Source organism: Catellatospora tritici (assembly GCF_019083965.1).
GTDB lineage: Bacteria > Actinomycetota > Actinomycetes > Mycobacteriales > Micromonosporaceae > Catellatospora > Catellatospora tritici.
This window is the reverse complement of the sequence record NZ_JAHRCY010000038.1, coordinates 1-57,671: the sequence shown is the minus strand read 5'-3', so window position 1 is coordinate 57,671 and position 57,671 is coordinate 1. Positions and strand designations below refer to the sequence as shown.

The 57,671-nt window shown below is 71.6% G+C and carries 36 protein-coding genes (1 of these 36 running past the window's edge); 22 read left to right on the top strand and 14 right to left on the bottom strand.

Annotated elements, in window-relative coordinates:
* Together KUA19_RS40780 and KUA19_RS40775 are read left to right on the top strand one after the other, a co-directional pair.
* A protein-coding gene (locus KUA19_RS40780; protein ID WP_217405177.1) for a type I polyketide synthase crosses the window boundary here: on the top strand, positions 1–12,706 show its 3' end. Its footprint begins 15,920 nt before the window's first position; 12,706 of the gene's 28,626 nt are visible here — the last part of the coding sequence; the start codon falls outside the window, past its left edge; the stop codon is at positions 12,704–12,706.
* Complete coding sequence (locus KUA19_RS40775) at positions 12,706–18,753, top strand: type I polyketide synthase (RefSeq protein WP_217405176.1); 6,048 nt, start codon at positions 12,706–12,708, stop codon at positions 18,751–18,753. Before KUA19_RS40780 ends, KUA19_RS40775 begins: the two co-directional genes overlap by 1 nt.
* On the opposite strand, the gene KUA19_RS40770 is transcribed toward KUA19_RS40775, so the two are convergent.
* Entirely contained in the window at positions 18,737–19,372 is a 636-nt protein-coding gene (locus KUA19_RS40770; RefSeq protein ID WP_217405174.1) for a TetR/AcrR family transcriptional regulator, read from the bottom strand. The genes KUA19_RS40775 and KUA19_RS40770 overlap by 17 nt on opposite strands.
* An 85-nt stretch (positions 19,373–19,457) precedes the next feature.
* Between KUA19_RS40770 and KUA19_RS40765 the strand changes: the two genes are divergently transcribed.
* From KUA19_RS40765 to KUA19_RS40755, 3 genes are all read left to right on the top strand, one after another.
* Complete coding sequence (locus KUA19_RS40765; RefSeq protein WP_217405172.1) at positions 19,458–21,038, top strand: MFS transporter; 1,581 nt, start codon at positions 19,458–19,460, stop codon at positions 21,036–21,038.
* Between the two features lie 40 nt (positions 21,039–21,078).
* Complete coding sequence (locus KUA19_RS40760) at positions 21,079–21,987, top strand: DUF4097 family beta strand repeat-containing protein (RefSeq protein WP_217405171.1); 909 nt, start codon at positions 21,079–21,081, stop codon at positions 21,985–21,987.
* Between the two features lie 195 nt (positions 21,988–22,182).
* Positions 22,183–22,542, top strand: coding sequence for a hypothetical protein (locus tag KUA19_RS40755; RefSeq protein ID WP_217405169.1), 360 nt, complete (start codon positions 22,183–22,185; stop codon positions 22,540–22,542).
* A 77-nt stretch (positions 22,543–22,619) separates the two neighbouring features.
* Here the strand turns inward: KUA19_RS40755 and KUA19_RS40750 are convergent, their stop codons facing one another.
* On the bottom strand, positions 22,620–23,816 hold the full coding sequence (locus KUA19_RS40750) for a WD40/YVTN/BNR-like repeat-containing protein (protein WP_217405167.1): 1,197 nt from the start codon (positions 23,814–23,816) through the stop codon (positions 22,620–22,622).
* Complete coding sequence (locus KUA19_RS44865; protein ID WP_217405165.1) at positions 23,809–24,312, bottom strand: SigE family RNA polymerase sigma factor; 504 nt, start codon at positions 24,310–24,312, stop codon at positions 23,809–23,811. The genes KUA19_RS40750 and KUA19_RS44865 overlap by 8 nt, the downstream gene beginning before the upstream one ends.
* A 133-nt stretch (positions 24,313–24,445) precedes the next feature.
* Here KUA19_RS44865 and KUA19_RS44860 point away from each other — a divergent pair, with 133 nt between their 5' ends.
* From KUA19_RS44860 to katG, 3 genes are all read left to right on the top strand, one after another.
* Positions 24,446–24,760, top strand: a complete 315-nt coding sequence (locus KUA19_RS44860) for a hypothetical protein (protein WP_217405163.1) — start codon at positions 24,446–24,448, stop codon at positions 24,758–24,760.
* A 305-nt stretch (positions 24,761–25,065) separates the two neighbouring features.
* Complete coding sequence (locus KUA19_RS40735) at positions 25,066–25,470, top strand: Fur family transcriptional regulator (protein ID WP_254550900.1); 405 nt, start codon at positions 25,066–25,068, stop codon at positions 25,468–25,470.
* Positions 25,471–25,502: 32 nt separating this feature from the next.
* A complete protein-coding gene (gene katG, locus KUA19_RS40730; protein ID WP_217405159.1) occupies positions 25,503–27,734 on the top strand; it encodes a catalase/peroxidase HPI in 2,232 nt (743 codons plus the stop codon).
* 76 nt (positions 27,735–27,810) lie between these two features.
* Here the strand turns inward: katG and KUA19_RS40725 are convergent, their stop codons facing one another.
* Entirely contained in the window at positions 27,811–28,296 is a 486-nt protein-coding gene (locus KUA19_RS40725; RefSeq protein ID WP_217405157.1) for a MarR family winged helix-turn-helix transcriptional regulator, read from the bottom strand.
* Between the two features lie 92 nt (positions 28,297–28,388).
* Here KUA19_RS40725 and KUA19_RS40720 point away from each other — a divergent pair, with 92 nt between their 5' ends.
* The 3 genes from KUA19_RS40720 to KUA19_RS40710 are packed head-to-tail and all read left to right on the top strand — an operon-like array spanning position 28,389 to position 31,247.
* On the top strand, positions 28,389–29,438 hold the full coding sequence (locus KUA19_RS40720) for an LLM class flavin-dependent oxidoreductase (protein WP_217405155.1): 1,050 nt from the start codon (positions 28,389–28,391) through the stop codon (positions 29,436–29,438).
* Complete coding sequence (locus KUA19_RS40715) at positions 29,431–30,477, top strand: LLM class flavin-dependent oxidoreductase (RefSeq protein WP_217405153.1); 1,047 nt, start codon at positions 29,431–29,433, stop codon at positions 30,475–30,477. Before KUA19_RS40720 ends, KUA19_RS40715 begins: the two co-directional genes overlap by 8 nt.
* A gap of 35 nt (positions 30,478–30,512) precedes the next feature.
* Positions 30,513–31,247: an NADPH-dependent F420 reductase gene (locus KUA19_RS40710; RefSeq protein ID WP_217405151.1), complete on the top strand. Its 735-nt coding sequence runs from the start codon at positions 30,513–30,515 to the stop codon at positions 31,245–31,247.
* Positions 31,248–31,420: 173 nt separating this feature from the next.
* Here KUA19_RS40710 and KUA19_RS40705 read toward each other — a convergent pair whose 3' ends face one another.
* Entirely contained in the window at positions 31,421–31,876 is a 456-nt protein-coding gene (locus tag KUA19_RS40705) for a MarR family winged helix-turn-helix transcriptional regulator (RefSeq protein ID WP_217405149.1), read from the bottom strand.
* Positions 31,877–31,936: 60 nt separating this feature from the next.
* Between KUA19_RS40705 and KUA19_RS40700 the strand changes: the two genes are divergently transcribed.
* From KUA19_RS40700 to KUA19_RS40675, 6 genes are all read left to right on the top strand, one after another.
* Entirely contained in the window at positions 31,937–32,326 is a 390-nt protein-coding gene (locus KUA19_RS40700; RefSeq protein WP_217405147.1) for a VOC family protein, read from the top strand.
* 95 nt (positions 32,327–32,421) lie between these two features.
* On the top strand, positions 32,422–32,925 hold the full coding sequence (locus tag KUA19_RS40695) for a hypothetical protein (RefSeq protein WP_308167931.1): 504 nt from the start codon (positions 32,422–32,424) through the stop codon (positions 32,923–32,925).
* Complete coding sequence (locus KUA19_RS40690; protein ID WP_217405144.1) at positions 32,925–34,304, top strand: hypothetical protein; 1,380 nt, start codon at positions 32,925–32,927, stop codon at positions 34,302–34,304. Before KUA19_RS40695 ends, KUA19_RS40690 begins: the two co-directional genes overlap by 1 nt.
* On the top strand, positions 34,301–35,635 hold the full coding sequence (locus KUA19_RS40685) for a VWA domain-containing protein (protein ID WP_217405142.1): 1,335 nt from the start codon (positions 34,301–34,303) through the stop codon (positions 35,633–35,635). The genes KUA19_RS40690 and KUA19_RS40685 overlap by 4 nt, the downstream gene beginning before the upstream one ends.
* A gap of 11 nt (positions 35,636–35,646) precedes the next feature.
* Entirely contained in the window at positions 35,647–36,759 is a 1,113-nt protein-coding gene (locus KUA19_RS40680) for an ATP-binding protein (RefSeq protein WP_217405140.1), read from the top strand.
* A 50-nt stretch (positions 36,760–36,809) separates the two neighbouring features.
* Positions 36,810–39,569 carry a DUF5682 family protein gene (locus KUA19_RS40675; RefSeq protein ID WP_254550898.1) on the top strand — a complete coding sequence of 920 codons (2,760 nt, stop codon included), beginning with the start codon at positions 36,810–36,812 and terminating at the stop codon, positions 39,567–39,569.
* Positions 39,570–39,694: 125 nt separating this feature from the next.
* On the opposite strand, the gene KUA19_RS40670 is transcribed toward KUA19_RS40675, so the two are convergent.
* From KUA19_RS40670 to KUA19_RS40660, 3 genes are all read right to left on the bottom strand, one after another.
* Positions 39,695–41,548, bottom strand: coding sequence for a RiPP maturation radical SAM C-methyltransferase (locus KUA19_RS40670; protein ID WP_254550897.1), 1,854 nt, complete (start codon positions 41,546–41,548; stop codon positions 39,695–39,697).
* A 33-nt stretch (positions 41,549–41,581) separates the two neighbouring features.
* Positions 41,582–42,673 carry a radical SAM protein gene (locus KUA19_RS40665; RefSeq protein ID WP_217405130.1) on the bottom strand — a complete coding sequence of 364 codons (1,092 nt, stop codon included), beginning with the start codon at positions 42,671–42,673 and terminating at the stop codon, positions 41,582–41,584.
* Positions 42,674–42,749: 76 nt separating this feature from the next.
* Entirely contained in the window at positions 42,750–43,001 is a 252-nt protein-coding gene (locus KUA19_RS40660) for a hypothetical protein (protein WP_217405123.1), read from the bottom strand.
* Between the two features lie 123 nt (positions 43,002–43,124).
* Here KUA19_RS40660 and KUA19_RS40655 point away from each other — a divergent pair, with 123 nt between their 5' ends.
* A complete protein-coding gene (locus KUA19_RS40655) occupies positions 43,125–43,844 on the top strand; it encodes a PIG-L deacetylase family protein (RefSeq protein ID WP_217405121.1) in 720 nt (239 codons plus the stop codon).
* A 304-nt stretch (positions 43,845–44,148) separates the two neighbouring features.
* On the opposite strand, the gene KUA19_RS40650 is transcribed toward KUA19_RS40655, so the two are convergent.
* The 4 genes from KUA19_RS40650 to KUA19_RS40635 form a co-directional block, all read right to left on the bottom strand.
* Positions 44,149–46,185, bottom strand: a complete 2,037-nt coding sequence (locus tag KUA19_RS40650; RefSeq protein ID WP_217405119.1) for a beta-galactosidase — start codon at positions 46,183–46,185, stop codon at positions 44,149–44,151.
* Positions 46,186–46,273: 88 nt separating this feature from the next.
* Entirely contained in the window at positions 46,274–47,620 is a 1,347-nt protein-coding gene (locus KUA19_RS40645) for an ABC transporter substrate-binding protein (RefSeq protein WP_217405117.1), read from the bottom strand.
* Positions 47,621–47,670: 50 nt separating this feature from the next.
* Positions 47,671–48,525, bottom strand: coding sequence for a carbohydrate ABC transporter permease (locus tag KUA19_RS40640; RefSeq protein ID WP_217405115.1), 855 nt, complete (start codon positions 48,523–48,525; stop codon positions 47,671–47,673).
* 3 nt (positions 48,526–48,528) lie between these two features.
* A complete protein-coding gene (locus KUA19_RS40635; RefSeq protein ID WP_372452036.1) occupies positions 48,529–49,443 on the bottom strand; it encodes a carbohydrate ABC transporter permease in 915 nt (304 codons plus the stop codon).
* Between the two features lie 249 nt (positions 49,444–49,692).
* Between KUA19_RS40635 and KUA19_RS40630 the strand changes: the two genes are divergently transcribed.
* Both KUA19_RS40630 and KUA19_RS40625 read left to right on the top strand, forming a co-directional pair.
* Positions 49,693–50,709 (top strand): LacI family DNA-binding transcriptional regulator, encoded by a 1,017-nt coding sequence (locus KUA19_RS40630; RefSeq protein ID WP_254550892.1) that lies wholly within the window; start codon positions 49,693–49,695, stop codon positions 50,707–50,709.
* A 146-nt stretch (positions 50,710–50,855) separates the two neighbouring features.
* The gene (locus tag KUA19_RS40625; protein WP_217405113.1) at positions 50,856–52,193 is read left to right on the top strand and encodes a carbohydrate-binding protein; all 1,338 of its coding nucleotides are present in this window, start codon (positions 50,856–50,858) and stop codon (positions 52,191–52,193) included.
* Between the two features lie 54 nt (positions 52,194–52,247).
* Here the strand turns inward: KUA19_RS40625 and KUA19_RS40620 are convergent, their stop codons facing one another.
* Both KUA19_RS40620 and KUA19_RS40615 read right to left on the bottom strand, forming a co-directional pair.
* The gene (locus KUA19_RS40620) at positions 52,248–53,675 is read right to left on the bottom strand and encodes an RICIN domain-containing protein (protein WP_217405111.1); all 1,428 of its coding nucleotides are present in this window, start codon (positions 53,673–53,675) and stop codon (positions 52,248–52,250) included.
* Positions 53,676–53,825: 150 nt separating this feature from the next.
* Positions 53,826–54,923: a substrate-binding domain-containing protein gene (locus tag KUA19_RS40615; RefSeq protein ID WP_254550891.1), complete on the bottom strand. Its 1,098-nt coding sequence runs from the start codon at positions 54,921–54,923 to the stop codon at positions 53,826–53,828.
* Between the two features lie 232 nt (positions 54,924–55,155).
* Between KUA19_RS40615 and KUA19_RS40610 the strand changes: the two genes are divergently transcribed.
* Positions 55,156–56,577, top strand: coding sequence for an RICIN domain-containing protein (locus tag KUA19_RS40610; RefSeq protein WP_217405179.1), 1,422 nt, complete (start codon positions 55,156–55,158; stop codon positions 56,575–56,577).
* A 139-nt stretch (positions 56,578–56,716) separates the two neighbouring features.
* The coding region (locus tag KUA19_RS40605) for an RICIN domain-containing protein (protein WP_217405107.1) at positions 56,717–57,671 on the top strand (955 nt) is incomplete at its 3' end.

Sequence of the window (57,671 nt, the reverse complement as noted above, 5' to 3'; positions counted from 1 at the left end):
CTTCCCGGGTACCGGGTTCGTGGAGTTGGCACTGCACGCCGGTCGGCAGGTCGACTGCGACGAGCTGGCCGAGCTGACCCTGCAGGCGCCGCTGGTGCTGCCCGAGCGCGGCGGCGTCCCCGTGCGTGTCGTGGTCGAAGCCGCGGCCCTGTCGGGCGAGCGGCAGCTGGCGATCCTGTCGCGGGCCGAGCACGGCGGTTGGCAGACGCATGCCGAGGGCGTGCTGCTGCGCGACATGGCCGACCGCGCCCCGTCGGGCCTGGCCGAGTGGCCGCCGCAGGGTGCCGAGCCGATCGACGTGTCCGGGGCGTACGAGCTGCTCCGCGAGCAGGGTTACGGCTACGGTCCGGTGTTCCAGGGCCTGCGCGCCGCTTGGCGCCGGGGCGAGGACGTGTTCGCCGAGGTGGCGCTGCCGGAGCAGGCGCACGCCGACGCGGCCCGGTTCGGGCTGCACCCGGCGCTGTTCGACGCCGCCATGCATGCGGGCCTGGTCGCCGGTGACGGTGCGGACGGCCCGACGATGCTCCCCTTCGCCTGGAACAGCGTGTCGGTGTACGCGGCGGGCGCGACGAGCCTGCGCGTGGCCCTGGTCCGGGCGGCCGGTGGCGAGGTGGCGATGACGTTGGCCGACGCCGTGGGCGCCCCGGTGGCCCGGGTCGCCTCGGTCGTGGGCCGTCCGATCGCCGCCGCGCAGACCGCCGGATCGGTGCCGCTGCTGGCGGTCGAGTGGGTTCCGGCCGCGGCGGTGTCGGCGGAATCGGTGGTGTACGCGGGCTGGGACCCCGCTGCCGTCGAAGTCCCGCCGGTGGTGCTGCTGACCTGCGACGGTTCCACCGATCCCCTGATCGGGATGCGGGTGGCGACCGGTCGGGTGCTCGCGGCGCTGCAGACCTGGCTGGCCGACCGTCGCTACGAGGACTCGCGCCTGGTGGTGCTCACCTCGGGCGCGGTCGGCGGCGCCGGCGGCCTGGACCTGTCCGTCGCCCCGGTGTGGGGTCTGGTGCGGGCCGCGCAGGCGGAGCACCCGGGCCGGATCACGCTGCTCGACGCGGCCGCCGCCGATCGCGGTGACCTGGCCCGGCTGCTCGGCGCGGCGCTGGCCACCGGCGAACCGGAGCTGGCACTGCGCGACCACGGGCTGCGCGTACCTCGCCTGGCCCGCACGCCCGCCGCCGACCTGCCCGCCCTCGACCCCGACCTGCCGATCCTGGTGACCGGCGGTACGGGTGGCCTGGGTGCCCTGTTCGCCCGTCACCTGGTGTCCGCGTACGGGGTGCGCAAGCTGATCCTGACGAGCCGCCGTGGCGTCGCCGCGCCGGGCGCCCGTGAGCTGGTCGAGGAGCTGAAGAGCCTCGGTGCGTGGGTGAAGGTGTCGGCGTGTGACGTGTCGGACCGGGCGTCGATGGCGAAGCTGCTGAAGGGGGTACGGCTCGGCGGTGTGGTGCACGCGGCCGGTGTGGCCGACAACGGCTTGATCGGGGCGCTCACCCCGGAACGGCTCGACGCGGTGCTCGCGCCGAAGGCCGACGCGGCGTGGCATCTGCACGAGCTGACGGCTCGGATGGACCTGCGGATGTTCGTGCTGGTGTCGTCGGCGGGCGGTCTGCTCCTGGCCGCGGGCCAGGGCAACTACGCGGCCGCGAACGTGTTCCTGGACGCGCTGGCCGCACACCGCCGGGCCAACGGCCTGGCGGCGACCTCGATCGCATACGGCCTCTGGAACGTCGGGGCAGGGCTCGGGCAGTACCTGACCGATGTCGACCTTGCCCGCATCGCGCGGCAGGGCGTGCCCGCGCTGTCGGCCGAGGACGGGCTCGCCCTGTTCGATGCCGCACTCGCCGCGGACGGTCCCGTCGTCGGGGTGCGCATCGATGCCGCCGCACTGCGTACCTCCGCCGACGGTGTTCCGGCGCTGCTGCGTGGGTTGGTGCGTCCGTCGTTGCGGCGGGCGGCCGCCGCGTCGGGCGTCGCTGGCGCCTGGGCGTCGCGGCTGGCCGCGCTGCCCGCTGCGGAGCGGCGTGGGGTGGTGTTGGCTGAGGTGCGGGCGAAGGTCGCGGCGGTGCTCGGGCATGCGTCGGTGGACGCGGTCGAGGCGGATCGTGCGTTCCAGGAGTTGGGCTTCGATTCGCTGTCGGCGGTGGAACTGCGCAACCAGCTCAACACCCTGACCGGTCTGCGTCTGCCCGCGACGCTGGTGTTCGACTACCCGTCCGCTTCGCGGGTGGCCGAGTTCGTCGAGGGTGAACTGCTGGGTTCGGCGGTCGACGACGGGCCCGTCGTGGCCGCGGTCGCTGTCGACGAGCCGATCGCGATCGTCGGTATGGCCTGCCGCTATCCGGGTGGGGTGTCGTCGCCGGAGGAGTTGTGGCGGCTGGTCGCCGACGGCGTGGACGCGATCACGCCGTTCCCGACCGACCGTGGTTGGGATATGGATCGGATCTTCGACCCGACCCCGGGCGCACCCGGCAAGACCTACGGCGTGACCGGTGGTTTCCTGTATGACGCGGCGGAGTTCGATCCGGGGTTCTTCGGGATCTCGCCGAATGAGGCGTTGGCGATGGATCCGCAGCAGCGTCTGCTGTTGGAGGCGTCGTGGGAGGCGTTGGAGCGGGCGGGTATCGACCCGGGCACGCTCAAGGGCTCGCCGACCGGTGTCTTCGCCGGTGTCATGAACCACGACTACGGCATGGGCAGCGATCTGGGCAGCACCAGCGGCGGCAGCCTGATCACCGGGCGGGTGTCGTACACCCTGGGTCTGGAGGGTCCGGCGGTCACCGTCGACACGGCCTGCTCGTCGTCACTGGTCGCCCTGCACTGGGCCGGTCAGGCGCTGCGGTCCGGCGAGTGCTCGCTGGCGCTGGCCGGCGGTGTCACCGTTATGTCCACTCCGGACATGTATGTGTATTTCAGCAGCCAGCGCGGTCTGGCGGCGGACGGCCGCTGCAAGTCGTTCTCCGATGACGCGGACGGCACCGGAGTGTCCGAAGGTGTGGGCGTGCTGGTGCTGGAGCGCCTGTCCGACGCCCGCCGCAACGGCCACCAGGTCCTGGCCGTGATCCGGGGCTCCGCGATCAACCAGGACGGCGCGAGCAACGGCATCACCGCCCCCAATGGGCCGTCGCAGCGACGGGTGATCCGGCGTGCGCTGTCCTCGGCGGGGCTGACCACGACGGATGTGGACGTGGTGGAGGCGCATGGTACGGGCACCCGGCTGGGTGACCCGATCGAGGCGCAGGCGCTGCTGGCGACGTATGGCCAGGGCCGAGACGAGCCGTTGTGGCTGGGTTCGGTGAAGTCGAACCTGGGCCACACGCAGGCGGCGGCGGGTGTCGCTGGTGTGATCAAGATGGTCGAGGCGATGCGGCACGGCGTCATGCCGCCGACCCTGCACGCCGAGCAGCCGTCCGCGCAGGTGGACTGGTCGGCGGGCAGCGTACGGCTGCTGACCGAGGCGCGGGAGTGGGCGGTCGCCGGGCGGCCTCGCCGGGCGGGCATCTCCTCGTTCGGTCTGAGCGGCACCAACGCGCACGTGATCCTGGAGGAGGCGCCCGAGCGTACCCCGGCGCCCGCCGTCGCGCCGAGCGCCGGGACGGTGCTGCCCGTGGTGCTGTCGGCGAAGACGCCGTCGGCCCTGCGGGCCCAGGCCGGTCGCCTGCACGCCCGGCTGGACGCGCGACCGGACACCCGCCTGCTCGATGTCGCCTGGTCGCTGGCGACGAGCCGGGCCGTGTTCGAGCATCGCGCGGTGGTGACCGCCACCGACCGCGACAGCCTGCTCGCCGAGCTGGCCCGCATCGCCGAGGGCGACCTGGCCGCCGTCGGCGTCGCCGGCGGCTCGGCTCGCACCGTCGCCGTCTCGGCGTTCCTGTTCACCGGTCAGGGTGCGCAGCGCTTGGGCATGGCCCGCGAGCTGTACGACGCATACCCCGTGTTCGCGTCCCGGTTCGATGAGGTCTGTGCCGAGCTGGACCGCTGGTTGGATCGTTCGATCCGGGATGTGATCTGGGGTGAGGACGAGGACCTGGTCCACCAGACCGTCTACGCGCAGGCTGGGTTGTTCGCGGTTGAGGTGGCGCTGTTCGAGTTGTTGGCGTTGTGGGGTGTGCGGCCGCAGTTCCTGGCCGGGCATTCGATCGGTGAGCTGTCGGCGGCGTGTGTGGCCGGGGTGTGGTCGTTGGCTGATGCGGCCCGGCTGGTGGCGGCGCGTGGCCGGTTGATGCAGGCCCTGCCCACGGGTGGGGTGATGGTGGCCGTGGAGGCGACCGAGGCCGAGGTCAGTGCGCTGCTGGTGGACGGGGTCGATATCGCGGCGGTCAACGGCCCGCGTGCCGTGGTCGTGTCCGGGGTGGAGTCTGCGGTCGAGCAGGTCGTGGCGCAGCTGGGCGCGGACGGGCGCCGGACGTCGCGGTTGCGGGTGTCGCACGCGTTCCATTCGGTGCTGATGGAACCGATGCTGGCCGACTACGCGAAGGTCGCGGCGGAACTGTCTTACCACGAGCCGACCACTGCGCTGATCTCGACCGTGACCGGCCAGCCGGTCACCACCGGTCAGCTGACCGATCCGCAGTACTGGGTGGGGCAGGTCCGGGCGGCGGTGCGGTTCGCAGACGCGGTCACGACTTTGGTCGGACTGGGTGTGTCCGTGCTGATGGAGGTGGGTCCGGACGCGGTGCTGACCGGGATGGGCGCGCAGTGCGTCGACGGCGACGCTGTGCTGTTCAGCGCATCGCAGCGACGCGGCCGGTCAGAGACGGCCGAACTGCTCGCCGGACTGGCGCGCGCGTATACCCGTGGCTGCGCGGTCGACTGGTCGGCCGTGCTCGGCGGGTACGGCGCGCAGCGGGTCGACCTGCCGACGTATGCGTTCCAGCGGGAGCGGTTCTGGGTCAACGCGGTCAACGCGGTCGCGGATGTGACGGCGGCCGGTCTGGACGCCGCTGATCATCCATTGCTGGGTGCGTCGGTGCTGTTGGCGGATTCGGGTGCGCTGGTGTTGACGGGTCGGCTGTCGGTTCAGGCGCAGCCGTGGCTGGCTGATCACCGTATCGGTGACACGGTTCTGTTCCCGGGGACCGGCTTCGTGGAGTTGGCGTTGCGGGCCGGTCAGCAGGTCGGTTGCGGGGTGCTGGCGGAGCTGGCCATGCAGTCACCGCTGACAGTGCCGGAGCACGGTGGAACCGCGGTCCAGGTGGCCGTGGGCGCCGCCGACGCCCGTGGCGACCGGTCGGTGGCGGTCCACTCGCGCGCCGACGGCGAAAGCGTATGGACGCAGCACGCCGACGGCACACTCAGCGCGGCCGCACCGATGAGCACCGGATCGGACCTGGTGTCCTGGCCGCCGCAGGGCGCCGAAGTGGTCGACCTGGCCGGGGCGTACGAAACGCTGCGGGAGCACGGGTACGGCTACGGCCCGGTGTTCCAGGGTCTGCGCGCCGCCTGGCGCCGGGACGGGGAGACGTTCGCCGAGGTGGCGCTGCCGGAGCAGGCATACGCCGACGCGGCCCGGTTCGGCCTGCACCCGGCGCTGTTCGACGCGGCCATGCACGCGGGCATCATCACGGGCGAGAGCGGGCAGACAGTCCTGCCATTCGTGTGGACCGGGGTCGAGCTGCACGCGGTCGGGGCGACCTCCCTGCGGGTGCGGCTGGTGCCGGCGGGCGGCGACGCGATGACGCTGACCGTCGCCGACGGGACCGGCCAGCCGGTGCTGACCGTCGCCTCGGTGCTGGGCCGCCCGGTCGCGGCGCAGCGGCTGGATGCCGCGCGCCCGCAGGGTGCCCTCCTCTACGACGTGGACTGGGTCGGGGTCGGGTCGGCTGCTGGAGCGGCCGGGCCCGGCTGGGGCGTGCTCGGGGCGGCGCTGCCGGGGGCGGGGCTGCGGTCGTACTCGGATCTCGCTGAACTCGACGCGGCCCTGGCCGCAGGCGAGCCGACGCCCGAGGTGCTGGTCGTCCACGGCGACGCCGGTGACGGCGGTGTCCTGGCCGGGATCAGGTCGGCGACCGGTGGCGTGCTCGGCGCGCTGCAGGGCTGGCTCGCCGACGACCGGTACGCCGACACGCGCCTGGTGGTGCTCACGCGCCAGGCGGTCGCCCCGGATCCGGTCGATCTCGCCCAGGCCCCGGTCTGGGGCCTGGTGCGTGCCGCGCAGGCCGAGAACCCGGGCCGGATCACGCTGCTCGACGCCGACGACCTCGGCGCCGTGGCCGGTGCGCTCGGCGCGGCCGTGGCTTGCGGTGAGCCGGAACTGACGTTTCGCGGTGGCGAGCTGCGGGTGCCGCGCCTGGTGCCGTTCGCCGCGACCGCGGCACCGCTCGCCCTCGACCCCGACCTGCCGATCCTGATCACCGGTGGCACGGGTGGCCTGGGTGCGCTGTTGGCCCGCCACCTGGTCACCGCCTACGGGGTGCGCAAGCTGGTGCTGACCAGTCGCCGTGGCCCCGATGCGCCGGGTGCCCGGGGACTGGTGGACGAGCTGCGGAGTCTCGGCGCCTCGACCCAGGTCACCGCGTGTGACGTGGCGGACCGGGCCGCGGTGGCGAAGCTGCTGCAGGGGGTGCGCCTCGGCGGTGTCGTGCACGCGGCCGGTCTGGCGGACAACGGCCTGGTCGGGGCGCTGACCCCGGAACGGCTGGACGCGGTGTTCGCGCCGAAGGCCGACGCCGCCTGGCATCTGCACGAGCTGACCGAACACATGGACCTGAAGTTGTTCGTGCTGCTGTCCTCGGCCGGCGGGCTCGTGCTCGCGGCGGGTCAGGGCAACTATGCGGCCGCGAACGTGTTCCTGGACGCACTGGCCGAACACCGTCGGGCCCGGGGCCTGGTCGCGACCTCGATCGCGTACGCCCTGTGGAACGTCGGGACCGGGTTGAGCCGGTACCTCAGTGAGGTGGATCTGGCTCGGATGGCCCGTCAGGGCCTGCCCGCGCTCACCGAGGCCGAGGGGTTGCACGTCTTCGACGCGGCGGTCGCCTCCAGCCGGGCCGGCGTCGCCGGGCTGCGGGTCGAGCGGCGCGGCCTGGAGTCCCGGTCGGACGAGATTCCAGCCCTGCTGCGGGGTATGGTCCGCCCGGCGCTGCGCCGGGCCGCCTCGACGGCGGCGGGGGTAGGCGGCGGGCTCTCCGCCCAGCTCGCCGGGCTTGCGGCGGCGGAACGCCGTGCAGCGGTCCTGGAGCTGGTCCGCGGCCAGGTCGCGGCGGTGCTCGGGCACGCGTCGGTGGACGCGGTCGAGGCGGATCGTGCCTTCCAGGAGTTGGGCTTCGATTCGCTGTCGGCGGTGGAGCTGCGCAACCAGCTCAACACCGTGACCGGTCTGCGTCTGCCCGCGACGCTGGTGTTCGACTACCCGTCCGCCTCGCGGGTGGCCGAGTTCGTCGAGGGTGAACTGCTGGGTTCGGCGGTCGACGACGGGCCCGTCGTGGCCGCGGTCGCTGTCGACGAGCCGATCGCGATCGTCGGTATGGCCTGCCGCTATCCGGGTGGGGTGTCGTCGCCGGAGGAGTTGTGGCGGTTGGTGGCGGGTGGGGTGGATGCGATCACGCCGTTCCCGACCGATCGTGGTTGGGATATGGATCGGATTTTCGACCCGACTCCGGGGATGCCGGGTAAGACCTACGGCTTGACCGGTGGTTTCTTGTATGACGCGGCGGAGTTTGATCCGGGGTTCTTCGGGATCTCGCCGAATGAGGCGTTGGCGATGGATCCGCAGCAGCGGTTGCTGTTGGAGGCGTCGTGGGAGGCGTTGGAGCGGGCGGGTATCGATCCGGGTTCGTTGAAGGGTTCGCCGACCGGTGTGTTCGCCGGGGTGATGTATCACGATTACGGCCTGAGTGAGGAGTCTGGTTCGACCAGTGGTGGGAGCCTGGTCACGGGGCGGGTGTCGTACACGTTGGGTTTGGAGGGTCCGTCGGTCACGGTTGATACGGCGTGTTCGTCGTCGCTGGTGGCGATGCATTTGGCGGGTCAGGCGTTGCGGTCGGGGGAGTGCAGTCTGGCGTTGGCCGGTGGTGTGACGGTGATGGCGCGGCCGGACATGTTCGTGTATTTCAGCAATCAGCGTGGTCTGGCTGCTGACGGGCGCTGCAAGTCGTTCTCCGACGACGCCGACGGAACGGGCGTTTCCGAGGGTGTCGGTGTGCTCGTGCTGGAGCGGCTGTCCGAGGCGCGGCGCAACGGGCATCCGGTTCTCGCGGTCATCAAGGGTTCGGCCGTCAACCAGGACGGGGCGAGCAACGGTCTGACCGCCCCGAACGGCCCGTCGCAGCGACGGGTGATCCGGCGTGCGCTGGCGGCCGCCGGTCTGAGCACGACGGACGTGGACGTGGTGGAGGCGCATGGTACGGGCACCCGGCTGGGTGACCCGATAGAGGCGCAGGCGCTGCTGGCGACGTATGGCCAGGACCGGGACGAGCCGTTGTGGCTGGGTTCGGTGAAGTCGAACCTGGGCCACACCCAGGCGGCGGCCGGTGTCGCCGGTGTGATCAAGATGGTCGAGGCGATGCGGCACGGCGTCATGCCGCCGACCCTGCACGCCGAGCAGCCGTCCGCGCAGGTGGACTGGTCGGCGGGCAGCGTACGGCTGCTGACCGAGGCGCGGGAGTGGGCGGTCGCCGGGCGGCCTCGCCGGGCGGGCATCTCCTCGTTCGGTCTGAGCGGCACCAACGCACACGTGATCATCGAAGGTGTGGCCGCCCCGGCGGCGGTCGAGCCCGAGCCCCAGGCGCATGCGGCGCTGCCACTGGTCCTGTCGGCCCGGACCCTGCCCGCCCTGGCGGAGCAGGCCGCCCGCCTGCGGGAACACCTGGACACCCGGCCCGACCTGCGTTCGGTGGACATCGCGTACTCGCTGGCGACGACCCGGGCGGTGTTCGAACGCCGCGCCTTGCTCACCGGCACGTCCCGGGACCAGCTGCTTGCGGCACTCGACACACTCGCGGGCGACGAGGCGGGCATCCTGTCCGCCCAACCGAAGCCGGGTGGCGCGCCGACGGTGGCGTTCCTGTTCACGGGTCAGGGTGCGCAGCGCCTGGGCATGGCCCGGGAGCTGTATGACGCCTACCCGGTGTTCGCCTCCCGTTTCGATGAGGTCTGCGCCGAACTGGACCGCTGGTTGGACCGCCCGATCCGGGATGTGATCTGGGGTGGCGACGAGGACCTGGTCCACCAGACCGTCTATGCCCAGGCTGGGTTGTTCGCGGTTGAGGTGGCGCTGTTCGAGTTGTTGGCGTTGTGGGGTGTGCGGCCGCAGTTCCTGGCTGGGCATTCGATCGGTGAGCTGTCGGCGGCGTGTGTGGCCGGGGTGTGGTCGCAGGCCGACGCGGCGAGGCTGGTGGCGGCGCGTGGCCGGTTGATGCAGGCCCTGCCCACGGGTGGGGTGATGGTCGCCGTGGAGGCGACCGAGGCCGAGGTCAGTGCGCTGCTGGTGGACGGGGTCGATATCGCGGCGGTCAACGGCCCGCGTGCCGTGGTCGTGTCCGGGGTGGAGTCCGCGGTCGAGCAGGTCGTGGCGCAGCTGTCAGCCGACGGTCGGCGGACGTCACGGCTTCGGGTGTCGCACGCGTTCCACTCGCTGCTGATGGAACCGATGCTGGCCGACTACGCGAAGGTCGCCGCCGAGCTGTCCTACCGCGAGCCGTCGATGCCGCTGGTCTCCACGGTCACGGGTCACCTCGTCACCGCGGGCCAGGTCACCGAGCCGCAGTACTGGGTGGACCAGGTCCGGGCGGCGGTGCGGTTCGCCGACGCGGTGACGGCGCTGGTCGGACTGGGCGCCACCACCCTGCTGGAGGTGGGTCCGGACGCGGTGTTGACCGCGATGGCCCAGCAGTCCCTTGACGGTGAGGTGACCGTCGCGGCGACGATGCGCCGCAACCAGGACGAGAACAGCACGCTGCTGGCCGGGGTCGGTCGGGTGTTCACCGCCGGGGTCGGCGTGGACTGGCAGGCGGTACTGGCCGGGCGCGGGGGACGTCAGGTCGAGCTGCCCACGTACGCGTTCCAGCGAAAGCGGTACTGGGTCAACGCCCGAGCCGCCGCCGGTGATGTGGCCGCCGCCGGGCTGGACACCGCCGACCATCCGCTGCTGGGCGCGGCGGTGCTGCTGGCCGACTCCGACGGGGTCGTGCTGACCGGACGCCTGTCCGTCGACGCCCAGCCCTGGCTGGCCGACCACCGCATAGGTGACGCGATCCTGTTCCCCGGCACCGGCTTCGTCGAACTGGCACTGCGCGCCGGCCAGCAGCTCGACTGCGACGTGTTGGGCGAGTTGGCGCTGCGGGCGCCGCTGATCCTGCCCACCCACGGCGGCGTTGCCGTGCAGGTCACCGTCGGTGCCGAGGACGAGTCGGGCACCCGCCGGGTCTCGGTGCACTCGCGGCCCGAAGGCACCGGTACGGCCTGGACGCTGCACGCCGACGGGGTGCTGGGCGGCGCCTCGGCCCCCGTGGGCCTGCCCGAGTGGCCGCCCACCGGTGCCGAGGAGATCCCGGTCGAGGGCGGGTACGACGAGCTGGCCGCGCTGGGTTACCGGTACGGCCCGGTCTTCCAGGGGGTGCGTGCTCTGTGGCGCCGGGGCGAGGACGTGTTCGCCGAGGTGGCGCTGCCGGAGCAGGCACACGCCGACGCGGCCCGGTTCGGGCTGCACCCGGCGCTGCTGGACGCCGCCCTGCACAGCCGGCTGCTGGCCGCCGACGGTGAGGGCCAGGCCGTGCTGCCGTTCCTGTGGAGTGACGTGGCGGTGCACGCGGTCGGTGCGACCACGCTGCGGGTGCGGATCGCACCCGCCGGTCCCGACGCCGTGGCGCTGACCGTCGCCGACGGCGGCGGCGAGCCGGTGCTGTCGGTCGGTTCGCTGGCCTCGCGGCCGGTCGACCTGGCCGCGTTGGCTCCGGCGACCTCGTCGGACAACGTGTTCCGCGTCGACTGGGTGCCGGTGGCCACTCCCGCCGCGGCCGCGGTGTCGTGGGTGGACTGGTCCGAGCTGCCCGAGGTCGGCGAGCTGCCGGAGGCTGTCGTGCTCGCCTGCGCGGGCGGGACCGGCGGGCTGGTCGCCGACGCGCACCTGCTCGCGGCCCAGGCACTCGCGGCGGTGCAGCGGTTCCTGGCCGAGCCTCGGTTCGCCGCCGCGCGGCTGATCGTGCTGACCACGGTCGGTGATGTCGCGGCGGCGGCGGTCCGGGGTCTGGTCCGGTCCGCACAGGCGGAGCAGCCCGACCGGATCGTGCTGGTGGAGACCGGATCGGTGCCGTCGCGTGCCGAACTGGGCGTGCTGCTGGGTCGGGCGCTGGCCGTGGCCGAGCCGGAGATCCGCGGCACCGGTACGGAGCTGCTGGTGCGTCGACTGGTCCGGGCGGCGGCGACGCCCGCGGCACCGATGCCGCTGGACGGCGGGACCGTGCTGGTCACGGGCGGCACCGGCGGGCTGGGCGCGGCGGTGGCGCGGCACCTGGTGACCTCGCACGGCGTACGGCGTCTGCTGCTCACCAGCCGCCGCGGGCCTGACGCGCCGGGCGCCGCGGACCTGGTCGCGGAGCTGTCGCTGCTCGGCGCCACGGCGGCGGTCGTCGCGTGCGACGCCGCCGACCGGCAGGCACTGTCCGCCCTGCTCGGTGACCTGCCCGTGGAGCATCCGCTGGTCGGCGTCGTGCACACCGCCGGTGTGCTGGACGACGGTGTGGTGGCCGCGCTGACCCCGCAGCGACTGGATGCCGTCCTGGCGCCGAAGGTCGACGCCGCCGCCCACCTGCACGAGCTGACCGCGGGCCGCGACCTGAGCCTGTTCGTGCTGTTCTCCTCGATCGCCGGAGTGTTCGGCAACCCGGGCCAGGCCAACTACGCCGCGGCCAACGCGTTCCTGGACGAGTTGGCCGCACACCGGCGCGCGGTCGGCCAGGCGGCGCACTCGATCGCCTGGGGACCGTGGGACGGCGGCGGTATGGCGGGCGGTCTCGGCGAGGCCGAGCGGCAGCGGATGCGCCGGACCGGGATCGGTTCCTTCAGCCACGAGCAGGGCCTCGCGCTGCTGGACGCCGTGATCGGCCACCCCGAGCCCGCTCCGGTCGCGGTGGCGTTGGACGTACGCGGGCTGGCCGGGGCCGGTGCGGCGCTGCCGCCGCTGCTGCGGGCGCTGGCCCCGGCGTCGCGGCGGCAGGCCGCGGGCTCGGGAGACGCGGCGGCGCTGAAGCGGCGGCTGCTCGGCCTGCCCGCCGCCGAACGCGCGGAGCACGTGCTGGAACTGGTGCGCGCCCAGGTCGCGGCGGTGCTGGGGCACGCCTCGGCGGACGCGGTCGCCCCGGAGCGGGCGTTCCAGGAACTCGGGTTCGACTCGCTCAGCGCGGTCGAGCTGCGCAACCGCCTGAACGCGGTGACCGGCCTGCGCCTGCCCGCGACCCTGGTCTTCGACTACCCCAGCGCCCGCGCGGTCGCCGAGGAGATCGAGGCCGGGCTGCTGCCGGAGCTCGGCGACGGCGGTGCGGACGCCGACAGCGAGGAGCAGGTGCGGCGCGTGCTCGCGGGCATTCCGATGACCCGGCTGCGCGACGCGGGCCTGCTCCAGGTGCTGCTGGAGCTGGGCGGAGTGCGTACCCCGCAGGCGCTGGTGGCCGAGGTCGACGCCGATCCGGTCGGCTCGATCGACGACATGGACGCGGCGAGCCTCATCAGCATGGCCCTGGACGGTCTGAACCTCGACGACACGGAGGAGCGGTAATGACTACCACTGATCAGCAGTTGGTGGACGCGCTTCGCGCGTCGCTGAAGGAGACCGAGCGGCTGCGCGGCCAGCATCGCCAGCTGCTGGCGGCGAGCCGGGAGCCCATCGCCATCGTCGGCATGAGCTGCCGGTACCCGGGCGGGGTCGGCTCGCCGGAGGACCTGTGGCGCCTGGTCGACGACGAGGTCGACGCGATCTCGGAGTTCCCGACCGACCGGGGCTGGGACATCGACGCGGTGTACGACGCCGAGCCCGGCTCGCCGGGCAAGACCTACACCCGGTCCGGCGGGTTCCTGGCCGGGGCGGGTGACTTCGACCCGGCGTTCTTCGCCATCAGCCCGAACGAGGCGATGGGCATGGACCCGCAGCAGCGGCTGCTGCTGGAGGCGACGTGGGAGGCGTTCGAGCGGGCCGGGATCGACCCGGCGACGCTGAAGGGGTCATCGACCGGCGTCTTCGCGGGGCTGATGTACCACGACTATCCGTACAACACGAGCACGGGCGCGATCGCCTCCGGGCGGCTGTCGTACTTCTTCGGGCTGGAGGGCCCGTCGGTGACGGTGGACACCGCGTGCTCGTCGTCGCTGGTGGCGATGCACCTGGCGGCGCAGTCGCTGCGCGCGGGGGAGTGCACGCTGGCGCTGGCGGGCGGGGTGACCGTGATGGCCAGCCCGGACATCTTCGTCTACTTCAGCAACCAGCGCGGCCTGGCGCCCAACGGACGCTGCAAGTCGTTCTCGGACACCGCCGACGGCACCGGCGTCTCCGAAGGCGTCGGCATGCTGGTGCTGGAGCGGCTGTCGGACGCCCAGCGCAACGGCCATCGGGTGCTGGCGGTGATCCGCGGCTCGGCGGTGAACCAGGACGGGGCCAGCAACGGCCTGACCGCCCCGAACGGCCCGTCGCAGCGGCGGGTGATCCGGCAGGCGCTGGCCAACGCCCAGGTGTCGGCCGACCAGGTCGACCTGGTGGAGGCGCACGGCACCGGCACCACACTGGGCGACCCGATCGAGGCACAGGCGCTGCTGGCGACCTACGGGCAGAACCGGGCCGGGGACCGGCCACTGTGGCTCGGCTCGATCAAGTCGAACATCGGGCACGCGCAGGCCGCCGCGGGCGTGGCCAGCGTCATCAAGGTGGTGCAGGCGATGCGCCACGGCCGGATGCCCCGGTCGCTGCACCTGGCCGAGCCCAGCAGCCAGGTCGACTGGGCCTCGGGCCAGGTCCGGCTGCTGGCCGAGGCCCGGCAGTGGCCGCAGGGCGACCACCCGCGACGGGCCGGGGTGTCCTCGTTCGGCATCAGCGGCACCAACGCCCACCTCATCATCGAGCAGGCCCCGCAGCCCGAGCCGGTGGCGGCCGAGCCGGAGCCGTCGGCGCGGCCGGTGCCCTTGCTGCTGTCGGCGCGCTCGCCCCAGGCGCTGCGCGACCAGGCGCGGCGGTTGAGCGCGTTGCTGGCCGCCGAGCCCGAGACGACCGTGCGGGACCTGGCGGTGGCGCTGTGGCGCGACCGGGCGGCGCTGGAGCACCGCGCCGTACTGGTCGGCGCGGACCGGGTCGAGGTCGAGGGGGCGCTGTCGGCGCTGGCCGAGGAGCTGCCCTCACCGCGCGTCGCCAAGGGGCGCACCGACGCCGCGGGCCGGACCGTGTTCGTCTTCCCAGGGCACGGCTCGCAGTGGCTCGGCATGGCCGCTGAGCTGCTGGACTCGGCGCCGGTGTTCGCCGCGCAGATGCGCGCCTGCGCCGAGGTGATCGAGCCGCTGAGCGGCTGGCCGCTGCTGGGCGCGCTGCGCGGCGACCCGGACGCACCGTCGATCGAGCGCGTGGACGTGGTGCAGCCGGTGCTGTTCGCGGTCATGGTCAGCCTGGCGGCGCTGTGGCGCTCGCTGGGAGTGGAGCCGGACGCGGTGGTCGGGCACTCGCAGGGCGAGATCGCGGCCGCGTACGTGAGCGGTGCCCTGTCGCTGGCGGACGCGGCCCGCGTGGTCACGCTGCGCAGTCGCGCGCTGGGCACGTTGGCAGGCACCGGCGGCATGTTCTCCGTCTCCGCCCCGGCCGACGAGGTGGCGGCCCGGCTGGCCCGCTTCGACGGTCGGGTCAGTGTCGCGGCGGTCAACAGCCCGTACGCCACGGTCGTCTCCGGCGAGGCGGCCGCGATCGACGAGCTGCTGGCCGAGTACGTCGCCGAGGGCGTGCACGCCCGCCGCATCCCCACCGACGTCGCCGGGCACTGCGAACACGTCGAGGTGCTGCGCGAGCAGCTGGACGCGGTCATCGCCGACATCGTGCCCAAGGCCTGCGACGTGGCGTTCTTCTCCACGGTCACCGGTGGGTTGCTGGACACCGCGGGCATGGACGCCGACTACTGGTACCGCAACATGCGCGAGCCGGTGCGCTTCGCCGAGACCGTGCGCCACCTGCACGGGCAGGGCTACCGCCGGTTCGTGGAGGTGAGCCCGCACGCGGTGGTGTCGGTGTCGATCCAGGCCTGCCTGGAGGCGGAGGCGGAGGCCGCGCCGACCGCGATCACCGGGACGCTGCAGCGCAACGACGGCGGCCTGGCCCGGTTCCTGACCTCGCTGGGCGAGTTCCACGTACACGGCGGCGCGGTCGACTGGTCGGTGCTGCTCGACGGCGTCGCGGCCCGCCCGGTGGACCTGCCGACCTATCCGTTCCAGCACGAGCGGTTCTGGTTGGAGGACACCTCCACCCTGAGCGACCCGGCCTCGATGGGCCTGCACGGGCTGAACCATCCGCTCCTGGTCGCGGCGGTGCCGTCGCCGGAGTCGGCGGGGCTGACGCTGACCGGTCGGCTGTCGCTGGGGCGCCAGGCGTGGCTGGCCGACCACGCGTTGCTGGGCACGGTGCTGCTGCCGGGGGCGGCGTTCGCGGAGCTGGCGCTGCAGGCCGCCGACCTGGCCGACTGCGACCGGGTGGAGGAGCTGGTGCTGCAGGCGCCGCTGCTGCTGCCCGCCCGGGGTGGGGTCGCGCTGCAGGTGCTGGTCGGGCCGCAGGACTCAGGCGGTGGCCGTACCGTGTCGATCCATTCCCGACCCGACGACGAGCCGGACGCCCCGTGGATCCTGCACGCGGAGGGCTACCTCGGCACCGGCGGCGGTCAGGCCGCCAGTGAGCTGCTGCAGTGGCCCCCGACGGGGGCGACCGCGGTGCCGCTGGACGGCGCGTACGAGATGATGCGCGCCCACGGCTACGAGTACGGCCCGACGTTCCAGGGCCTGACCGCGGTGTGGCGCCGCGGTGAGGAGATCTTCGCCGAGGTGGCGCTGCCCGAGCGGGTGCCGACCCGGGTCGACGGATTCGGGCTGCACCCGGCGCTGCTGGACGCCTGCCTGCACGCGCTGGCGTTCAGCCGGGACCCGGGCGAGGGTGCGGGCGGCGCGCGCCTGCCGTTCGCCTGGAACGGGATCGCGCTGCACGCGGAGGGCGCGGCGGCGCTGCGGGTGCGGATCGCCCCGACCGGGCCGGACTCGGTGTCGGTGACGCTGGCCGACCGGGGCGGCGCCCCGGTCGCCACGATCGACGGCCTGACCCTGCGCCCGATCTCGCCGGAGCAGCTCGCGGCGGCCCGCTCGACGCACGGCGACGCGATGTTCACCGTGGCATGGTCACCGACGCAGGTCCCTGCCTCGGCCGAGGTGTCCTGGTCGGATTGGGACGGGCTGTCCGCCGACGGCCCGGTGCCCCAGGTCGTGGTGCTGCGCGCCGGCGGCGGCTCGGACGCCGCCGCGGTGCGCTCGGCCACCCACGCGGCGCTGGCGGTGCTGCAGCGGTTCCTGACCGAGGAGCGCTTCGCCGCCGCCCGGCTGCTGGTGGTGACCCGCGGCGCGGTCGGCGTGGCGGGCGAGGCACCCGAAGACCTGGCGGGCGCGGCGGTGCAGGGCCTGGTCCGCACCGCGCAGTCGGAGAACCCCGATCGGATCACGCTGGCCGACATCTCCGACAACCTCGACGTCGCGGCGCTGGTCGCGGTCGGTGCGGCGCAGGTCGCGGTGCGCGCCGGGGTCGTGTACACGGCCCGGCTGGAGCGCGCGGCGGCCCCGGCCGACGCCGAAGCCGGGCCGCTGCTGGACCCCGAGGCGCCGGTGCTGGTCACCGGCGCGCTGGGGGCGCTGGGCGCGCTGCTGGCCCGACACCTGGTGATCCGCCACGGCGTACGGCGACTGCTGCTGACCAGCCGTCGCGGCCTGGCGACCCCGGGCGCCGAGCAGCTACACCGGGAACTGACCGAGCTGGGCGCCGAGGTCACCATCGCCGCCTGCGACGCCGCCGACCGGGGCGCCCTGGCGGCGCTGCTCGACGGCGTCCGCCTCGGCGCGGTGATCCACGCGGCGGGCGTGCTCGACGACGGCGTCATCGGCTCGCTCACCCCGGCCCGGCTCGACACCGTGCTGCGGCCCAAGGTGGACGGTGCGCTGAACCTGCACGAGCTGACCGCGGGCATGCCGCTGCGCGCGTTCGTGCTGTTCTCCTCCGCCTCCGGCGTGCTGGGCATGCTGGGCCAGGGCAACTACGCCGCCGCCAACGCGTTCCTGGACGCGCTCGCGCAGCGGCGCCACGCCGCCGGGCTGCCCGCCCAGGCGCAGATCTGGGGCCTGTGGGCCGCCGACAGCGGGATGACCGAGGCGGACCGCTCGCTGCTGTCCGCCGGTGGCATCCAGGCGATGTCGGCCGAGGAGGGCCTGGCGCTGTTCGACGCCGCGTTGGCGGGCGGCGCCCCGAACGTGGTCACCGCGCGGCTTGACCTGCGGGCGCTGCGGGCCCGCGCCGACGAGCTGCCGGAGCTGCTGCGCGGCCTGGTTCCCGCGAAGCGGCGCCGGGCCGCCGCCGGTGAGGTCGACGCGGACACGCTGCGCCACCAGCTGGCCGGGCTGGCCGCGCCCGAGCAGGAGGCGCTGCTGCGCGAGCTGGTGCTCGGCTACGCGGCCGCGCTGCTGGGCCACAGCAACGCGGCGGCGGTGGATCCGGACCGGGCCTTCCTGGAGTCGGGATTCGACTCGCTGAACGCGATGCGCCTGCGCAACGGCCTCAACACGGCCACCGGACTGCGGCTGCCCCCGATGGCGGTGTTCGAGAGCCGCACCCCGGCGGGCCTGGTCCGGCTGGTGCACGAGCGGCTGGCCGAGCAGCTGTCGACCGAGCCCGCGGCCGGGCCCGGCCGGGCGGCGACGGGGCAGGCAGGGGAGTACTCCGAGACGCTGAGCGGGGTGTTCCGGCACGCGGTCGTCTCCGGTGAGCTGGGGCGCGGCTACGAGATCCTGGCCGCGGTGGCGCACACGCTGCCGCGCTTCGACAACCTGGCCGAGCTGCCGCAGGTGCCGCAGCCGGTGCGGTTGGCCGACGGCCCGGCCCGACCGGTGCTGCTGTGCCTGAGCACCACCATGGCCACCGGCGGCACCTACCAGCAGGCGCGGCTGGTCGGGCAGCTGCGCGACCCGCGCCGGGTGTACGCCGTGCCGCTGCCCGGCTACCTGCGGGGCGAGAGCCTGCCCGGGTCGGCCGAGGCGGCGGTGGACGCGCTGGCCGAGAGCGTGCTGCTGGCCGCCGACGGGGAGCCGTTCGTGCTGGAGGGCTACTCGGCGGGCGGGGTGCTCGCGTACGCGGTGGCGGCGCGGTTGGAACAGCGGGGGATCCGCCCGGCGGGGGTGGCGCTGCTGGACTCGTACAAGATCGTGGACTCCGACGGGGCGCTGCCGATCAAGGAGGCGGTGCTGGCGATGCTCGACGCCGAGCCGCAGTTCGGCCGGTTCGACGTGGCCCGCCTGGCCGCGATGGGCCGCTACACCGAGCTGCTGCCGGACGTGGTGACCGGCACGGTGACGGCGCCGGTGCTGTTCGCGCAGTGCGCGCAGCCGTTCTTCCGGACGCCCGAGGGCGGCGTGCCGGAGGCGGCGGCGTGGCTGGCGGTGCCGTGGGACGACACGCAGGTGGTCCGCCCGGTCGCGGCGGACCACTACACGATGCTGACCGACAACGCCGCGGCCACGGCCGGAGTGCTGGAGGACTGGCTCAGGACGCTGGGGTGACCGGCGGTCGCCGCTTCCCGGCGGGCGGTTCGTCCGCCGGGGGGCCGTCGTCCTTCCACGACTGGAGCACTCGCACGGCCCCGGCCAGGTCCGCGCCGGTGGGAGCGCGGTCGGGGTCGACCAGCCACTGGGTCATCACGCCGGTCATCAGGGCCTGGAAGAACGAGCCGAGGGCGAGGCGGCCCGCCTCGTCCATCAGCTCGGCCTCGGGATGGAACAGCCGGGCCAGGCCTTCGCGCCCCTGCTGGATGGTCTCGGCCAGGGCCTTGCGCACCGCGGGCGCGCGGTCGACCTGGGCGAACACCTCGAAGCTGCCCAGCCAGAGCTGGCGGTTGCTGTTGAAGTGGTCGACCACCACCGTCCACACCTGCTCGAACCGCTGCATCGGCCCGGCGGTGTGGTCCACCGCGGCCATCGCCCGCGCCAGGTGTTCGCCCTGGGTCTCGATCGCGGCGATCAGGGCCTCGTTGAGCAGCGCTTCCTTGGACCCGTAGTGGTATCCGATCGAGGCCAGGTTGGCGCCGGACGCGGCCACGATGTCCCGGGCCGTGGTCCGTGCGTAACCGATCTCGATCAGGCAGCGCTGGGCTCCGAGCAGTAGGTCTTCCCGATGTCCCATGTTGTTCACCCTAGCATGATTCAGACAGATGTCTTATACGCTTGGCATGGACACTTGTGTGGAACGTATGTATATACTTTCGCCCATGACATCGACCGAGCCCCTCGCCGGCCGCAAGGAGTGGATCGCGCTCGTCGCGCTCATGCTCCCGCCCTTGCTCATCGGTATGGACATCACCGTGCTCTACTTCGCGGTCCCCCCGATCGCGGAGATTCTGCAGCCCAGCAGCGCGCAGCAGCTTTGGATCATCGACATCTATGGCTTCATCCTGGCGTCCACCGTGATCACCATGGGCAACATCGGCGACCTCATCGGCCGCCGCCGGTTGCTGATCATCGGCGCGCTGGTGTTCGGTGCCGCCTCGGTCATGGCCGCCTACTCGACCAGCCCGGAGATGTTGATCACCGCGCGGGCCATCCAGGGTCTGGCCGCGGCGACGCAGATGCCGTCCGCGCTGGCGCTGGTGCGCACCCTGTTCCGCGACCCGAAGCAGCGCCGCTCGGCCATCGCGACCTGGTCGATCGGCACCGCCGCCGGTCTGAGCCTGGGTCCGGTCATCAGCGGCCTGCTGCTGCAGAACTACTGGTGGGGCTCGATCTTCCTGATCAACGCGCCGGTCGTGGTCATCCTCATGATCGTCATTCGGCTGCTGGCGCCGGAGTCGCGCCGCTCCCGCGATGAGATCGGCCGGTTCGACGTGCTCAGCTCCATCCTGTCCATCGCCGGGATGGTCTCGCTGATCTGGGGCGTCAAGGAACTGATCATCAACGGGTACGAACTGTGGCCCGCCATCAGCCTGGGCGTCGGCATCGTGATCGCGATCGCCTTCATCTACCGGCAGCGCCACCTCGAGAACCCGATGATCGACCCGGCCATGTTCCGCTACAAGGGCTTCGGTCCGGCGCTGGTGCTCAGCGCCGTGGCGTTCCTGTGCGTGATCGGCTTCGGCCTGTTCAGCATGCAGTACCTGCTGGTGGTGCTCGGCCTGGAGCCGCTGCACGCGGCGCTGTGGAGCCTGGCCACCCTGCCGCTGACCGGCATGTCCGCGCCGTTGGCCGCCCAGATCGTCAACAAGGTCCGCCCCGCGTACGTGTTCGCCGCCTCGTTCCTCATGATCGCGGTCGGATACGTGCTGATGACCCAGCTCACCACCGGTCACGACCTCGCCCTCGTGCTCGTCGGCGTGGCGCTGATCAGCGCGGGCTCCTCCAGCGTGCTGGCGCTGATGACCGACTTCGTGGTCGCCGTCGGCCCGGAGGACCGCGCCGGTTCGGTCGCGGCCCTGCAGAAGACCTGCCAGGAGTTCGGCGGCGCGCTCGGCGTGGCCTTCTTCGGCAGCGTCGGGGCCTACCTGTTCCGCGACGGCTTCGACCCGAACGTGCTGGCCACCGTGCCGGAGAACCTGCGCGGCGCGGTGCAGGAGACCCTCGGCGGCGCGTTCGTGATCGCCCAGAGCCTGCCCCCGCAGATCGGCGGACCGGTGCTCGCGGCCGCGCTGGACTCGTTCGTCGACTCGCTGAACCTCACCGCCTACATCGGCATCGCGGTCGCGGTGCTGGCGGCCCTGTTCACCATCGCCAAACTGCGCCACGTGTCCTACGCCGACCAGCAGCCGGACGCCGAGGACGAGGTCGTCGAGCCCGCTGCCGAGCCGGTCGCGAGCTGAAACCACCTTCCCGCCGAGTCCCGACCTGAGGAGACCTGTCATGGACGTCCGCCATCCGTCAACGCATTCGTTCGAAGCCGTACGTCACGTCGAGGTGTCGACCGTCGGTGGACAGGTGACGATCGTGGGATCCGACGGCGTCGGGGCCCGGTTGGAGGTCTCCCGGATCGACGGTGAACCCCTGCGGATCGACCACGGAAACGGGGTGCTCACGATCCGGCACCCCGAGTCGTCGAGGCCGGCGGCGGTACGGGCGCTGCTGCGCCCGTACCGCCAGCGCCGGGTGCGGTTCACACTGACCGTGCCGCGCGACTGCGTGGTGGAGCTGGCGGTCTCGGCCGCCAGCGCCAACATCGCCGGGCTGTCCGGCCCGGTGAGCGTGCGCACCGACTCCGGCGCGGTCGAGCTGGCGCACACCAGCGGCGACGTCGGGGTCGAGACCGCCTCCGGGGTGATCGAGGCCAAGCACGCCAAGGGCCGGGTCCGGCTGCAGTCCGATTCGGGCACGATCAAGTTCTCCGGGCTTGCGAGCTCGGTCGATGTCAAGACGAACTCCGGTGACATCAGCATCGACAACCGGCCCAGCCAGCCAGGTGAGGTCACCGCCAGCACCGACAGCGGCCGGATCACCGTGGACAGCCGGTCCTCGGCGCTGGCCGCCACCTCCCGCTCCGGCCGGATCGACCTGTCGCGCAGCGTGGCGGAGAACATCGACGCCACGGCCACGTCGGGCACGATCAAGATTGCGGCATCCCCGGCGACACGGCACGTCAGTGCCAAGGCGACCAGCGGCGGCGTGCACGTCAGCGTGCCGCAGGGCGACGGTGCCTACCGCGTCAGCGCCACCTCGCGCAGCGGCTCCCGTACCGTGAAGGTGCCGGAGTCCGCGGCGGGCGTGCCGATCGAGGTCGTCACCACCAGCGGCAGCATAAAGATCGTCGCGGGCTGACGGCTCGCTCGAAAAGCCCCGGGCACGCTGCGGCGAGCCCGGGGCTTTCGTGTCGCAGGCCCCGATCGGCGACGCCCCCCGGGCCCGGACGGACGGTGTTACCGTGCGCCTGGCACCCGTGCTGCTGGTGCACCGCGAGACCACCGCCTGCTGACACCGTTCGTCATCGGATTGGGGACTGCCACGATGCAGGAGATGCCGCCCTCTTCGCCCACGCGGGGTTGGGTCCTACGCGGCGGCCTGGTCGCCATCGGCTGGTACGCACTGGTCCTCGGCTGTCTCGCTGTCGGCGACCTGGCCACCGCCGACAGCGGCTGCTTCGAGGTCTGCCTCTTGCCGCAGGGCCCGGCCCTTTGGCTGTGGATCGGCGTGGCGGCGCTCGTGGTGCTCGTGCTGTTCGTCGGCCCGATACTGGTGCTGGCTCTGGTCCGGTTGCACCGCAGGACCCGTTCGGTGTTCGCCGCCGGATCCGCGGCGGCACTGATCGGCCTCCTGGCACTGGCGCTCGCCCTCGCGGCGCTCGCTGTCGGCGGAGACCTGCTCGCCGGTTTCTGACCGGTCTGGTGCGGCAGCCGGGTCCGGCACCGCCGTCGATGACGGTGGCCGGACCCGGCCTGGTCGCCGGGGCGTGGTCAGAACCGCAGTTCGGTCCAGCTGGTGCCGTCGGCGGAGTGCAGCACGGTCAGTCGGTCGGGGTCGTCACCGGTGGTACGGAGGTACCGCTTGCCGATTCCGGACCTGGTCATCAGCACCGCCCCGGTCGTCTCGGTGAACTCCGTCCCGGTGGCCGTCACCTGGTACTGCTTGCCCTGCTCGGTGTCGAACAGGAGCAGGCTGCCGTCGAAGCGGACCACCGCGGCGAGCCCGTAGTCGGTCTGTCGCGCCGGCAGCCGCACCTGCAGTTGCCGCCAGTGCCTGCCGTCGTCGGTGCTGCGCCACACCCGGCCGGAGACCCCGTCCACGGTGTAGAGGATGCTGCCCTGCTCGGTGTGCACCGGGTCGCCGCCCCGGTAGGGCCGTGCGGCCAGCCCCCCGGGCAGTACGATCCGGGCCCAGTGGCGACCGCGGTCGCGGCTGTGCCACAGCACGGTCTGCTGGTCGTCGCCGCCGTAGATCCAGAGGCTGCCGTCGGCGGCGACGCGCACGTCACGCTCCCCGGAGTGCATCTTGGTGGGCGGCGGCGTGGCCAGCAGCGCCGCCGTGCCGTCGGGCGCGAGCACCGCGATGTCCATGAACGAGTCGGCGTCCTCCTGGATCCAGGCCGCGGTGCCGGGCGCGATCTCGGCGACCGTGCCCTTGGGCGCGCTCGGCAGCTGCGCCCAGGTCAGCCCGCCATCGCCGGTGAACCAGCGGGTTCGGCCGTCGTCGCCGTCCAGCGCCACTTTCCGCTGGTCGAGCACGTGCAGGTCGACCGGGGGGCCCTGCCCGCCCACCCGGTAGGTCAGGCCGGTGACCGGGTGTGGGGTCCAGCTCGCGCCGCCGTCCGCCGTCGTGGCCAGGATTGCCTGGCAGACGTGGTCCTGACACGACTCCGCGATGGCGAATCCGTGCTGTCCGTCGGGGAAGGCGACCTGTAGTGGCAGGGTGACCAGGCGCATCGCGGCGGTCGGGCTCGGCGTGGCCGGGTCCGGGTGCGCCGTCGGGCGCAGCACCGCGACCGCACCGGCGGCCGCGGCGACGAGCGCGATCACGCTGAGCGCCGCCAGGGTGGTGGCACGGTTGCGCCGTCGCTGCCGGTATACGCGGGCCAGCATTGCGTCCGAGCCCGAGCCCGGCAGTGTGGCGAGCCGGTCGACCTCCTCGCGTACCGCCTGCTCAAGATCATGCATGGGCCACCCCTCCCATTGTCTCGGTGGTCAGCTGCCGGCGCAGGGCGGCCAGGCCGCGGGCGCGCAGTGAGCGGACGGTCGCGGGTCTGCGGCGCAGCATCGCCGCCATCTGGTCGTCGGACAGGTCGTCCAGGAAACCGAGCACCAGCACCGCGCGCTGGTCGCGCGGCAACGAGGCCATCGCCCGGCGCAGCTGGTCGCGCAGGTCGACGGTGCCGTACGAGTCGGGACCGGCCCGGTCCACGTCGAGCGGCACCAGCTCCGGGCGGCCGCGTCGGGCCCGCCAGGCGCTGAGGTACGTGTTGAGCATCGCCGTTTTCGCGTACGCCACCGGATTGCCGTCCCGCCGCACCCGCCGCCACGCTCCCGCGACCTTCACCAGCGTGTCCTGGATCAGGTCGTCGCCCGGCCCCGCCGAGCCCGTCAGGGCGTAGGCGTAGCGGCGCAGCGCGGGCAACGTGGCGCGTACGAATTCGTCGAACGAATGATCTGGCACAGTTCGCCACCTCCCACCCACTGAGTACGCCGGTCGCTCCTGATCTGTTGCAGACAGCGCGATTCGATCGCCGGGCCCAAGATCCTGGCCCAGACACCCCTTCCGCAACCTCGATCTGCCGGGCTGCCGACTCGTGGAGCAGGACGCGTGGGCCGACGACGCGGGTGTCGTGGTCCGGGCGGTCCACTTCGACCTCGTCCCCGACCTGCCCGCCGCCCTGACCGACCGCCCCGCCCTGCGGCGGGGGATGACCGCGATGGCCGCCGACCAGGGCGGCACCCTGATCGACGCGGACGTGGTCAACATCGGCGGCCAGCCCGCCCTGCGCCAGGTGGTCAAGGTCGCGCTGCCTGACCAGGCGCACGGGGAGGCGTTCCTGGGCCCTGATCCCACCGGCCGTCGGCAAGGGTGGTCGGCTCCCGCCCGCCCCCTGCCTGGTCGATCATGAACCTATGGCACGGCTCGTCGGCGTGTCGCCGGCACCACTTCCTGATCGACGGCCGCCACCACGAACCGTGGGCCGCGTGGTGCCCGACTGCGGCTGCAGTTTCGGGGAAAGTGCTGGAATCTTGGCTCGCTTGGCTGCAGTTTCCGCGAAACTACAGCGATCATGAGGGGGGAGTTGGTCACCCCCATTTTCATAGTCTTTGCGAATAATCTGTGAAGTGTCCGCGACCTCGTCGCCGTTTCTTGACTGATTCCAGAAAACAGACCAGACTGCGAGACGTGGCCACGACCCGGGACTTCGAGCAGATGCTCCGCGGGGCCGCGTTACGGGTGACCCGGCCACGGCTGGCGGTGCTCAGCGCGGTCTTCGCGCATCCGCACGCCGACACCGACTCGATCATCGGGGTCGTGCGCACGGACCTGCCCGAGGTGTCCCACCAGGCCGTGTACGACGGCCTGCACGCGCTCACGGCCGCGGGTCTGGTGCGCCGCATCCAACCGTCCGGCTCTCCGGCCCGCTACGAGTCGCGGGTCGGGGACAACCACCACCACACGGTGTGCCGGTCGTGCGGGCTCATCGCCGACGTCGACTGCGCCGTCGGCGGGGCGCCCTGCCTCACCGCGTCCGACGACAACGGCTTCGTGATCGACGAGGCCGAGGTCGTGTACTGGGGCCTGTGCCCCGGCTGTTCCACCACCGGCGACTCCTGATCGCCCTGTCGCAAAGTCACGGAAGGAATTGCATGTCCGAGAACCACGACGCCGTAGTCCACGACGCGGAGGCGGGGGCCGAGTCCCGTTGCCCGGTCGCGCACGGACGCGCCCCTCACCCGACCCAGGGTGGCGGTAACCGCGGCTGGTGGCCGAACCAGCTCAACCTGAAGATCCTCGCGAAGAATCCCGCCGTGGCCAACCCGCTCGGCGAGCAGTTCGATTACGCCAAGGCGTTCCAGGCCCTCGACCTCGCGGCCGTCAAGCGCGACGTCGCCGAGGTGCTCACGACCTCGCAGGACTTCTGGCCCGCCGACTACGGCCACTACGGCCCGTTCATGATCCGGATGGCGTGGCACAGCGCGGGCACGTACCGCATCAGTGACGGCCGTGGTGGCGCCGGGGCCGGGCAGCAGCGCTTCGCGCCGCTCAACAGCTGGCCGGACAACGGCAACCTGGACAAGGCCCGCCGGCTGCTGTGGCCGGTCAAGAAGAAGTACGGTCAGGCCATCTCCTGGGCCGACCTGATGATCCTGGCCGGCAACGTGGCCCTGGAGTCGATGGGCTTCAAGACCTTCGGCTTCGCCGGTGGCCGCCCCGACGTGTGGGAGCCGGACGAGGACGTCTACTGGGGCCCGGAGACCACCTGGCTGGGCGACTCGCGCTACACCGGCGACCGCGAGCTGGAGAACCCGCTCGCGGCGGTCCAGATGGGTCTGATCTACGTCAACCCGGAGGGCCCGAACGGCAACCCGGACCCGCTGGCCGCGGCCCGTGACATCCGCGAGACGTTCGCCCGCATGGCGATGAACGACGAGGAGACCGTCGCGCTGATCGCCGGTGGCCACACGTTCGGCAAGACCCACGGTGCGGGCACGACCGACCACGTCGGCCCGGAGCCGGAGGGCGCGCCGCTGGAGGAGCAGGGCCTGGGCTGGCGGAACAGCTTCGGCACCGGCAAGGGCGGCGACACGATCACCAGCGGCCTCGAGGGCGCCTGGACGAACACGCCGATCGCGTGGGACAACAGCTTCTTCCAGATCCTTTTCGGGTACGAGTGGGAGCTGAGCAAGAGCCCCGCCGGTGCGCACCAGTGGAAGCCGAAGGACGGCGCGGGCGCGGGCACCGTGCCGGACGCGCACGACGCGGCCAAGAGCCACGCCCCGACGATGCTGACCACCGACCTGTCGCTGCGGTTCGACCCGGTCTACGAGCAGATCTCGCGCCGGTTCCTGGCCGACCAGGAGGCGTTCGCCGACGCCTTCGCCCGCGCATGGTTCAAGCTGACCCACCGCGACATGGGCCCGATCGCCCGCTACCTGGGCGCCGAGGTCCCGGCCGAGGTGCTGATCTGGCAGGACCCGGTCCCGGCGGTGGACCACGAGCTCGTCGGCGCAGCTGACGTGGCGCAGCTCAAGGCCCAGATCCTCGCCTCCGGGCTGTCGGTGTCCGACCTGGTCTCCACCGCGTGGGCGTCGGCGTCGACGTTCCGCGGCAGCGACAAGCGGGGCGGCGCCAACGGTGCCCGTATCCGGCTGGAGCCACAGCGCGGCTGGGAGGTCAACAACCCCGACGAGCTGCCGCGGGTGCTGCACACCCTGGGGAAGATCCAGGAATCCTTCAACGCCGCGCAGACCGGCGGCAAGAAGGTGTCGCTGGCCGATCTGATCGTGCTGGGCGGCGGTGCCGCCGTCGAGCAGGCCGCCGGCGCCGCCGGATTCGCGGTGGAGGTGCCGTTCACGCCGGGCCGCACCGACGCTTCGCCGGAGCAGACCGACGTGGAGTCGTTCGCCCCGCTGGAGCCGACGGCGGACGGCTTCCGCAACCACCTGGGCAAGGGCCACCGCCTGCCGGCCGAGTTCCTGCTGGTGGACAAGGCGAACCTGCTCAACCTGAGCGCGCCGGAGATGACCGTGCTCGTCGGCGGTCTGCGGGTGCTGGGCGCCAACGCCAAGCAGTCGACCGTGGGCGTGCTCACCGACAAGCCGGGCACGCTGACCAACGACTTCTTCGTGAACCTGCTCGACCTGGGCACCACGTGGCGGGCGACCAGCGCGGATGCCGAGTCGTTCGAGGGCGTCGACGCGGCCACCGGCCAGGTCAAGTGGACCGGAAGCCGGGTCGACCTGCTCTTCGGCTCCAACTCGGAGCTGCGGGCCCTGGCTGAGGTCTACGCCAGTGACGACGCGAAGGAGAAGTTCGTCCGCGACTTCGCCGCCGCGTTCGCCAAGGTCATGGACCTCGACCGGTTCGACCTGAACTGAGTCCCGTCCGGCCGTGCCGGGTGACGGTGCCCGTCGCCGACCTGTGGTCGGTGGCGGGCACCGTCCTTTTCACGGTTCACGGTTCACGGGTGCTCAGACGCGCCCGCAGCGCCGCGGCGATCTCACCCGCCGCCGAGAGCTGTTGCGGGGTGAGCGTGTCCACGAACAGCTCGCGGATGGTGCGCAGGTGCGGGACGGTCGCGCTGTGGAAGGCCTTCGCCCCGTCCGGGGCGAGTACGATCTCCGCGCCCCGGCTGTCGGTGGCGCAGTCCTCGCGGCGGATCAGTCCGCGCCGCTCCATCCGGCCCAGATGGTGTGACAGGCGGCTGCGTTCCCAGCCGATTCCCGCAGCCAGGTCCGAGGAGCGCTGCCGCTGCTCGGGCGCCTCGCTGAGCGCGAGCAGCACGGCGTAGTCGCCCGGCGAGAGCCCGCTGTCTCGCTGCAGCCGCGAGGACAGCTCCGACCGGAGCGCCTCGGTGGTCTCGATGAAGTCGCGCCAGATGCGCAGCTGCTCCGTGGTCGGCAGCCGGCGTCCCGTGCGTCGCGGTGTGTTCTCCGTCATCGCGCCCTCTCCTTGACATGTCAATCATAACGGTGCACATACTTGACATGTCAATTGTCTGGGGCCGCTGGTTACCAGGGCAGGAGGAGACCATGACGAACGAACGCTTCGAACTGGGACTCAACTCGTTCGGGGAGGTCGCCACCGACGGCGACCGCGAACTGAGCGACGCCGAGACGATCCGGCTGCTCGTCGAGGAGGCCCGGCTGGCCGAGTCGGTGGGGCTCGACGTCTTCAGCGTCGGCGAGCACTACCGCCCCGGGCACAACGACTCCGCCACCCCGGTGCTGCTCGCGGCGATGGCCACCGCGACCGAGCACATCCGGCTCGGCACCTCGGTCACCGTCCTGAGCACGAACGACCCGCTGCGGCTCTACCACGAGTTCTCGACCCTCGACGCCGTCTCCGGCGGCCGTGCCCAGCTCGTGCTCGGCCGGGCCTCGGCCACCGAGTCGTTCCAGCTGTTCGGCTACGACCTGGCCGACTACGAGCGGCTGTTCGAGGAGAAGCTCGACCTGTTCCTGCGCCTGCGGCGCGAGGAGTCGGTCACCTGGTCGGGCACCGTACGCACCCCGCTGGTCGGGCACACCCCGCACCCCCGGATGCGTCCCGGCGGCATCCCGACCTGGATCGGCGTCGGCGGCAGCCCGAACTCGGTGCTCCGCGCCGCGCGGCACGGCCTGCCGCTCCTGCTCGCGGTCATCGGCGGCCGCCCGCAGCGCTTCACCGGCCACGTCGAGCTGTACCGGCGCGCGCTCGAGCAGTTCGGCCACCCGGTGCTGCCGGTCGGCCAGCACTCGCTCGGCCTGGTCGCCGACACGGATGAGGAAGCCGTCGAAACCTGGTGGCGCTACTGGCAGCCGGTCGTGGCGGCGCTGGGCCGCGAACGCGGCTTCTACGCCGCCGACCGGCAGCGATACCAGGCAGAACTCGACCACGGGGCGCTGTTCGTCGGCTCACCCGAGACCGTCGCCCGCAAGATCGCCACGGTCGCCCGTGACCTGCGGCTCAGCCGCTTCGACCTCAAATACGACATCATGCGCCTGCCCCGCGCCGCCCGCGCCCGCACCATCGAACTGCTCGGCCGCGAAGTGGCACCACGGGTCCGGGAACTGCTCGCGAAGGAGCCCTCCCATGTCTGACCTGCACTCCGACGACCTCGAGTTCGGCCTCGACACCTTCGGCGACGTGCCCGAGGACGACTCCGGCCGCCTCGTCTCCCACGCCGCCGCCATCCGGCAGGTGGTGGACGAGGCGGCCCTGGCCGACGACCTGGGCGTCGACGTCTTCGCCCTCGGCGAGCACCACCGCCCCGAATACTCCGTCTCCAGCCCGGAGACGGTGCTCGCCGGGATCGCCACCCGCACCGCCCGCATCCGGCTGGCCTCTGGCGTGACCGTGCTCAGCTCCGACGACCCAGTCCGGGTGTTCCAGCGCTTCGCCACCGTCGACGCCCTGTCGCGCGGCCGAGCCGAGGTCATCCTCGGCCGCGGCTCGTTCACCGAATCATTCCCGCTGTTCGGGTACGACCTGGCCGACTACGACGTGCTGTTCGAGGAGAAGCTCGACCTGTTCGTACGGCTGCTGGACGAGAAACCGGTCACCTGGAGCGGCACCATGCGCCCGCCGCTGCGCGAGGCCGACGTCTTCCCGAAGACCGAGTCGGGGCGCCTGCGCACCTGGGTCGGGGTCGGCGGATCGCCGCAGTCGGTGATCCGCACCGCCCGCCACGGCCTGCCGCTCATGCTCGCGATCATCGGCGGCCGGCCCGAGCGGTTCGCGCCCTACCTCGACCTCTACCGGCGGGCCGCCGCTCAGTTCGGCACGACCGCGCACCCGGTCGGCATGCACTCGCCGGGCTTCGTCGCCGACACCGACGACGAGGCCAAGCGGATCTTCTGGCCGCACTACCGGGTCATCCGCGACCGGATCGGAGCCCTGCGCGGCTGGCCGCCGATCCGCCGCGAGGAGTTCGACGCCGAGGTCGAGCACGGGTCGCTCTACGTCGGCTCACCCGACACCGTCGCCCGCCGGATCGCCCGCACCGTCCGCGACGTGGGCGTCGGCAGGTTCGACCTCATCTACACCGCCGGATCGCAGCCGGTCAGTGCCCGCCTGCGGGCGGTGGAACTGTTCGGCGCCAAGGTGATACCCATGGTCCGCGACCTGCTCGCCGGTTGACCCGGCCCGGCCGCCCCCTCAGCGAACGGAGATCCATGAACCACACCGACTCCGACGGTCGGCGGACCGTCGGCATCCTCGGCGCGGGCAAGGTCGGCACCGTGCTGGCCCGGCTCGCGCTGGCCACCGGATACCGGGTGCTCATCGCGGGGTCCGGCGACCCTGCCAGGATCGCGCTGACGGTAGAGGTGCTGACCCCGGGCGCGACGGCCGTGACCGCCGCCGAGGCGGCGGGCCGCGCCGACATCGTGGTGCTGGCCCTGCCGCTCGGCAGATACCGCACGATCCCGGCGGACGTGCTGCGCGGCAAGGTCGTCGTCGACGCGATGAACTACTGGTGGGAGGTCGACGGCGTCCGGGCCGACCTCACCGATCCGCGGACCTCGTCCAGCGAGATCGTGCAGGCGTTCCTGCCCGGGGCGCGGGTCGTGAAGGCGTTCAACCATCTCGGCTATCACGACCTGGAGGAGCAGGCCCGGCCGGCCGGTGCCGCCGGGCGCGTCGCGATCGCCGTCGCGGGCGACGATCCCGCCGCCGTGGCCGACGCCCGCGACCTGGTGGACGCGCTCGGCTTCGACCCGGTCAGCGCCGGACCGCTGGCCGAGGGTGTCCGGTTCGGGCCGGGAACCGAGTTGTTCGGCGCCGCCGTCGGCGCCGCCGAGGTGCGCGCCCGCCTCGACCGGTTCTCGTCGTCGGAGCTGGGCCGATCGGTGGCGGCCGCCCGCGCCGGGGCACCGGGGCAGGCGACCTCGCCCCCGGGCGGCGCCTGACCGAACCTCGGGAACCGCGACCGGGGCCGGTGCGGCCGGGTTGCGGGCCAGACCGCGCAACGCGGGGCGGCGGCGGATCCAGCGGGGCTGGTCCATACCGGACATGGTCCACCAGGCGGGTCTGGAGGGTGCGGCGGGATGGCGCCATTCCGCCGGCGCGGGGGACGGCGGGTTCAGTCCGGTGTGGCCCGGACGGCGGTGAAGACCTTGAGCAGCAGGGTGTGGAACCGGGCCTGCTCGGCCGGGGTCAGCGCGGCCAGCAGCAGCCGATCCACCTCAGCGGCGTCGCGCATCAGGTCCCGCAGCAGGATGCGGCCCTGGTCTGCGATGTCGATGAGCACGCGCCGCCGATCGGCGGCGTCCCGGGTGCGCGCCACATGGCCGCCGTCGGCGAGCTGGTCGACGATCTTGGCCATGTCGCTGGGGTCCACGCCCAGCCGGGCGCTCAGGTCCCGCTGGGCGTGCGGGCCGAAGTCGGCGAGCGCGGCGAGCACGGCCATGTGCCACAGCCGCAGGCCGCGGGCGGCGAGTCGATCGGCGATGCGGTTGCGCCCGGCCTTGCCGGTCAGCGAAAGCAGATAGCTGTCGATGGACGTCAGGGTGGGCGGCGGGTCGCGGGGATCCTCCATGGCGCCAATTGTAGGGGAGAACCTATAGTGGGTGCACACCCACTAATTATGGAGCGTGTCATGGACGCACTGCACCCCCGCCTGCTGGTCACCGACTTTTCCGCCGCGTTCGGCTTCTACGAGGCGGTGCTGCCCGAGCTGGCGGGCGCGAAACTGGCCGCGGGCGGACCGGGCGGGCCGTACGCCGGCTGGGACGTCGACGGTCAGGGCCTGCTGTCGCTGTTCGACCGACAGGGGATGGCCTCGGTCGTCGGTGACGAGACCGGCGCGACCGGCGCGGTCATGCTGGTCTGCCGGGTGGGTGACGTCGACGCGGGCACCCGGCTGTGCCTCGGACACGGCGCGACCCTCGTCGCGGCACCGGCCGACCGGCCCGAATGGGGCCCAGGACTGCGTACGGCGCACCTGCGCGATCCCGAGGGTGTGCTGATCGAGCTGCAGTCGTACTGATCCCGAGTGGAAAGTGTCGGGCGGCGACGGTACTTTCACCGCGCCGCCGCAGCCGATCTCGGCCGGTGGAAACACCGACGAGGAGGTGAATGCGGGTGAATGCTGCCCTGACACCGTTCGAGCGGCGCAGCTGCGCACGGGTCGTCGCCCCGGCCCGGCCGCGCAAGCTGGCCAAGGTGCCGTTCGTGGAGCTGGCCGACGGCCGCCTGCAGGGGGTCGTGTCGAGCGGTTCGGACATCGAGCGGGTGTACGTCTCATCGCTGTCCGCCGCCGACCACACGTTCCACTGCAGCACCAACAACAACCGCCCCTGCGGCGGCATCCGACCCGGCGGCTGCAACCACCTGCGGGCGCTGGCCGATGAGGCGGTGCTGCAGTACGGCGTCGCCCGCGTCGCCCGCTACCTGCGCGCCGACGTCGCCGACAGCGCGTCGACCGGCGGGGACGTGCTCAACGCCGTCAACGCCAAGCACTCGGCGTCGGCGGGCGCGCCGGTGTTCGCCCGATTCCTGCGGCACCTGGCCTACCTGGAGCTGGCCGCGTCGACCGAGCCGGTGACCGAGATGCACTGGTTCCCGGCGGGCGGGGCGGTGCGCTGATGCGGTTCGATCTGCTGGCCACGCCCGGAGACGGCGTCGCCGAGGCGTACGAGGTGGTCGCCGGGTTCGACGGCGCCCTGGTGCCGGGCCTGCTGCGGCCCGGCGCGGAAGAGATCGCGGCACTGCACGCGCTGGCCGCCGCGGTGGCGGGCACACCGCTGTCCGGCCGGGTCGCCGAGGCGGTGGAGAAGACGGTCGCGGGCTCGATCTCCGACGAGCACCTGGCGGCGCTGGTCGCGGCCCGCTCGGCCCTGCTGGGCGCCTGCCACGATGAGCTGCTGTCGCGGCTGGACGAGGCGTCGGGTCGTACCCGGCAGACCTGGTCCGGGGCGACCGAGCCCGCACCCGGCGGCGAGAACCTGCTGGCCGCGGCCCGGTCCTGGCTGTCCGAACTGGCCATCGCGGGCTGGCGCGGCCTCGACCACGACTTGGTGTCGCACGCCGACCAGGTGGTGCAGGCGCTGCTGGCCGACCCGTCGCTGCGCCGCCTCGGCGTGCTGCTGGACGGCTTCGCGGGCGAGCTGCGCGCCTGCGCGCCCGGTGCGACGATGCCCCGGGTGCCGGTGCGCCGCTGGGCCGACCTGTGGTCGCGGGCCGTGCTGCTCGCACAGCCGGGCGCGCTCGCGCCGACGTCCCGCGGCACCGTCTCCGGGCGGCTGCTGCCGCTCGGCATCGACCTGCAGGAGCACCCGACCGCCGTACAGGCGCAGGTGCACGCGGTGCTGGAGACCGCCGACGGCGCCCGGCTGGTGCGGGCGAGCGTGTCCGCGCCGAAGGTCGACACCCTCGTCGGTCCCGGCACGTGGCAGCTGCTGCGCGGGCACTGCGCGCTGCTGGCGGCCGTCTCCGAGCAGCGGGCGATGGAGCTGACCGACATGCCGGTCACGGCAGGCGGCGACCTGCTGTGGTCCGACGCGTACGCGGTCATGGGCGCGCCGGCCGACGCCTTCGCCACCGCCCGGGTGCGGCTCGCCACTGCCGTCGCGACGCCGGTCCCGCCGCTGGAGCGGCACCCGGTCCGCATCGCCGAACCTGTCCTCCTCGAGGGCTACGCCAGCACCACCGCCGACGACGGCGTCACCCTCGCCCTGCCGGGCGTGGAACTGGCCGTCGACACCGACCGGATGCACAACGCCGGACCGCTCACCCCCGAACTGGTCGCCGCGTCAACCGCCTGCCTGGGCCTGCTGCGCTGGGACGGCCGCTGGACGGTCCAGCCGATCGCCGTGGAGGCGCCGGTCAAGCGCAAGACCACCGCCGTGCACGCCGGTGCCTGGGCGGGCGGCGCCACCGACGCGGCTGGGACCAAGGTCGAGGCGGCCGCCGCCGACGCGGTGAAGGTGCTGCGCGAACGCGCGGGAAGGCTGCTGCGGCGATGACCACCGACTCCGACCTCAACCGCCGCCAGGTCCTCTACTGGCGACTCATCGCGCGGCTGTTCAGCCGCGAGGAGCAGGCCACCCTGGAGCAGGCCAGCCTGGCCGTCATCGAGGACATCGGCCTGCCCGCGGCCCTGCTCGACCCGCAGGTGTCGGTCGACACCATCGTGCAGCGCTTCCCGGACCTGGCCGTCGAGCTCGACGGTCTGATGCAGCCGGAGACCACCGACGGCGAGCGCGACGGCGCCGCCGAGGTGCGCCGGGCCGCGCTCGCGGCCAAGCTGCTGCTCAACGTGTTCGACACCGGCTCAGGATCGGTGTCGGCGACCCAGTTGGCCCGCTGGCAGTCCGACGCGGGCTGGCTGGAGCGGGCCCTGGGCCAGGAACCGGGCAGCCTGCGCCGCACCGGCCGGGGAGCCGGCAACGGCCCGGACGGCGCCGGTATGGGCGCGACCCTCGGCGAGCTGGAAGGCGACCTGGTGAGCCGGATGCAGCTGCGGGAGGTGCTGGCCGATCCGAAGCTGGCCGCACAGCTCACCCCGAGCATGTCGCTGATCGAGCAGCTGCTGCGGGACAAGTCGAATCTGTCCGGGGTGGCGCTGGCCAACGCGAAGTCGCTGATCCGGCGGTTCGTGGACGAGGTCGCGGCGGTGCTGCGTACGCAGGTGGAGCGGACGGCGGTGGGGACGATCGACCGCAGCGTCCCGCCCAAGCGCGTGTTCCGCAACCTGGACCTCGACCGCACCATCTGGAAGAACCTGACCAACTGGAGCCCCGAGGACCAGAAGCTCTACGTGGACAGGTTGTTCTACCGCCACACCGCCAGCAAGACGACGCCGTCGCGGCTGATCGTGGTGGTGGACCAGTCCGGGTCGATGCTCGACTCGATGGTCAACTGCACCATCCTCGCCTCGATCTTCGCCGGGCTGCCCAAGGTCGACGTGCATCTGATCGCGTACGACACCAGGGCCATCGACCTCACCCCGTGGGTGCACGACCCGTTCGAGGTGCTGCTGCGGACCAAGCTGGGCGGCGGCAACGACGGCCCGATCGCGATGGCGATGGCCCGCCCGAAGATCTCCGAACCGCGTAACACGGCCATGGTGTGGATCTCGGACTTCTACGAGTTCGACCGCTCCCAACCGCTGTACGACAGCATCGTGGCCGTGCACCGCTCCGGCGTGAAGTTCATCCCCGTCGGCTCGGTGACCAGCTCCGGCCAGGGCATCGTCAACCCGTGGTTCCGGCAGCGGTTCAAGGACCTCGGCACGCCGGTGATCTCCGGCCACATCAGCAAGCTCGTGTTCGAACTCAAGAACTTCCTCGCCTAGGAGAACGACCCATGACCGACATGCTGCGCGCCCCCGCCGAAGTCAAGTACGCCGAGGAACTCGACTGGCTGGAGTCGATCGACACCGGTCCGAAGCCGTTCTCGTGGCGGCTGTCCCCGCGCATGGTGCGCCTGTTCATTCTCGGCTCCGAGCGCGCCGACGGCCTGGACCGTGCGGTCCCGCAGAAGTGGTTCGGCGACCGCAGCTTCGTCGAGCGCGCCATCGTCACCCTGGCCTCCGACCGGGGCCTGCTGCTCATCGGCGACCCGGGCACCGGCAAGAGCTGGCTGGCCGAGCTGCTGGCCGCCGCGATCTGCCGCAACTCGACCCTGGTCGTGCAGGGCACCGCGGGCACCACCGAGGACCACATCAAGTACTCGTGGAACGTGTCGGCGGTCATCGCCAACGGCCAGTCCCGGGCCTCGATGATCCCGTCGCCGATCATGACGGCGATGGAGCACGGGGTGATCGGCCGGTTCGAGGAGCTGACCCGTTCCACCAGCGACGTCCAGGACGCCCTGATCTCGATCCTGTCCGAGAAGTACGTCTCCATCCCCGAACTCGACGACGACAACATCGTCTTCGCCAAGCCGGGCTTCTCCATCATCGCCACCGCCAACAGCCGCGACCGGGGCGTCAACGACCTGTCCTCGGCGCTCAAGCGGCGGTTCAACTTCGTCCGCATCCCGGTGGTGACCAACAAGAAGAGCGAGGCCGAGATCGTCCGGTTCCGTACCGTCGAGCTGCTGCGCCGTCACCAGATCGAGCTGGACGTGCCGCCGACGCTGCTGGACATCCTGCTGCAGAGCTTCGCCGACCTGCGCGCCGCCGCCGCGTCGGCGGGCAGCGACGACGAGAAGCTGGAGTCGGCGCTGTCGACCGCCGAGCAGATCGGCGTACTGGAGGACGCCATCCTGCACAGCAACTTCTTCGGCGACCGGTCCCTGCAGCCGCAGACCCTGGCCGGTTCGCTGGTCGGCTCGCTGGCCCGGCGCACCCCGGAGGACCTGGCCATCCTCAACAAGTACTGGCACGGCGTGGTCGAGCCGCGCAGCAAGGCCGAAGGCGGCCTGTGGCCGCAGTTCCTCGAGGGTGGCCGCGAGGCCATCAAGACCCTGTCGTGACCGCCGCCTTCGACGGGCTGCGCTCGCAGCTGCTCGACGCCGCCGCCGCGATGTCGGACGGGCCGGACGCGCTGTCCGGGATCCTGTCCGGCATCGTCGACGACGTCGGCCGGGCACTGGCCGAACCGCTGGAGATCTTCCCGGTCTGTCACCACTCGCCCGCCTCGGCGATCGCGATGGCCCGGCGGCTGCGCGAGAAGCAGCCCAAGGTCATCTACCTGGAGCTGTGCGAGGACATGACGCCGCTGCTCACCGAGCTGCGCAACTGCAGGCTGCCGGTGGCGGTGCAGGCGTTCGCGTCCGAACTGGACGGCTTCCCGCAGGAGTGGTCGCCGCTGTCGGTGGTCGCGCCGATCACCGAGGCGTCGGCCGAATACCAGGCCATCGCGTACGCGCTGGACACGCCCGGGGTCGAGCTGGTGCTCGTCGACCGGTCCACCGACCACGTGTTCCAGTGGCAGCCGCGTAAGGACAAGGCCGCCGAGGGCGTCGCCCCCGCCGAACCGGTCGAGGGCGAGCCGGTCGAGGGCGCCGAGCTGCACGGCGACGCCGTCGGCGTCGAGATCGGCGACCTGCGGCCGCGCTTTTCCGAGCTGGAGCAGCACCTGCTGCACCACGGCAAGGTGCGGCACTGGTCGGAGTGGTGGGACCAGTACGTCGAGCAGCCGTTGGGTGATGCCGACTACGACACGTACCGGCAGGTCATGGTCCTGATCGGCAGCCTGTTCCGGCGGCTGGCCCCCGGCGCGCACGACCGGGTCGCCGCCGACGAGGAGCGCGAGCGCTACATGTGGACCCGGATGCGCCAGCACCTGGCCGCCTCCGGCGCCGACAGCGGCGACTGCCTCTACGTCTGCGGCGCGTTCCACGCCGCCAGCCACGTGGCCGAGTTCGGCCTGCACGGCGACGACTCGTACGAGATCAGCCCCCGCACCGCCACCAAGTGGCACTACGGCCTGATCCCGTCCAGCCACTCCGCGATCGAGGCCCAGTTCGGGCTGGCCTCGGGTTCGGTGTCGATCGCGGCGGCGGTGTTCGCCAAGTCGGTGACCCGCACCGGAGTCGTGCCGTACCGGCTGGAAGGGCAGCAGGGCAGCAGCGCGGCCGGGAAGAAGAAGGCCAAGGCGGCGGCGGTCGTGTCGCCGCGGGCGCGGCAGGTCGCCGACCGGCTGTCGGGGTTCCTGGCCCGCCCGCCGGTGCTCGACGCGCTCGACGAGGACGAGCTGCTCGGCTGGTCGGTCGAGATCGTGCGGCTGGCCCGGCGCAACGGCTACCTGTCCAGCACGGCCGACGCCATCGCGGTGTTCGAGACGTCGATCCTGCTCGCGGGGATGCGCGGGCGGGCCCGGCCCACGCCGTACGACTTCCAGGACGCCGCCGTCACCTGCATCGAGAAGGAGAGCGTCCCCGGTCGGCGCGACGTGCGGCGGCTCTGCGAGATCATGCTCGGCGGCGACCGGATCGGCCAGGTCGGCTACGAGTCGCTGCCGCCGCTGGCCCGCGACGTGCACGACCGCCTCACCCCGCTGAACCTCAGGCTGGAGCAGCGCGGTGTGCAGCGGGCCCTGCTCGACATCGCCGGTGACCCGGCCCTGGCCAGGTGCTCGGATCTGTTGTGGATCCTGCGCTATCTGCTGCCGCACAGCGCCGTACGCCCGATCATGGGCGAGCGGCGGCTGGGCGAGAAGCCGATCCAGGAGTCGTGGGACCTGGCGCTCGGCACCCACCAGCGCGAACTGATCGAACTCGGCTATGAGGGCATCACCGTCGAGCAGGTGCTCGAACAGCGGCTGCGCCGCGCCGTCTGGGGCCCGCAGGCCACCGCGGCGGTCGCCCTCGGCGCGGTCGAGGACGCCACGCTCTACCTGCGCAGCCGCCGCTTCGCCGACGAACTGGGCGCGCGGGCGGTCGACCTGCTCGCGGCGGAACGCACCGTGGACGACGCGCCGGAGGTGCTGCGGCGGGCCCGGCGGCTGCTGGCCCACTACCGCGCCACCGAGCCGGTGCTGCCCGGCTGGCTGGAGTCGTTCGTCAAGGCCGGGTACGCCCACTACTGCACCCTGCTGCCCAACGCCTTCGTCGACGCCGAGTCCGGCACCCGGCAGGTCGCGGCGATGCTGGGCTTCCTGTTCAGCATGGAGAGCCTGGCCCTGTCGCTGGGCTGCGACCGGGCACAGCTGGAACTGGCCGTGGCGCAGTCGCACCCGACCACGCCCGCCAAGACCGCGCTGTTGTGGGCGGCCCAGCACCAGCTCGGCATCCTGACCCGTGCCGAGCTGCGGGAACGGACCGGGCAGCTGCTGGACAACCCCCTCGTCCTGCCCGCGTACCCGCACTATCTGAGCGGATTCGTGCAGGCGCTGGAGCCGGTTCCGGCGCTGACCGGGTTCGTGGTCGAGGTGATCTCGCAGGCGTTCGCGCGGCTGCCCGACCCGATCCTGCTGCCCTGGCTGCCGACACTGATCACCACGCTGCGCAAGGAGGGCGGCGACCACGTCGCCCTGCTGGCTCGCGAGGCCGGTCGCATGTTCCCCGGCAGCCTCGCCGCCCTCGACACCTGGACCCCGCCCTGGTCGGCGACTGCCGAGGTGGCGGTCGGGGCGGCGCAAGCGGGCGCGGCGGTCGCGGGGCCGGTCCCCGGCCTGCTGGTGGCCCGTCCGGAAGCGACGGACGCGTTGGCGGCCGTGCTCGGCTGTGAAGGCGAGTGGACCGCGACGACATTGGCCCCGGTGGGCGGACCTGTGTACGACCTGTTCGACCGCCATCCGGAGACGGCCGCCGCGCTCGCGCTGGCCATCGGGGCAGCCTGACGGATGTCACCGGTCCGCATCCGCGATGAACGGATGCGGACCGGCGTCACCCATGGCGGCCGCCCCGTCGCGGTTGATCATCAACCTGTGGCAGGGCACGCTCGGAGTCACCGTCATCGTGGCGTTCACTGATCGGATGCCGGGTGTCGGAGTCGCTGATGTTCCTGGTGGAGCTCAGTGGTGATGCTCGCCCATCGTCGCAGCCAGCCGTCGAGCAGCTCGGGGCTGGTGAACGACCGGTAGGGCAGCAGCGCCAGGACATGACCGTCGTCGGCGGCGAGCAGGCGGCGTTCGCATAGGACGGTGATGGCACTGCGGACCGCGGCGGCGTCGCCGAGCGGCGCGGCGCGTTCGGTGATCCGCTCGGGTGTGGTCAGCCGGTCGGCGAGGACGTAGACGGCGCTGGACAGCAGATCGAGCGTCTCGGTCGCGCTGTCACGGGTGACGGCCACGAAGCCGGCGCCGAGCCGGGCGTGCGCGTGTTCGGGGTGGCGGCGCCAGTTGTCGAGGGCGGCGTTGAGCGCGCCGAGATGGCGGTGGACGGGGGCCTGCGGAGGCAGGGTGCGGCTGAAGAAGTAGGCCGCACGGTCGAGGTCGACCCGTCCGGGCGGGAACAGGTGCCGGTAGTACGGTTCGGGCCGCACACCGTCGATTCCGTACGTCGCCGGGTCGGTGTGGAACGGGGCGAACCGGTGCACCTGGGCGATGGTCGCCGAGCCGCCGGGAGCGGGCAGGTGCCGTAGCCGGCCGATCAGGTCGAGCATGCGCGTGTAGTCGTCGTCGGTCTCGCCGGGGAAGCCGACGAGGATGTTGTAGGAGGGATGGATGCCCGCCTCGGCCAGCCATTTGATGGCCTGGACGTTGCGTAGTGCGGTGATGCCTTTGCGCATGAGTGCCAGGACGTGGTCGGAGAAGCTCTCGATGCCTGGCTGCACCCACCGTACGCCGCTCGCGGCGAGGGCGGCGGTGTCACGTTTGCGCAGGTTCGCCTTGAGCTCGTAGAAGAGGCTCAGGTGCAGCGGCTGCTGGGTCAGGTGGGTGAGCAGTCCGGTGTAGGCGTGGTGGTCGAGGATGTTGTCCGCGGCCATGAAGTCCGTGACCTGGTAGCGGGCCGACAGCGCGTGCAGTTCGGCAGCCACCGCCTGCGGCGGTTTGGTCCTGAACGTCATGCCGAGGGCGTTGAGGCCGCAGAAGGTGCAGTGTTGACGCTCACCCCACCAACAGCCACGCGAGGACTCGTAGGGCAGGTTCACCAGTGCGGGTAGCTGGTGCGGCGGGTGTGCCGCACGCGCGGTGAAGTAGTCGTCGTAGTCCGGTACCGGGCCGGCGCCCAGGTCTGCGACGAGCCTGGCGCGGGACGCCAGCAGCCCGCGGGCGGTCACGCCGGGGATCCGGCGGTCTGGTTCCCCCTCGGCGAGCGAGTCCAGCCACTGTGGGAAGGACTCGTCCGCCTCACCGGTGAAGACGTGGTCCACCAGGTCGGGGAACCGCTCGGCGTACTCCTCACCCATGACGTCGTGGACACACGAACCGCCCAGCAGGATGAGGCGGCCCGGATCGAGCCTCTTGAGGCGGCGGGCCACGGCGAGGCTGGCCAGGGTCTGGTTGAACACGCAGGTGAACCCGTACGCGGCGGCGTCGCGGCCGAGCAGGTGCGCGGCACAGCGGTCGAGGAAGGCCGGCACCACCCGGTCGCGCAGTTCGACGAGCCGGTCCAGGGAGCGGCCATCCGGGGCGGACTCGGCGAGGAACCGGTCGGAGTCGAGGGCCTGCGCGCCGAACAGGTCGGCGGCGAACAGGTGCTCGGCGAGCGGGAACAGTGCCGGGGTCTCGGCGAAGGTCTCGTACAGCTCGGCGCCGATCAGGGCGGCGAAGTCGAGGTTGGGGTACGCGGCGCCGCAGTGGTGACCGGCCTGGCGCGCTCGGGCGACCAGCAACCCGGCGGCGAGGCTGGGCCGGGTGCCCGATGCCCACGGCATGCTCACGATCAGGCAGCGCATGGCGGTGGCCCGTCACCGGCCGGCGAGGGCCGCGGCTGCTTCGGCCTGGACCCGCTCGGCGAGCCAGCGCTCGCCGAATGTGGTGCGCAGCCCGTACGCCAGTCGCAGCCGATGCCGCGGTTCGCAGGCGCGGCTCATCGCGTACCGGCAGAGATCCGGGTCCCGGATGAGCTCGACGCAGGTGTGGCAGACCCGGTGCCGCAGGATGTGCCGGTAGGGTGAGCCGCCCTCGCGCAGCCAGCCGAGGACGGGGCCGAAGCCCCACAGCCGCAGGGTCTGCAGCAGCGGATGGACCCGCCATCGGTGGACGATGTCGACCAGCGGCTCGCGGGTGGCATCGCCCAGCTGCAGGGGATGGTCCTGGCGTTCGTGGCTCAGCGGCGCGCAGCAGGGCGCGACCCGGCCGCCGGGCTGGACCAGCGGCCCGGTCGACGGGCAGGGCGTGGTGTCCCAGGAGTCCTCGCCGACCGGCGCGTACTCGAACAACTCCCGGGCACGGCCGACCGGGCCGACCGGCTGGAACGCCATCCGCTCGCCGGCGAATCCGCGTACCTCGTCGATGAGCCGGGCCTCCGGATAGGTCATCGGCTCGCCGTGCGCGACGCGGATGAGCGCGGTCTTGCCGACCCGGCGAAGAGCCTCGAAGGCGTGCCGGATGCGATCGATCGAGACGAACTCGGTGTGGTAGACGTCGGTAGAGATGTCCCAGTGGTCGATGTCGGCGAAGACCTCGATCCAGTCGGCGGCCCGCTCGGCCGAGGTGGCCCAGTGCGCGGCCGTGACGATGCCGGTCACCATTCCCGAAGCCTTGGCGGCGGCGCCCACTCGCCGCACGAACGCGCGGGCCAGCGTAGGTTCGCCCCCGGTGAAGTCCACGAACCGGATCCCGGCTGCGGCCAGCTCGCTCATCTGTGCCGAGATCCGTTCGGCGAAGTCGGCGCGGAAGGTGGTGGCGCCCAGTTCCGGCCCGGCGCTGACGCTGCAGTGCGCGCACCGCAACGGGCACGCCTCGGTCACGACGAATCCGATCCGGTATGCCGAAACCGTCTGTGCCTCCAAGAGGTTCGACGCGGTACGCGGGGTGAGGCCGTCCTGCAAACTCATGTCGGGAGCTCCCTGGGGCGTCGTGGGCTTGTCGGGCGGGAGAAGCCGCGACGGTTCCTCCCGCCGAGCTGGGTTGCTACAGGCCGCCGCCCCCACGGGCGAGCAGCGAGCTGACCTGGGTCAGGACTTGTTCGTCGAAGGCCTGGTCACCGGTGATGATCTCGCGGATGTAGCTGGCAGCAAGGCTGCCGTCGCGCGGTCCGCGGGCGGCGGTGGCGGGCGCCGCGGTGACATCGGACGGCAGCGCCTCTACGCCGTGTTTGGCGAGCACGGCGAGCAGGTCATTGCTGAGGGCGTTCCGGTCGACTTCGGGGACCTTGGGTGGCATCAGGTTCCTCCTCCGCTACTTTCACCCTGATATGGGTGGTGAGGTACCGAACATACCGATGCCCAATTATTTCCAGCAATGCCCGAATTGGGGTACTCGGTGCACCCGGCGTAGTGTCGCGTCATGGACCGGCTGGAGCAGATGCCGCAGGATTGGACCCGCGCCCTGGCCGTCGCGGCCCATCCCGACGACGTGGAGTACGCGGTCGCGGGCGCCGTCGCAGCCTGGACCACGGCCGGCAAGGACGTGCGCTACACCATCGTCACCCGGGGTGAGGCCGGTATCGACACGATCCCGCCCGAGCAGTGCGGGCCGCTGCGCGAGGCCGAGCAGCGCACAGCCGCCGCTTTGGTCGGTGTGTCGCAGGTGGAGTTCCTCGACCACCGCGACGGCGTCATCGAGTACGGGCTGCGGCTGCGCCGCGACATCGCCGCCGCGATCCGTCGGCACCGCCCGGAACTGGTGCTCGTGGGGAACCTGCACGACACCTGGCTGGGCGGCGGCTGGAACACCCCCGACCACCGGCACGTCGGCCGAGCGACACTGGACGCCATCGGTGACGCGGCAAACCGCTGGATCTTCCCCGAAATCGCCGAGCAGCTGCCCCCGTGGACCGGCGTGCGTTACGCCGCCGTCGGCGGATCGCCGCAGCCAACCCACGCCGTCGACATCACCGACACGATGGAACGCGCCGTGGCGTCGCTGCAGGCCCACCGCGCCTACCTGCAGGCGCTCGGCGGTCAGATGGCCTCGCCACGCCGGTTCCTCGAGCAGATGGCAGACCTGGTCGCCCCTCGCTTCGGCGGCCGGCGCGCGGCCGCGTTCGAGCTGCGCCGAATGTGACCGAGCACGGTCAGCCCCGGCTACCGCGGTGAGCTCGGTGTGCGGTCAGGATAGCCGGCAGGCCGGTCCGGGCACGACGATTTGCCACTGGTGATGCGGCTGGTCTGGGGCGCGATCGAGTGCCGAGGCGCTGTTCAGGGCCATACGTCGGATGCGCTGCCCATGCCGGCTTCGTTGGAGAACAGGTCCCTGCGAGGGCCGATGATGGGCAGCTACCCGTACGACAGGTCCTGGCTCGCGCGGCCGTCACGCCCACGGCGGGCGAGGCGTGAGATGCCGACTTCGGTGAACGCAGTGAGGTGGGTCAGCTCTGGCGGAGCACGGCCACGCCCCTCGGTCCGACAGCAATGCCGCCGTCCGGGCCCCGGGTTCCGACCAGCGGCTCACCGGCCATGCCGGCGACGGTCACCGTCCGGTCGGTGCGGTTGACGAGGAACGCGTATCGGACCTCGTCCTGCCGCCGCACCGCGAGTTCGACCTGCCCGCGTACGCTCGGCGGGAGCTCGCTCGCCACGCCCGCCGCCTCGGCCAACGTGCCCAGCACCCGGGTGAGGCCCGCCGGGCCCAGACAGGTGGACGCGTACGCCGCCGAGCCCGCACCCACGGTCCGCCTCGTGACGGCGGGGCGCCCGGCCAACTCTCCGCCCGCGTACCGGGCCAGCACGGTGACGTCCGGCGAGGTCACCTGGACGTGCTCGGACCACAGGCTCGCGTCCAACCCCAGGTCGAGCGGAACGGTCTCGCCCCGCCGCAGCGGAGCGAACTCCTCGACCCGGATCCCGAGCAGGTCGCGCAGGGCGCCGGGGTGGCCGCCGAGCCACACGTGGTCGTGCTCGTCGACGATGCCCGAGAAGTACGTCGTCACCAGATGGCCGCCGGATTCGACGTAGCCGCGCAGGTCCTCGGCGACCGGCTCGCTGATCATGTGCAGGATCGGCGCGACGACCAGCCGGTAACCGGCCAGCGGCGTGCCGAGCGGCACGACGTCGACGCGGATGCCGAGGTCGAGGAACGCGGTGTACCAGTCGAGGGCTTCCTCCCGGTAGCGCAGCAGGTCGCTCGGGTGCGAGTCGGCTTCGGCGGCCCACCACGACTCCCAGTGGAAGACGATCGCGGCCGGGGCCTGCTCCCGGTGGGCGCCGGCCAGTGGCGCCAGGTCGCGCAGGGTGGCACCGAGGCGGGTGACGGAACGGAAGACGTCGCTGTCGGAACCGGCGTGGGGAACCATGGCCGAGTGAAACTTCTCCGCACCGGCCGCGGACTGGCGCCACTGGAAGAAGCAGACCGCGTCGGCGCCGTGCGCGACGTGGGTGAGCGAGTCGCGGGCCAGCTCGCCCTGCTTCTTGGCCACGTTGACGGGCTGCCAGTTGACCGCGCTGGTCGCGTGTTCCATCAGGAACCACGGTCGACCGCCGGCGATGTTGCCGGTCAGGTTCGCCGAGAAGGACAGCTCGTCGAGACCCTGCGGGCCGGGTTCGAGGTAGTGGTCGTTGGAGACGAAGTCGACGTCGGCGGCCCAGGCGGCGTAGTCCATGCCCTTGGTACCACCCATGATCATGAAGTTGGTGGTGACGGGCACGTCGGGGGTGTACCGGCGCAGGATGTCGCGCTCGGCCCGCAGATGCTCGCGCAGCGCCTCGGAGGAGAAGCGCTTGAAGTCCAGCTGCTGGGTCGGGTTGGGGTGGGTGGCGGCCAGGCGCGGCGGGAGGATCTGCGCCCAGTCGCCGTACTCCTGCGACCAGAAGGCGGTGCCCCACGCGTGGTTGAGCGCGTCGAGGGTGGCGTAGCGCGCACGCAGCCAGGTGCGGAAGGCGTGCGCCGCGTCGTCGGAGTAGTCGTACACGTTGTGGCAGCCCAGCTCGTTGGACACGTGCCAGGCGGCGAGCGCCGGGTGGTCGGCGTAGCGCCCGGCCAGCGCCTCGACCAGGCGCAGGGCGTACGACCGGAAGACCGGCGAGGTGGGTCGCCAGTGCTGGCGGCCGCCCGGCCAGATCGTCTCGCCTCGCGCGTTGACCGGCAGGATCTCGGGGTGCTTCGCGGTGAGCCAGGGCGGCGGTGAGGCGGTGGCGGTGGCCAGGTCCACGGCGATGCCGTGGTCGTGCAGCAGGGCCATGACCTCGTCGAGCCAGTCGAAGCGCCACGTGTCCGCGCCCGGCTGTAGGCGGGCCCAGGAGAAGATGCCGAGCGAGACGATGTTGACGCCCGCTTCCCGCATGAGGCGTACGTCGTCGCGCCAGACCTCGCGGGGCCACTGCTCGGGATTGTAGTCGGCGCCGAAGGCGAGGCCCGGCGTGGCGTGGTCGGGTCGGCGCAGCCACTGCGGACGGGCGGGGTGGGTCACGGGGTGCTCCTTGCGAGGTTCTGCGGGCAGGGCTGGGCCGGTGCCGCGGACAGGTCCGGGACCCGTCGCGCGGCACCGGGGTCGGCGGTCAGCCGACCGTGAAGCCCTGGTCCTTGCCGTACTTCGCGGACGCCTCCTGCCACGCCTTCAGGGCGTCGGCCAGGGTCGTGCTCGAGACGTACGCCTTGCCGACGGTGTCGTTGAAGATGCTGTTGGCGTAGACCTGGAACGGCAGGTACGACCAGCCCTTCACGACGTTGGCGGCCGACTGGGCGAAGACCTGGTTGGCCTTCTGCCCACCGAAGTACGGGAACTCCTTGTTCAGGAACGCGTCCGACTTGAGCTCGGCGTTCGTGGCGGGGAAGGCGCCGTTGTCGACGCGGATCTGCACACCCGCACCCGCCGTGGCGTACTTGAGGAAGCCGTACGCCAGCGCGTTGTTGCTGCCCGCCTTCGGGATGGCCAGCGAGCTGCCGCCGTTCTCGGCGGCGGCGGTGCCACCGGCGGTCCACTGCGGCATCGGGGCGACGCGCCACTTGCCCTTGGCGGCGGGCACGCCGGACTCCAGGTTCGCCGGCATCCAGGCGCCGATGACGAGCGTGGCGATGGTGCCGTCACCGAGGCCCTTGTACCAGCCGTCGCTCCACGAGCCGACCGGCGCGACCAGCTTGTCGCTGATGAGCTGCTGCCAGGTGGTGGCGAACTTGGTGGACCCGTCGTCGGCCAGGTTGATGTTCACCTTGGTGCCGTCGACGGTGAACGGCTTGCCGCCCGCCTGCCAGATCAGGCTGGTGGTGAACCCGGCGTCGCCGGTGTCGTTGGTGATGTACGCCTTCGGGTCGGCGGCGTGCAGCTTCCTGGCGGCCGCGACGTACTCGTCCCAGGTGGTCGGCACCGCGATCTGGTACTTGTCGAAGACGTCCTTGTTGTAGAACAGCGCCATCGGGCCGGAGTCCATCGGCAGGCCGTAGGTGCCGCCGGAGACCTTCACCGACGACCACGGGCCGGGGGTGAACGTGCCGTCCAGCTCGTTCGCGCCCAGGGCGGACAGGTCGGTCAGGGATTTGCCGAGGGCGAACTGCGGCAGGGCGTAGTACTCGACCTGCGCCACGTCCGGCACGCCGGAGCCCGCCGCGATGGCGTTCTGCAGCGCGGTGTACTGGTCGTTGCCGGTGCCGGCGTTGACCAGGTTCACCTTCACCTTGGGGTACTTCGCCTCGAACGAGGTGACGACCTGCTTGAGCGTCGGCTCCCAGGCCCAGACGGTGATCGAGCCGCCCTTGTCGAGGGCGGCCTGCACCTGGTCGGCGCTGACCGGAGCGGTCGTGTCGCCGCTGTCGGAGTCGTTGCCGCAGGCGGCCAGCGCCACGGCCGTGACCGCGGCGGTGGCGAGCGCGGCCGTGCGCAGGAACGCGCGGCGGTTGGTGAACGACATGTGTGTCCTCTCAAACGGGGGTGTTGCGCTGGTGGGACGGTGTTGCGGGATCAGTCCTTGACGCCGCCGGCGGCGAGGCCGGACTGCCAGTAGCGCTGGAGGAAGAGGAAGGCGGCCAGCAGCGGCAGGATCGTCAGCAGCGAGCCGGTGATCACGAGGTTGAAGATGACGTCGCCGCCCGCGGTGGTGGCCTGGTCGTTCCACGAGTTGAGGCCCAGGGTCAGCGGGTACCAGTCCGGATCCTTGAGCATGATCAGCGGCAGGAAGTAGTTGTTCCAGGTGGCGACCATGGTGAACAGGGCCACCGTGACGATGCCCGGCGCCAGCAGCGGCACGCAGATGCGCAGGAACGTACGCAGCTCGCCGGCGCCGTCCACCCGTGCGGCCTCCATGAGTTCGCCCGGGATCGCCGACGCCGCGAACGTCCACATGAGGTAGAGACCGAACGGTGAGATCAGCGAGGGGATGATCACCGCCCAGGGCGTGTTGGTCAGCCCGAGCTTGGAGAACATGAGGAACGTGGGTACGGCCAGGGCCGTGCCCGGCACCGCGACGGCGCCGATGACGACGGCGAACACGCCGCGCTTGCCCGGGAAGTCGAACTTTGCCAGGGCGTAGCCGCCGAGGGTGGCCAGCGCGGTGGCGCCGCCGGCGCCCAGCACCACGTAGAGCAGGGTGTTGAGCAGCCACCGGACGAAGACGCCGTCGTCGTAGCCGAGGGTGTCGCGGATGTTCTGCCAGAGCGAGAAGTCGCCGGAGAACCACAGCCCGAACGAGTCGAACAGGCCCGCCTGGGTCTTGGTGGCGTTGATGAACAGCCAGACCAGCGGCACCAGGCTGTACACCAGCATGACGGCGGTCAGCACGGTCAGCAGCGGGCTGCGCCCGCCCTTTCGGGGGGTCATCGCCTACCGCTCCTTCCGCGTGCCGCGCAGCTGGACGGCGTAGGCGACGATCACCGTGAGGATGCCCATCACGATGGCGACGGTCGCGGAGTAGTTGTACTGCTGGCCGGAGAAGGACAGCGAGTACGCGTACATGTTCGGGGTGAAGTACGTGGTGATCACGTTCGGGGCCAGGCTCTGCAGGATGTTCGGCTCGTTGAACAGCTGGAAGCTGCCGATGATCGAGAAGATGGTGGCGATCAGCAGCGCGCCGCGGATCGCGGGCAGCTTGATCGACCGGATCACCTGCAGTTGGCCGGCGCCGTCGATCTCGGCGGCCTCGTACAGCGACTTCGGCACCACCTGTAGCGCGCTGTAGAAGATCAGCATGTTGTACCCGACGAACTCCCAGGTCACGATGTTGCCGATCGAGGCGAGGATCAGGTCGGGGGAGAGGGGATCGGGCAGCGACACGCCGAGCGCCTCGTTGATGTTGCCGACCAGGCCGAACCGGGACCCGTACATGAAGCCCCACATCAGCGTGGCCACCACGGCGGGCACCGCGTACGGCATGAAGACGGCGACCCGGAAGAACGCCTTGCCGTAGAGCCTGCCGCTGTCGATCGCCAGCGCGACCAGCAGTGCCAGGAACAGCATGATCGGCACCTGGACCAGCAGGAACAGCGCCACTCGCCCCGCCGCCGACCAGAACTGCGGATCGGTGAACGCGTCCTGGTAGTTGTCCGGGCCGACGAAGCTGGTGCCGCCGATCAGCCGGGTCCGGAACAGACTCAGGTAGATCGCGTAGCCGATGGGGGCGAGGAACACGAACGCGAACACCGCCATGAACGGGCCGACGAACGCCCAGCCGGTCCAGGCGATACGGCGTCGCGCCGGACTGCCACGGCCGGTGCGCTGGATCGTCGGAGGGGCAAGCACCGTCAAGTCCACTCCTTCCGACAAGTTCGTGATGGCCGTCTTGGGATGATGTTTACGTAAACATAGGGCGCCGACCTGTGCTCTCCGCATTCGATGCACGGAGGAGGGCAGCATCACGCTGCGTAATGTTTACGTAAACATCAGCGGAGTGATAGTGTCACCGACGCCGAACGGGCGTCAAGAAGCGGTTTCGGATTCGTTACATCGGCCTGGCGCTCCGGCGTCGCCGCCCTGGGGGAGGAGCGCGGAATGAGCCGCTCGAAGCCACGGGTGTCGATGGCTGACGTGGCTCGCCTGGCCGGGGTCTCCTCGCAGACCGTGTCCCGGGTCTCCACCGGCCACCCCGGCGTCGTCGGCAGCACCCGCCAGCAGGTCCTCGCCGCGATGAAGGAGCTGGGTTACCGCCCCAACAGCGCGGCCCGCGCCCTCAAGAGCGGCCAGTTCCGCACCATCGGCGTCATCCTGTTCACCCTGTCCAGCACCGGCAACAGCCGCACCCTCGAGGCGATCGCCACGCACGCGGCGCTGCAGGGATACGCCATCACGCTCATCCCCGTCGCCATGGCGACGCAGGACAGCGTGCTCGGCGCCTTCACCCGCCTGGGCGAGCTGGCCGTCGACGGCATCATCGTGATCATGGAGGTCCACCTGCTGGACTCGGCCACCGTGACGCTGCCCCCGCACGTGCAGGTGGTGGTCGTCGACTCCGACGCGGGCGACCGGTACAGCGTCGTGGACACCGACCAGGCCGACGGTGCCCGGCAGGCAGTGAACCACCTGCTGGAACTCGGCCATCGCACGGTCTGGCACGTGGCGGGGCCCGAGGGTTCTTTCGCGGGCGAGCGCAGGGCCCAGGCCTGGCGCGACACGCTCGCCGCCGCCGGGCGTCGGATACCGGAGCCGCTGCGCGGCGACTGGTCGGCCGAGTCGGGCTACCGGGCCGGGCTCGCGCTGGCCGAGGAGCCCGGCTGCACGGCGGTCTTCGCCGCCAACGACCAGATGGCCCTGGGTGTGCTGCGCGCGCTGCACGAGCGAGGTCGGGCGGTGCCGGGCGACGTCAGCGTCGTCGGCTTCGACGACATCCCGGACGCGTGCTCGTTCATCCCGCCGCTCACCACGGTCCATCAGGACTTCGCCGAGGTGGGACGCCGCTGCGTGGAGGGCATCCTCCGGCAGATCGACAGCGGCGAGACCGAGCGCGGCACCACGCTGGTGTCCACGCGCCTGGTGGTGCGGGACAGCACCGCCGCACCTCGCCTGCGCTGAGAGCGACGGCGCGTCGCGTCCGTCCCAGCGCGCGAATGTGGCATTGACAGCTGTCTGTCGATGACTCTAGGGTCCGGACACAGTACGCATACAAGGCGACCTTCCGGGTGGGCGCCATCCGCACCGTTCCCCCGGAAGGAACACCCATGCATCGTCGTCCGCTATGGACGCTGGCCGTCGTCGGCGCCCTCATCCTGACCGTCTCACCCGCCGCGGCAGCCGCCCCGCCGCCCGGTCCTGCCGCGCCCGTCGGGCTTGCCCGGCCCGCGGCCGACTCTCCCGCCCTGCGCGGGTCCGTCGCCCCCATCGGCGGCGTGGTGCCCGGCCTGACCGGAGCCGCCGCCCGGCAGGCCGCAGGTGCGGCGGCCGATCACTTCCGGTCCGCCCGGACCTCGGCACTGGCCGCCGCCCAGCTGCACACCTCGTGGGGCATCCGCTTCCCGATCAACGCCAGCCAGGGCCTGCGCGCGACCCAGAGCGTCGTCACCGGCGCCGGCACCACGACCACCGGCGGCGACTACGTGTACGCGCCGACGGCGATCCCGGCCGGTAGCGCGTGCATCGAGATGACCACCGCGTATACGCCGACGGGACCGAATCTGTGGGCCTGGGACTGGTGCGGCGGACGCGACGGCGTCGGCAAGCTCACGCCCATGAACGCGTCGTTCCTGGCCACCTACACGACCATGGTCAACGGGCGGCCGGCGTACAGCCTCGACGAGCACAAGACGTCGACCACGGCCAACACCTGGACCGCGTACCTGTACAACTTCCAGACCCACGCCTGGGACGTGTACTTCACCAGTTCCGGTGTCTACGACCTGCCGCAGTTCCCGTTCGGCTGGGACATGTTCGAGGTGTACACGTCGGTCAACCCGGCCACCGGCGCCGGCTACTACTGCCGCGACCTGGCCGGGAGGGCGTTCGAGAGCAGCGGCATCCAGCTGTCGGTCAACGGCGCGTGGACCCCGGCCACCGCCGCGAACGCGCCCACCGACAGCGTCAACCCGCCCGCGGGCAGCAGCTTCGACTGCCCGGCACTCACCTTCTCGATGGTGCACGCCAACGACGACTGGCTCGACCAGATCGGCGCGGCACCGACGTCGGTCTCGTACGAGGCCGAGGCGAGCGGCAACACCCGCGGCGGTCAGGCGGCGGTACGCAGCCTGTCGACCGCCTCGGGCGGCGCTGTCGTCGGCTACGTCGGCAACGGCACCGCCAACTATCTGCAGTTCAACAACGTCAACGGCGCCACCGCGGGCAGCCGCACGGTGACCGTCTACTACGCGTCGGGGGAGAACAGGTCGGCGACCGTCAGCGTCAACGGCGGCAGCCCGATCTCGGTCAGCACCCCCAGCACCGGCGGCTGGAACACGGTCGGTTCGGTGAGCATCACGCTGAACCTCGCGGCCGGGGCCAACACGATCCGCTTCGGCAACGCGGCCGGCTGGGCGCCGGACCTGGATCGCATCGTCGTGTCCTGACGAGAGAGTCGCGGGTGTGGAAACCGCCATCGGTTCCCACACCCGCGGCGGTCGTTACGACGCCGTCCGCGTCCACTGCTGGTTGGTGCCGCTGCCGCAGGTGTACTGCTGGATGTCGGCGCCGTCGCCGGTGCCGGAGCCGACCACGTCGAGGCACTTGCCGCTGTGCCGGGCGACCAGCCGGAAGTAGCTGCCGGTGGCCTGCCACTGCCACTGCTGGTTGGTGCCGCTGCCGCAGGCGTACTGGATGACGTTGGCGCCGTCGGTGGTGGCGGCGCCTGCCACGTCCAGGCACCTGCCGCTGTTCTGGTTGACGACCCGGACGTAGCCGCCGCCCGCGTCCTGGAACTCCCACTTCTGGTTCGCGCCGCCGTTCCAGGTCCACTGCTTGATCTCGGCGTTGTTCGCGGTGGACGCCGAGATCACGTCCATGACCTTGCCGCTGTTGCGGTTGGTGACCCGGTAGTAGGTCGGCGTGGTCACGGCCAGGCCCCACGAGTAGCGCAGCTGGTCGCGCCCCGACTGGTTGGTCGTGGTCAGCGACAGGTTGGTGCCGGAGCCGCTGAGCTGCTGGATGCTGTACCAGTCGTCGATGCGCACGCCGGGCCAGTACACGGTGCCCAGGCCCAGCGCGCGCGACTCGGCGGCGACGCCCCGGATGAACGACACGAACGAGTCGGACGTGGACGAGGCGTTGTAGTTGCGCCCGTCCGTCATGGGGGCGCCCCACTCGGTGACGATGACGCGACCGGCGTAGCTGCCGATGCTGTTGCGCAGTGCGTCCCGCCACTGCTGTTCGGTCGTGAGGCTGCTGTCGAAGAACTGGTAGATGTGCCGGGAGATGTACGTGCCGTCGAACCGGCTGTCGCTGCCGATCGTGATGAGCCGCTGGTTGTACCCGGCACCGCTGATGATCACGCGACCGCGCGGCACCCCGGCGTAGTTCGACAGCCACTGGGCCGCCAGGTTCTTCCAGTCTGCGTCGCTGTAGCCGTACGGCTCGTTCATCGGCTCGAAGTACACCCAGCTGTTGGCCCCGTACGCGTCGGTGATGGTCTGCCACATCGACCAGAACTGGGTGAGGTTGTCGACCAGGCCGTTGCGGGAGCTGCTGCCCTCCCAGTAGCTGAGGATGACCTTCATGCCCTTGGCCGCCGCCGCGTCGATGATGCCCCGGTAGGAGCCCCAGTACGCCCCGGACACGGTCGCGTGGTTGACCGGCAGGCGGACGGTGTTGGCGCCCAGGTTGTTCTGAAATCCGCTGAGGACCGCGTTCGCCTTCGCCTGGGTGGTCGCGTAGCTGTCCGACGTCGACAACCCGCCCAGGACCAGGACGTCGTCGACGAAGTTGTCGCGCTGGTCGGCCCAGTTGACACCTTTGAAGTCGTTGGTCGCCGCGTGCGCCGGCGCGGCCGTCACGGCCAGCCCGGCCGCCGCCACGACCACGCTGACGGCCATACCCAGCGGCAACAGCCGTTTCATCCTTCGCATGTGCTTCGCCCTTTCTCGGGGACGGGCGCGGTGAGTCGGATGCCATCTGTAGCCCAGGCGGGTCGGGCGACGCCACGATGTACACCGACTGGAACAGGAACGTTCACAGTCGAACATCCGAACCGGACTGTCGCCGTCCGGTCACCGGACGCGGATGCGCGCCACCGACGAATGGCGTACCACCAGCTCCGGCGCGACCAGGACCCGCTGTGACGGCCGGCGCTCGCCGTCGAGCAGGCGGGAGACCATCAGCTCGACCGCGACCCGGCCCACGTGGGTCTTCGGCGGCCGCACCGCCGACAGCGACGGCTCGGCCAGGTGGGCGACCTCGTCGTCGTAGGAGACCAGCGCCAGGTCGTCGGGGATCGACACGCCCTGCTCGGCACAGTACTGCGCGACCGACATGGCGTCGGGGTCGCTGTGCACGATCATCGCGGTGATCCTGGACCGCCCGCACTCGCCGAGAACCCGGTGAATGATCTCCCGGTGCCCGGGGTTGCCGAGCGCGACCGATTCGCGGACCACCGTCGCGTCGCAGATGCCGAGATCGGCGCACGCCACCTGCCAGCCCTGGAACAGGTATGCCGAGGTGGGGCTCCCCTTGGACAGCAGCAGCGCGATGCGCCGGTGGCCGTGCTGGTGCAGATGGTGCACGGCCATCTCCATGCCCAGCGCGTGATCGCTGCGTACGCACTCGATCTGTCGGGCGGTGGAGGTCCACCGCTCCGGCTGGCGCTCCACGAGGACCGTGGGCACGGGCAGGTGACCCACCCAGTCGATCATCTCCCGCGCCCGCTCACCCTCGAGGCTGGGCGCCAGCAGCAGACCCTGGACCTGCCCCGCCTCGATCAGCCGGCTGACCTGGCGCCGGTCCTCGTCCGCGTCGTAACTGGAACCACGCAGCTGGAGGCTGACCCCCAGCGCCGCGGCTGCCGCTCGTGCGCCGCTGACGATGGGCGGCCAGTAGAAGTCCAGCGACGGCACGACCATGCCGACGGTGAAGCGGGTGGACGCCTGCCGGGGCCGGTCCGTACGGCCGACGGAGGTCGGCAGTGTCGCGCCGCCGTGGACCTTCGTCACCAGATTGCGCCGAGCCAGGGCGTCGATGTCGCGCCGGATCGTGAGCTCGCTGACGGCCAGTTCGCGGGCGAGATCGCTGACCCGCACGGCTCCGTGACGACGAAGTTCGCCGAGCAGCATCTCCTGCCGCTGCACGCCGAACAGCCGCCGCCCCGCCATGACGGACCTCCCGCCACTAGCCTCGATGTTCGATTCTGTACGTTCGTGTGCCTTTCTGGACGGAGTATGGCGCGCGAATTCAGCACGGTCAACCCTTTTGGTAACCCGACTGAAACCAAAGCGCCCCATTGGTCCCGCCTGGCCGGGCGCCGTCGCCCTTCGACAGAGGAAGTTGATCAACGTGATCGAGAGCCTCCCACCTCCCGGCGCCGTCCACCGACTCGCCCGATCGATCTGGGCCGTCGTCGGCGCGGCACTGCTCGTCGTCGCCGCGGTGGGGATCGCGCCCGCGCCCGCCGAGGCGGCCCCCGTGGACATCACCAACGGCACCCAGTTCCGGGACACCAGCGGGAACGTGGTGCACGCCCACGGCGGCGGCATGCTGCGCGTCGGCGCCTACTACTACTGGTTCGGCGAGAACCGCAACGCCGACAACACCTTCCGCGCCGTCTCGGTGTACCGCTCCACGGACCTCAAGAACTGGGAGTTCCGCAACAACGTCCTGACCCAGGCGTCGAGTCCCGAGCTGAACGTCGCCAACATCGAACGGCCCAAGGTCATCTACAACAGCTCCACGGGCAGATACGTGATGTGGATGCACAAAGAGAACGGGTCCGACTACGGCGAGGCGCGCGCCGCCGTCGCCTCGTCGGCGACCGTGGACGGCACCTACACCTATCACGGCAGCTTCCGCCCGCTCGGACAGCACATGTCCCGAGACATCACGCTCTACAACGACAACGGCACCGCATACATGATCTCCGCGGCGGACGAGAACTACGACCTGAACATCTACCGGCTCACCGCCGACTACCTCAACGTCAGCACGCTGGTCGGCAACTTCTGGAACGACGCGCACCGCGAGGCCCCGGCCATGTTCAAACGCGGCAGCGTCTACTTCCTGCTGAGCTCGGCCGCCACCGGCTGGAGTCCGAACCAGGCACGCTACGCGACGGCGAGCAGCATCTCCGGCCCGTGGACCGGCTGGACCAACGTCGGCGACTCCACCACGTTCAACTCCCAGCCGACCTACGTGTTGCCGATCCAGGGCACCTCGACGACCAGCTACCTCTACCTGGGCGACCGCTGGGCCGGTGCCTGGGGCGGGCCGGTCGGCGACTCGCAGTACGTCTGGCTGCCGATCAGCTTCCCCAGCAGCACCAGCATGAGCCTGACCTGGTATCCGCAGATCACCATCGATGCCGCCACCGGCACCGTCACCGGGAGCGGATCGACTCCGAGCTACCGGATCACCGCTCGTCACAGCGGGAAGGTGATGGACGTGGTCGGGGGGTCGACGGCCAACAGTGCCGAGGTCAAGCAGTACGCCTGGAACGGGGGAGCGAACCAGAAGTGGCAGTTCCAGGACGCGGGGGGCGGCTATTACCGGTTGGTGAGCCTGGTCAGCGGCAAGTGTCTGGACGTGGCTGGGGCGTCGACGGCGGACGGGGGCAACGTCATTCAGTACACCTGTGGCGGTGGGACCAACCAGCAGTGGCAGTGGGTGGCCACGGGCGGTTATTTCCAGCTGCGGGCTCGGCACAGCGGCAAGTGCCTGGACGTGGTGAGCGCGTCCACGGCCGACGGTGCCGACATCCAGCAGTACGCCTGCGGCAGTGGCACCAACCAGCAGTGGTCCCGCACCGCTGCGTAGCACATCACCCGCCGTCCTGCGGTGATCACCCGCATGCAGGGTGATCACCGCCCCCTGAAAACCTTTGGAGGCAAGCGTGAACTCACGCATGACAAGACCCGGAACACCACTCGCACGGTGGACAGCCCGGCTGGCAGGCATGCTGCTCCTCGTCGGCGGCGGCCTCGTCGCGGTCGCCTCGCCCGCGGCCGCCGCCAGCGGTTACCTCTACGCCACGTTCAGGGGCGACGGTGCGGCCGACCAGGAGCTGTGGGTCTACCAGTCGACCGACGGGACCAACTTCACCACCTTCGCCGACACGAACTACCAGGGGCCGTCCGGCGTCCTGCGCGACCCGAGCATCATCAACCACAACGGCACCTACTTCATCGCCTACACCGTCCAGTCCTGGACCACGAACTCCACCTACTTCAACATCGCCTCCAGCACGAACCTGACCACCTGGCAGCACGTGGCGAGCGTCAACTCGGGCATCGCGGACACCAAGTTCACCTGGGCGCCCGAGTTCTACGTCGAGGGCAGCACGGTACGGGTCATCGCGAGCGTCGCGCAGACCACCTGCTCGAACTGCTTCCGGCCATACGTCTACACCGCCCAGAACAGCGCGCTGACCTCATGGAGCGGGCCGGCGGCGATGGGCGGGCTGGACGCCAACCACATCGACACGTTCGTGGTGCGCTCCGGTAGCACCTACCACGCCTTCGTCAAGAACGAGACCTCGAAGTACATCGAGCACTGGACCAGCACGACGAGCCTGACCAGCGGATGGACTTCGGCGGGCAGCCTGTGGACCTCCGGGTACGAGGGGCCGGCGGTGACCCAGCTGGCGAACGGCACCTGGCGCATCTACGTGGACAAGTACACCAACGGTGGGATCTGGTCTGCCACCAGCTCCGATCTCAACAGCTGGTCCGGCCTGAGCAGTGTGGCCTGCGCGGGCTGCCGGCACGGCACCGTCCTGCCGGTGGCGGCACTGCCGGCCGCCGCCCCCTATTACCAGATCACCGCTCGTCACAGCGGGAAGGTGATGGACGTGGTCGGGGGGTCGACGGCCAACAGTGCCGAGGTCAAGCAGTACGCCTGGAACGGGGGAG

What these genes read in the sequence shown, in the direction of transcription:
- KUA19_RS40750 (WP_217405167.1), bottom strand. Translation starts at nt 23,816, where the DNA reads ATGCATGATCTTGAGCAGGCGGTACGCGAGGAGGTCGACCGGCTCGCC.
- KUA19_RS40675 (WP_254550898.1), top strand. Translation starts at nt 36,810, where the DNA reads ATGTCGGACGGGCCGGACGCGCTGTCCGGGATCCTGTCCGGCATCGTC.
- KUA19_RS40700 (WP_217405147.1), top strand. Translation starts at nt 31,937, where the DNA reads ATGGACGCACTGCACCCCCGCCTGCTGGTCACCGACTTTTCCGCCGCG.
- KUA19_RS40665 (WP_217405130.1), bottom strand. Translation starts at nt 42,673, where the DNA reads ATGAGTTTGCAGGACGGCCTCACCCCGCGTACCGCGTCGAACCTCTTG.
- KUA19_RS40770 (WP_217405174.1), bottom strand. Translation starts at nt 19,372, where the DNA reads ATGGGACATCGGGAAGACCTACTGCTCGGAGCCCAGCGCTGCCTGATC.
- KUA19_RS40625 (WP_217405113.1), top strand. Translation starts at nt 50,856, where the DNA reads ATGCATCGTCGTCCGCTATGGACGCTGGCCGTCGTCGGCGCCCTCATC.
- KUA19_RS40645 (WP_217405117.1), bottom strand. Translation starts at nt 47,620, where the DNA reads ATGTCGTTCACCAACCGCCGCGCGTTCCTGCGCACGGCCGCGCTCGCC.
- KUA19_RS40705 (WP_217405149.1), bottom strand. Translation starts at nt 31,876, where the DNA reads ATGGAGGATCCCCGCGACCCGCCGCCCACCCTGACGTCCATCGACAGC.
- KUA19_RS40630 (WP_254550892.1), top strand. Translation starts at nt 49,693, where the DNA reads ATGAGCCGCTCGAAGCCACGGGTGTCGATGGCTGACGTGGCTCGCCTG.
- KUA19_RS40690 (WP_217405144.1), top strand. Translation starts at nt 32,925, where the DNA reads ATGCGGTTCGATCTGCTGGCCACGCCCGGAGACGGCGTCGCCGAGGCG.
- KUA19_RS40670 (WP_254550897.1), bottom strand. Translation starts at nt 41,548, where the DNA reads ATGCCGTGGGCATCGGGCACCCGGCCCAGCCTCGCCGCCGGGTTGCTG.
- KUA19_RS40685 (WP_217405142.1), top strand. Translation starts at nt 34,301, where the DNA reads ATGACCACCGACTCCGACCTCAACCGCCGCCAGGTCCTCTACTGGCGA.
- KUA19_RS40725 (WP_217405157.1), bottom strand. Translation starts at nt 28,296, where the DNA reads ATGACGGAGAACACACCGCGACGCACGGGACGCCGGCTGCCGACCACG.
- KUA19_RS40775 (WP_217405176.1), top strand. Translation starts at nt 12,706, where the DNA reads ATGACTACCACTGATCAGCAGTTGGTGGACGCGCTTCGCGCGTCGCTG.
- KUA19_RS40720 (WP_217405155.1), top strand. Translation starts at nt 28,389, where the DNA reads ATGACGAACGAACGCTTCGAACTGGGACTCAACTCGTTCGGGGAGGTC.
- KUA19_RS40640 (WP_217405115.1), bottom strand. Translation starts at nt 48,525, where the DNA reads ATGACCCCCCGAAAGGGCGGGCGCAGCCCGCTGCTGACCGTGCTGACC.
- KUA19_RS40655 (WP_217405121.1), top strand. Translation starts at nt 43,125, where the DNA reads ATGGACCGGCTGGAGCAGATGCCGCAGGATTGGACCCGCGCCCTGGCC.
- KUA19_RS40755 (WP_217405169.1), top strand. Translation starts at nt 22,183, where the DNA reads ATGCCGCCCTCTTCGCCCACGCGGGGTTGGGTCCTACGCGGCGGCCTG.
- KUA19_RS40615 (WP_254550891.1), bottom strand. Translation starts at nt 54,923, where the DNA reads ATGGCGGGGCGGCGGCTGTTCGGCGTGCAGCGGCAGGAGATGCTGCTC.
- katG (WP_217405159.1), top strand. Translation starts at nt 25,503, where the DNA reads ATGTCCGAGAACCACGACGCCGTAGTCCACGACGCGGAGGCGGGGGCC.
- KUA19_RS40660 (WP_217405123.1), bottom strand. Translation starts at nt 43,001, where the DNA reads ATGCCACCCAAGGTCCCCGAAGTCGACCGGAACGCCCTCAGCAATGAC.
- KUA19_RS40710 (WP_217405151.1), top strand. Translation starts at nt 30,513, where the DNA reads ATGAACCACACCGACTCCGACGGTCGGCGGACCGTCGGCATCCTCGGC.
- KUA19_RS40765 (WP_217405172.1), top strand. Translation starts at nt 19,458, where the DNA reads ATGACATCGACCGAGCCCCTCGCCGGCCGCAAGGAGTGGATCGCGCTC.
- KUA19_RS40715 (WP_217405153.1), top strand. Translation starts at nt 29,431, where the DNA reads ATGTCTGACCTGCACTCCGACGACCTCGAGTTCGGCCTCGACACCTTC.
- KUA19_RS40735 (WP_254550900.1), top strand. Translation starts at nt 25,066, where the DNA reads ATGCTCCGCGGGGCCGCGTTACGGGTGACCCGGCCACGGCTGGCGGTG.
- KUA19_RS40620 (WP_217405111.1), bottom strand. Translation starts at nt 53,675, where the DNA reads ATGAAACGGCTGTTGCCGCTGGGTATGGCCGTCAGCGTGGTCGTGGCG.
- KUA19_RS40760 (WP_217405171.1), top strand. Translation starts at nt 21,079, where the DNA reads ATGGACGTCCGCCATCCGTCAACGCATTCGTTCGAAGCCGTACGTCAC.
- KUA19_RS40680 (WP_217405140.1), top strand. Translation starts at nt 35,647, where the DNA reads ATGACCGACATGCTGCGCGCCCCCGCCGAAGTCAAGTACGCCGAGGAA.